General features: G+C 73.4%; 51 protein-coding genes and 4 tRNA genes (1 of these 55 cut by a window edge). 20 read left to right on the top strand and 35 right to left on the bottom strand.

Annotation, left to right across the window (positions count from 1 at the left end; translation table 11 throughout):
• On the top strand, positions 1-972 hold a 972-nt coding region (locus NUM_RS08005), incomplete at its 5' end, for a hypothetical protein (RefSeq protein WP_207124153.1).
• A gap of 5 nt (positions 973-977) precedes the next feature.
• Here the strand turns inward: NUM_RS08005 and NUM_RS08010 are convergent.
• On the bottom strand, positions 978-2,165 hold the full coding sequence (locus tag NUM_RS08010) for an ROK family transcriptional regulator (protein WP_207124154.1): 1,188 nt from the start codon (positions 2,163-2,165) through the stop codon (positions 978-980).
• A gap of 115 nt (positions 2,166-2,280) precedes the next feature.
• Between NUM_RS08010 and NUM_RS08015 the strand changes: the two genes are divergently transcribed.
• Positions 2,281-3,735 carry an APC family permease gene (locus NUM_RS08015; RefSeq protein WP_207124155.1) on the top strand — a complete coding sequence of 485 codons (1,455 nt, stop codon included), beginning with the start codon at positions 2,281-2,283 and terminating at the stop codon, positions 3,733-3,735.
• The gene (locus NUM_RS08020) at positions 3,732-4,706 is read left to right on the top strand and encodes an ROK family protein (protein ID WP_225918409.1); all 975 of its coding nucleotides are present in this window, start codon (positions 3,732-3,734) and stop codon (positions 4,704-4,706) included. Before NUM_RS08015 ends, NUM_RS08020 begins: the two co-directional genes overlap by 4 nt.
• A 199-nt stretch (positions 4,707-4,905) precedes the next feature.
• Here the strand turns inward: NUM_RS08020 and NUM_RS08025 are convergent, their stop codons facing one another.
• From NUM_RS08025 to NUM_RS08035, 3 genes are read right to left on the bottom strand one after another with little or no spacing between them, the layout of a single operon-like run.
• Complete coding sequence (locus NUM_RS08025; protein ID WP_207124156.1) at positions 4,906-5,607, bottom strand: HAD family hydrolase; 702 nt, start codon at positions 5,605-5,607, stop codon at positions 4,906-4,908.
• A gap of 3 nt (positions 5,608-5,610) precedes the next feature.
• Positions 5,611-6,414: an MBL fold metallo-hydrolase gene (locus tag NUM_RS08030; protein WP_207124157.1), complete on the bottom strand. Its 804-nt coding sequence runs from the start codon at positions 6,412-6,414 to the stop codon at positions 5,611-5,613.
• Complete coding sequence (locus tag NUM_RS08035; RefSeq protein ID WP_207124158.1) at positions 6,411-7,850, bottom strand: MFS transporter; 1,440 nt, start codon at positions 7,848-7,850, stop codon at positions 6,411-6,413. Before NUM_RS08035 ends, NUM_RS08030 begins: the two co-directional genes overlap by 4 nt.
• A gap of 261 nt (positions 7,851-8,111) precedes the next feature.
• On the opposite strand from NUM_RS08035, the gene NUM_RS08040 reads away from it, so the two are divergent.
• Together NUM_RS08040 and rfbB are read left to right on the top strand one after the other, a co-directional pair.
• Positions 8,112-8,891, top strand: a complete 780-nt coding sequence (locus NUM_RS08040) for a DeoR/GlpR family DNA-binding transcription regulator (RefSeq protein WP_207124160.1) — start codon at positions 8,112-8,114, stop codon at positions 8,889-8,891.
• Between the two features lie 72 nt (positions 8,892-8,963).
• Positions 8,964-9,923, top strand: a complete 960-nt coding sequence (gene rfbB / locus NUM_RS08045; protein WP_207124161.1) for a dTDP-glucose 4,6-dehydratase — start codon at positions 8,964-8,966, stop codon at positions 9,921-9,923.
• 219 nt (positions 9,924-10,142) lie between these two features.
• Here the strand turns inward: rfbB and NUM_RS08050 are convergent, their stop codons facing one another.
• The 3 genes from NUM_RS08050 to NUM_RS08060 form a co-directional block, all read right to left on the bottom strand.
• On the bottom strand, positions 10,143-11,120 hold the full coding sequence (locus NUM_RS08050) for a GNAT family N-acetyltransferase (RefSeq protein WP_207124162.1): 978 nt from the start codon (positions 11,118-11,120) through the stop codon (positions 10,143-10,145).
• 63 nt (positions 11,121-11,183) lie between these two features.
• A complete protein-coding gene (locus tag NUM_RS08055) occupies positions 11,184-12,131 on the bottom strand; it encodes a DUF5829 family protein (protein WP_207124163.1) in 948 nt (315 codons plus the stop codon).
• A 43-nt stretch (positions 12,132-12,174) separates the two neighbouring features.
• A complete protein-coding gene (locus tag NUM_RS08060; protein ID WP_207124164.1) occupies positions 12,175-13,380 on the bottom strand; it encodes a glycoside hydrolase family 76 protein in 1,206 nt (401 codons plus the stop codon).
• Between the two features lie 240 nt (positions 13,381-13,620).
• Between NUM_RS08060 and NUM_RS08065 the strand changes: the two genes are divergently transcribed.
• From NUM_RS08065 to NUM_RS08075, 3 genes are all read left to right on the top strand, one after another.
• Positions 13,621-14,025, top strand: coding sequence for a Fur family transcriptional regulator (locus NUM_RS08065; RefSeq protein ID WP_308440557.1), 405 nt, complete (start codon positions 13,621-13,623; stop codon positions 14,023-14,025).
• 24 nt (positions 14,026-14,049) lie between these two features.
• Positions 14,050-16,290, top strand: a complete 2,241-nt coding sequence (katG, locus tag NUM_RS08070) for a catalase/peroxidase HPI (protein ID WP_207124166.1) — start codon at positions 14,050-14,052, stop codon at positions 16,288-16,290.
• Positions 16,291-16,423: 133 nt separating this feature from the next.
• Positions 16,424-17,344, top strand: coding sequence for a hypothetical protein (locus NUM_RS08075; RefSeq protein ID WP_207124168.1), 921 nt, complete (start codon positions 16,424-16,426; stop codon positions 17,342-17,344).
• 154 nt (positions 17,345-17,498) lie between these two features.
• On the opposite strand, the gene NUM_RS08080 is transcribed toward NUM_RS08075, so the two are convergent.
• Together NUM_RS08080 and NUM_RS08085 are read right to left on the bottom strand one after the other, a co-directional pair.
• Positions 17,499-18,833 carry an NAD(P)/FAD-dependent oxidoreductase gene (locus tag NUM_RS08080; protein ID WP_225918410.1) on the bottom strand — a complete coding sequence of 445 codons (1,335 nt, stop codon included), beginning with the start codon at positions 18,831-18,833 and terminating at the stop codon, positions 17,499-17,501.
• A gap of 56 nt (positions 18,834-18,889) precedes the next feature.
• Positions 18,890-19,786 carry an RNA polymerase sigma-70 factor gene (locus NUM_RS08085; RefSeq protein WP_207124171.1) on the bottom strand — a complete coding sequence of 299 codons (897 nt, stop codon included), beginning with the start codon at positions 19,784-19,786 and terminating at the stop codon, positions 18,890-18,892.
• Positions 19,787-20,232: 446 nt separating this feature from the next.
• Here NUM_RS08085 and NUM_RS08090 point away from each other — a divergent pair, with 446 nt between their 5' ends.
• The 3 genes from NUM_RS08090 to NUM_RS08100 are packed head-to-tail and all read left to right on the top strand — an operon-like array spanning position 20,233 to position 23,028.
• Positions 20,233-21,939 carry a peroxidase family protein gene (locus NUM_RS08090; protein ID WP_225918411.1) on the top strand — a complete coding sequence of 569 codons (1,707 nt, stop codon included), beginning with the start codon at positions 20,233-20,235 and terminating at the stop codon, positions 21,937-21,939.
• Positions 21,936-22,388 carry a VOC family protein gene (locus NUM_RS08095; RefSeq protein ID WP_207124173.1) on the top strand — a complete coding sequence of 151 codons (453 nt, stop codon included), beginning with the start codon at positions 21,936-21,938 and terminating at the stop codon, positions 22,386-22,388. The genes NUM_RS08090 and NUM_RS08095 overlap by 4 nt, the downstream gene beginning before the upstream one ends.
• Positions 22,389-22,416: 28 nt before the next feature.
• Positions 22,417-23,028, top strand: coding sequence for a SecDF P1 head subdomain-containing protein (locus NUM_RS08100; RefSeq protein ID WP_207124175.1), 612 nt, complete (start codon positions 22,417-22,419; stop codon positions 23,026-23,028).
• Positions 23,029-23,081: 53 nt separating this feature from the next.
• Here the strand turns inward: NUM_RS08100 and NUM_RS08105 are convergent, their stop codons facing one another.
• The 7 genes from NUM_RS08105 to NUM_RS08135 all read right to left on the bottom strand — a co-directional run bounded on the left by NUM_RS08105 (position 23,082) and on the right by NUM_RS08135 (position 26,827).
• Positions 23,082-23,375 (bottom strand): DUF3303 family protein, encoded by a 294-nt coding sequence (locus tag NUM_RS08105; RefSeq protein WP_207124177.1) that lies wholly within the window; start codon positions 23,373-23,375, stop codon positions 23,082-23,084.
• A gap of 151 nt (positions 23,376-23,526) precedes the next feature.
• The gene (locus tag NUM_RS08110; protein WP_207124178.1) at positions 23,527-24,597 is read right to left on the bottom strand and encodes a chitinase; all 1,071 of its coding nucleotides are present in this window, start codon (positions 24,595-24,597) and stop codon (positions 23,527-23,529) included.
• Positions 24,598-24,738: 141 nt separating this feature from the next.
• A tRNA-Val gene (locus NUM_RS08115) sits at positions 24,739-24,813 on the bottom strand.
• Position 24,814: 1 nt separating this feature from the next.
• Positions 24,815-24,886 (bottom strand) — tRNA-Cys (locus NUM_RS08120).
• A 54-nt stretch (positions 24,887-24,940) separates the two neighbouring features.
• Positions 24,941-25,013: transfer RNA gene (locus NUM_RS08125), tRNA-Gly, on the bottom strand.
• Positions 25,014-25,129: 116 nt separating this feature from the next.
• Positions 25,130-26,197 carry a CapA family protein gene (locus tag NUM_RS08130; protein WP_207124179.1) on the bottom strand — a complete coding sequence of 356 codons (1,068 nt, stop codon included), beginning with the start codon at positions 26,195-26,197 and terminating at the stop codon, positions 25,130-25,132.
• Between the two features lie 132 nt (positions 26,198-26,329).
• Positions 26,330-26,827, bottom strand: a complete 498-nt coding sequence (locus NUM_RS08135) for a DinB family protein (RefSeq protein ID WP_225918412.1) — start codon at positions 26,825-26,827, stop codon at positions 26,330-26,332.
• Between the two features lie 67 nt (positions 26,828-26,894).
• Between NUM_RS08135 and NUM_RS08140 the strand changes: the two genes are divergently transcribed.
• Positions 26,895-27,689 carry an ArsR/SmtB family transcription factor gene (locus NUM_RS08140; RefSeq protein ID WP_207124180.1) on the top strand — a complete coding sequence of 265 codons (795 nt, stop codon included), beginning with the start codon at positions 26,895-26,897 and terminating at the stop codon, positions 27,687-27,689.
• Here NUM_RS08140 and NUM_RS08145 read toward each other — a convergent pair.
• Positions 27,652-28,086 carry an SsgA family sporulation/cell division regulator gene (locus tag NUM_RS08145; protein ID WP_030444503.1) on the bottom strand — a complete coding sequence of 145 codons (435 nt, stop codon included), beginning with the start codon at positions 28,084-28,086 and terminating at the stop codon, positions 27,652-27,654. The two genes, NUM_RS08140 and NUM_RS08145, sit on opposite strands and share 38 nt — an antisense overlap.
• A gap of 297 nt (positions 28,087-28,383) precedes the next feature.
• Here NUM_RS08145 and NUM_RS08150 point away from each other — a divergent pair, with 297 nt between their 5' ends.
• Positions 28,384-28,842, top strand: coding sequence for a TIGR02611 family protein (locus NUM_RS08150; protein ID WP_207124181.1), 459 nt, complete (start codon positions 28,384-28,386; stop codon positions 28,840-28,842).
• A gap of 52 nt (positions 28,843-28,894) precedes the next feature.
• Positions 28,895-28,969, top strand: a tRNA-Val gene (locus tag NUM_RS08155).
• A gap of 221 nt (positions 28,970-29,190) precedes the next feature.
• On the opposite strand, the gene NUM_RS08160 is transcribed toward NUM_RS08155, so the two are convergent.
• The 13 genes from NUM_RS08160 to metE form a co-directional block, all read right to left on the bottom strand.
• Positions 29,191-29,991 (bottom strand): HpcH/HpaI aldolase/citrate lyase family protein, encoded by an 801-nt coding sequence (locus NUM_RS08160; protein ID WP_207124182.1) that lies wholly within the window; start codon positions 29,989-29,991, stop codon positions 29,191-29,193.
• Between the two features lie 121 nt (positions 29,992-30,112).
• Entirely contained in the window at positions 30,113-31,399 is a 1,287-nt protein-coding gene (locus NUM_RS08165; protein ID WP_207124183.1) for a CaiB/BaiF CoA transferase family protein, read from the bottom strand.
• The gene (gene rbsK, locus NUM_RS08170; RefSeq protein ID WP_207124184.1) at positions 31,396-32,292 is read right to left on the bottom strand and encodes a ribokinase; all 897 of its coding nucleotides are present in this window, start codon (positions 32,290-32,292) and stop codon (positions 31,396-31,398) included. The genes NUM_RS08165 and rbsK overlap by 4 nt, the downstream gene beginning before the upstream one ends.
• Complete coding sequence (locus NUM_RS08175; protein WP_207124261.1) at positions 32,292-33,689, bottom strand: ADP-ribosylglycohydrolase family protein; 1,398 nt, start codon at positions 33,687-33,689, stop codon at positions 32,292-32,294. The genes rbsK and NUM_RS08175 overlap by 1 nt, the downstream gene beginning before the upstream one ends.
• Positions 33,689-34,837 carry an ADP-ribosylglycohydrolase family protein gene (locus NUM_RS08180; RefSeq protein WP_207124185.1) on the bottom strand — a complete coding sequence of 383 codons (1,149 nt, stop codon included), beginning with the start codon at positions 34,835-34,837 and terminating at the stop codon, positions 33,689-33,691. Before NUM_RS08180 ends, NUM_RS08175 begins: the two co-directional genes overlap by 1 nt.
• Positions 34,827-35,891: an ADP-ribosylglycohydrolase family protein gene (locus tag NUM_RS08185; RefSeq protein ID WP_207124186.1), complete on the bottom strand. Its 1,065-nt coding sequence runs from the start codon at positions 35,889-35,891 to the stop codon at positions 34,827-34,829. The genes NUM_RS08180 and NUM_RS08185 overlap by 11 nt, the downstream gene beginning before the upstream one ends.
• Positions 35,888-36,982 (bottom strand): ADP-ribosylglycohydrolase family protein, encoded by a 1,095-nt coding sequence (locus NUM_RS08190; RefSeq protein ID WP_207124187.1) that lies wholly within the window; start codon positions 36,980-36,982, stop codon positions 35,888-35,890. The genes NUM_RS08185 and NUM_RS08190 overlap by 4 nt, the downstream gene beginning before the upstream one ends.
• Positions 36,983-37,032: 50 nt before the next feature.
• Complete coding sequence (locus NUM_RS08195; protein ID WP_207124188.1) at positions 37,033-38,331, bottom strand: ABC transporter substrate-binding protein; 1,299 nt, start codon at positions 38,329-38,331, stop codon at positions 37,033-37,035.
• Between the two features lie 30 nt (positions 38,332-38,361).
• Positions 38,362-39,201, bottom strand: coding sequence for a carbohydrate ABC transporter permease (locus tag NUM_RS08200; RefSeq protein ID WP_207124189.1), 840 nt, complete (start codon positions 39,199-39,201; stop codon positions 38,362-38,364).
• A complete protein-coding gene (locus NUM_RS08205; RefSeq protein WP_207124190.1) occupies positions 39,198-40,124 on the bottom strand; it encodes a carbohydrate ABC transporter permease in 927 nt (308 codons plus the stop codon). The genes NUM_RS08200 and NUM_RS08205 overlap by 4 nt, the downstream gene beginning before the upstream one ends.
• A gap of 70 nt (positions 40,125-40,194) precedes the next feature.
• The gene (locus tag NUM_RS08210; RefSeq protein ID WP_225918413.1) at positions 40,195-41,211 is read right to left on the bottom strand and encodes a LacI family DNA-binding transcriptional regulator; all 1,017 of its coding nucleotides are present in this window, start codon (positions 41,209-41,211) and stop codon (positions 40,195-40,197) included.
• A 393-nt stretch (positions 41,212-41,604) separates the two neighbouring features.
• Positions 41,605-42,075 (bottom strand): hypothetical protein, encoded by a 471-nt coding sequence (locus NUM_RS08215; RefSeq protein WP_207124191.1) that lies wholly within the window; start codon positions 42,073-42,075, stop codon positions 41,605-41,607.
• A 91-nt stretch (positions 42,076-42,166) separates the two neighbouring features.
• Entirely contained in the window at positions 42,167-44,458 is a 2,292-nt protein-coding gene (gene metE, locus NUM_RS08220; protein WP_207124192.1) for a 5-methyltetrahydropteroyltriglutamate--homocysteine S-methyltransferase, read from the bottom strand.
• Positions 44,459-44,552: 94 nt separating this feature from the next.
• Between metE and NUM_RS08225 the strand changes: the two genes are divergently transcribed.
• Entirely contained in the window at positions 44,553-45,470 is a 918-nt protein-coding gene (locus NUM_RS08225; RefSeq protein ID WP_207124193.1) for a LysR family transcriptional regulator, read from the top strand.
• A gap of 189 nt (positions 45,471-45,659) precedes the next feature.
• On the top strand, positions 45,660-46,145 hold the full coding sequence (locus NUM_RS08230) for a DUF3761 domain-containing protein (RefSeq protein ID WP_207124194.1): 486 nt from the start codon (positions 45,660-45,662) through the stop codon (positions 46,143-46,145).
• A gap of 80 nt (positions 46,146-46,225) precedes the next feature.
• Here NUM_RS08230 and NUM_RS08235 read toward each other — a convergent pair whose 3' ends face one another.
• Positions 46,226-46,933, bottom strand: a complete 708-nt coding sequence (locus tag NUM_RS08235) for a TetR/AcrR family transcriptional regulator (RefSeq protein ID WP_207124195.1) — start codon at positions 46,931-46,933, stop codon at positions 46,226-46,228.
• Between the two features lie 133 nt (positions 46,934-47,066).
• Between NUM_RS08235 and NUM_RS08240 the strand changes: the two genes are divergently transcribed.
• Both NUM_RS08240 and NUM_RS08245 read left to right on the top strand, forming a co-directional pair.
• Positions 47,067-48,263, top strand: coding sequence for an FAD-dependent monooxygenase (locus tag NUM_RS08240; RefSeq protein WP_207124196.1), 1,197 nt, complete (start codon positions 47,067-47,069; stop codon positions 48,261-48,263).
• Positions 48,264-48,469: 206 nt separating this feature from the next.
• Entirely contained in the window at positions 48,470-50,197 is a 1,728-nt protein-coding gene (locus tag NUM_RS08245) for a hypothetical protein (RefSeq protein WP_207124197.1), read from the top strand.
• Positions 50,198-50,275: 78 nt separating this feature from the next.
• Here NUM_RS08245 and NUM_RS08250 read toward each other — a convergent pair whose 3' ends face one another.
• The 4 genes from NUM_RS08250 to NUM_RS08265 are packed head-to-tail and all read right to left on the bottom strand — an operon-like array spanning position 50,276 to position 54,483.
• The gene (locus tag NUM_RS08250; protein ID WP_207124198.1) at positions 50,276-51,136 is read right to left on the bottom strand and encodes a carbohydrate ABC transporter permease; all 861 of its coding nucleotides are present in this window, start codon (positions 51,134-51,136) and stop codon (positions 50,276-50,278) included.
• Positions 51,123-52,079, bottom strand: coding sequence for a carbohydrate ABC transporter permease (locus NUM_RS08255; protein ID WP_207124199.1), 957 nt, complete (start codon positions 52,077-52,079; stop codon positions 51,123-51,125). The genes NUM_RS08250 and NUM_RS08255 overlap by 14 nt, the downstream gene beginning before the upstream one ends.
• Positions 52,076-53,398, bottom strand: a complete 1,323-nt coding sequence (locus tag NUM_RS08260; RefSeq protein ID WP_207124200.1) for an ABC transporter substrate-binding protein — start codon at positions 53,396-53,398, stop codon at positions 52,076-52,078. Before NUM_RS08260 ends, NUM_RS08255 begins: the two co-directional genes overlap by 4 nt.
• A 2-nt stretch (positions 53,399-53,400) precedes the next feature.
• Complete coding sequence (locus NUM_RS08265; RefSeq protein ID WP_207124201.1) at positions 53,401-54,483, bottom strand: glycoside hydrolase family 172 protein; 1,083 nt, start codon at positions 54,481-54,483, stop codon at positions 53,401-53,403.
• Between the two features lie 234 nt (positions 54,484-54,717).
• On the opposite strand from NUM_RS08265, the gene NUM_RS08270 reads away from it, so the two are divergent.
• Both NUM_RS08270 and NUM_RS08275 read left to right on the top strand, forming a co-directional pair.
• On the top strand, positions 54,718-55,713 hold the full coding sequence (locus NUM_RS08270) for a LacI family DNA-binding transcriptional regulator (protein WP_207124202.1): 996 nt from the start codon (positions 54,718-54,720) through the stop codon (positions 55,711-55,713).
• A gap of 64 nt (positions 55,714-55,777) precedes the next feature.
• Positions 55,778-56,434: the 5' portion of a VIT1/CCC1 transporter family protein gene (locus NUM_RS08275; protein WP_207124203.1), read on the top strand. Its footprint extends 60 nt past the window's final position; the window shows 657 of its 717 coding nt (coding positions 1-657); it begins with the start codon at positions 55,778-55,780; its stop codon lies beyond the right edge, outside the window.

Consider the following 56,434-nt stretch of genomic DNA (forward strand, 5'->3'; position numbering starts at 1 on the left):
ACCGCGACCGCGACGGCGGCCGGCGCCGCCGTGGTACCGGTGCACGGCGACGACCCGCGCGCGGACCGTACCGCGATCGCCGCACTCGCCCACCGCGACCCGGCCGCCGTGCTCGCCGCCGGTACCGGCTTCGGGCCGGCCGACCGGCTCGGCGCTCGCCTGAGCGTCGCGGTCGCCGGCCGGCAACTGCCCGGCGGCGGCCAGGTGATGTTCCCCGGTCGCCGGCTGGTCGCGCTGTACGGCCATCCCGGTACCGCGGTGCTCGGCGCGCTCGGCGCGCAGGACCTGTCCGCGAGCATCGCCCGGGCGAAGCACGTCGCCGAGCCGTACCGGACCGGCGGGGTGCCGGTGGTGCCGACGTTCGAGATCATCGCGACCACCGCGCAGGCCTCGCCCGGCCCGGACGGCCGGTACTCGGCGGTGTCCAGCGTGGCGTCGCTGCGGCCGTGGGTCCGCGCGGCCGGCGCCGCCGGCATGTACGTGGTGCTCGACCTGCAGCCGGGCCGCGCCGACCTGCTCGACCAGGCCAAGCGGTACCGGTCGCTGCTGGCACTGCCGTACGTCGGGCTGGCGCTGGACCCGGAGTGGAAGCTCGCGGCGGGGCAGAAACCGCTGGAACAGATCGGCACGGTGGACGCCAGCGAGATCAACCGGGTGAGCGACTGGCTGTCCGGGCTGACCGCCACGCACCGGCTGCCGCAGAAACTGCTGGTCCTGCACCAGTTCCAGCTGTCCATGATCGGGCACGAGGACCGGCTGGACACCGGGCACGACAACCTGTCGCTGCTGATCCACATGGACGGCCAGGGCAGCCCGAGCCTGAAGGACGAGACCTGGTCCGGGGTGGTCGGCGCCCGGCCGGACGGCGTGGCCCTGGGCTGGAAGAACTTCTACACCAAGGACCACCCGATGCTGACGCCGGCGCAGACGCTCGCCCAGCGCCCCTGCCCGGACATGATCTCCTACCAGTAGCGGCGCTACCGGGTGTCGGTGCGGCGGGCGAAGGCGTCGTCGCGGGCGGTGTCTAGGGCGCGGGCGAGCGCGCCGCGCAGCACCGGGTCGTCGAGCGTCCCGACGGTGACGTGCGGGCGCAGCGGGGTGAGCCGCGGCAGCGTGTGCCGCACCGGGGCGAGCAGCAGGTCGGCGTTGCCGCCGACGGTACCGCCGAGCGCGATCAGGTCCGGGTCGAGCACCGCGGACACCGCCGCGGCGACGTAGGCGAGCCGCTCCCCCTCCCGCCGTACCGTGGCGGCGGCCCGCTCGTCGCCGGCGCGGGCGGCGTCGAACACCTGCCGGGCGCTGAGCCGGCCGGACATGCCGAGTTCGCGCGCGGTGTCGACCACCGAGTCGGCCGACACCGCGGCCTCCAGCACCCCGCGCGGCGCCGCGGGGGCGGCGGGGGCGTCCGGCGCCATCGGCAGGAAGCCGATCTCGCCGGCGGCGCCGTGCGCGCCGACGAACGGCTCGCCGCCGGCCACCACGCCGAGGCCCAGGCCGGTGCCGATCCACAGGTACACGAACAGCCGGCTGCCGGCGCCGACGCCGGACCGGTACTCGGCGAGCGCGGCGAGGTTCGCGTCGTTGTGCAGTTCGATCTCGGTACGCAGGGCGGTGTGCAGCCTTGCCCGCACCCCGGGGCGGCCCCAGCCGGGCAGGTTCACCGCGTACCGGATCCGGTCGGTGTCCGGCTCGTACACGCCGGGGGTGCCGATCACGACGCGGTCGAGCCGGGAGGCGGCAACCCGAGCGGTACTCGCGGCGTCCCGCACGGTGGCGACGACCAGGTCGGCGAGGGCGGCGCCGGAGCGGGCCCGGTTGGGCGTCTCGGCCCGCGCGATGATCTCGCCGGACAGGTCGGCGAGCGCGGCCCGGACCGAACCGCGGCCGATGTCGACGCCGGCGACGTAGCCGGCGGTCGGGTCCGCCTCGTACAGCAGCGCGATCCGTCCCCGGCCGGCCGGTGGGCGGCTGCCGGCGGCGCGGACCAGGCCGGCGGACTCCAGGCTGGCCAGCGCGGCCGACACGGTGGGCTTGGACAGGCCGGTGCGGCGGGCGAGTTCGGCGCGGGAGGTCGGGCCGAGCGCCCGCAACCGGTCCAGCAGCAACCGTTCGTTGATGCCGCGCAGCCGCGCCCGGGTGAAGGTGGACTCGTCCTGCTCGCCCATCGTCCTCCGCTCCCCCGCCCGGCAGCGACTGTACCGCCCGCGAATCGGCCCGCGGGGATTGACCCGATCAAGTAAAGGTATTTAACTTGATGCGAGTCCGTCCCCGGGAGGAGCCATGGCAGACAGCCGCACAGCGCCCACCACCGCACCACCCGACGGCGCGCTGCGCCGGCGGATCGGCGGCTTCCAGGCCACCACGCTGAACATGAGCCAGATGTGCGGGGTCGGGCCGTTCATCACCATCCCCGCGATGGTCGTCGCCTTCGGCGGGCCGCAGGCCATCATCGGCTGGATCGCCGGCGCGGTGCTGGCACTCGCCGACGGGCTGGTCTGGGCCGAGCTCGGGGCCGCGATGCCCGGCTCCGGCGGCACGTACATCTACCTGCGCGAGGCCTTCCAGTACCGGACCGGACGGCTGATGCCGTTCCTGTTCGTGTGGACCGCGATGCTGTTCATCCCGCTGATCATGTCCACCGGCGTGATCGGCTTCGTGCAGTACCTGACCTACCTGTGGCCGTCGATGACCGGCTGGCAGGGCGACCTGGTCGGGCTCGTGCTGATCGTGCTGATAGTCGCCGCGCTGTGGCGCCGGATCGAGTCGATCGGCAAGCTGACCGTGGTGCTGTGGGTCGTCATGATCGTCAGCGTGCTCGCGGTCATCCTCGCCGCCTACACGCACTTCCACCCGTCGCTGGCGTTCACCTACCCGGCGCACGCGTTCGACCTCACCCGGGGCGGGTTCTGGGTCGGCTTCGCCGGCGGCCTGACCATCGGCATCTACGACTACCTCGGCTACAACACCACGTCCTACCTGGCCGCCGAGATCCGCCGGCCGGGCAAGGTGCTGCCGCGCTCGATCGTCGTCGCGATCGTCGGCATCATGACCATCTACCTGCTGATGCAGATCGGTGTGCTCGGCGTCATCGACTGGCACGAGCTGCTGAACCCGAACTCGGCCGCGGCCAAGTCGGTCGCCTCCGCGCTGCTGGAACGTACCTGGGGGCACACCGCGGCGGTGGTGGTCACGGTGCTGATCCTGATCACCGCGTGCACGTCGGTGTTCGCCGGGCTGCTCGGCGGTTCCCGGGTGCCCTACGACGCGGCCCGGGACCGGGTGTTCTTCCGCGCCTTCGCCCGGGTGCACCCGAAACATCGGTTCCCCACCGTCGGGCTCGCCGCGATGGGCGTCATCACCGCGGCCGGTTTCCTGCTCGGCCGGTTCACCGACCTCGCCACCCTGATCCAGCTGCTGACCACGGTGATGGTGCTGGTGCAGGCGCTCGCGCAGATCCTCGCCGTGTTCGTGCTGCGCCGCCGCCAGCCGGACCTGCCCCGGCCGTACCGGATGTGGCTCTACCCGCTGCCCCCGGTGCTGGCGGCGGTCGGCTGGATCGTCATCTACGTGTACGCGGACGCCGCCTCGCCCGGGCGGCACCCGATCGAGCTGTCGCTCGCCTGGGTCGCCGCCGGCTGCGTCGCCTTCCTGATCTGGGCCCGGGTGGAGAGGATCTGGCCGTTCGGCCCCAAGCAGATCCGCGAGGCCTACCGAGCCGAGGCGGTACGCACGTGACCGAACCACGACCGCTCGACCGCCGCGACGGCGGCACGGCTCGCATCGACCCGCCGTCGCTCGAACGGGGCGACGCCCGGCTGCTGGGCATCGACATCGGCGGGACCAAGATCGCGCTGGCGGTGTCCACCGTGGACGGTGCGGTGCTGGCCGGCGACGTGGTGCCGACCGGCGCGGCCGACGGCGCCGAGGCGATCCTCGCCCGGCTCGCCGACGCCGGCCACGCGCTGCTGGGCCGCACCGGCAGGCCGGCCGCCGCGGTCGGCGCGGTCGGCCCCGGGATCATCCGCCCGGACGGCGTCGCCCTGTCCCCCAACATCTCCGGTTGGCACCGGGTACGCCTCGCCGACGAGCTCGCGGCCCGCTTCGGCACGTCGCGGGTCGCGGTCGACAACGACGTCAAGGCGGCCGGCCTCGCCGAGGTACGGCACGGCGCGCTGCGCGGCGCCGACCCGGGCCTGTTCGTCAGCCTCGGTACCGGGGTCGCGGCGGCGATCGCGATCGGCGGCCAGGTGCTCGCCGGGGCGCACGGCGCGGCCGGCGAGTTCGGCTACGACCTGCGCACCCCGCACGAGCGGCGGGCCGCCGCCGACGGGTACAGCCCGCTCGAACGGGCCGTCGGTGGCCGCGGCATCGCCGAACGCGCGCTCGCGGTACTGGGTGCGCCGGTCACCGCCGCCCAACTGTTCGCGCGCACCGACCCGCCGGCCCGCCGGCTCGCCGGCGAGGTGCTGGCCGAACTCGCGATGCACGTGGCGAACCTGTGCATCGCCGTCGACCCGCGCCGGGTCGCCGTCGGCGGCGGCCTGACCGGCATCGGTACCGCGCTGTTCGACGCGCTGCGCGCCCGCCTCGACGCGGCCGTGCCGTTCCCACCCGAGCTGGTCCCGGCCCGCTTCCGCACCGACGGCGCCCTGCACGGCGCCCTCGCCCTCGCCACCGACGCCTACCGGTCCGGTCGCCCCGGCTGAGCTCGCGAACCGACGTGCGACCCGGCAGCTACGGCGATCCCCCGACCCCGAGTCGGGCCCCGCCGGGCCGCACGACGCCGACCCGCCCGGGGCCCTGCCCAGCCGCCGGGCGTCGACCCGGTCGGTCGGATCGACGTCGAATGCCCGGCGCTCAGGCGCTCAGGCGCTCAGGCGCTCAGGCGGTCAGGCGGTCAGGCGGTCAGGCGGCCGGGCGGGCGAGGATCGCGGCCAGGGCCGCGTCCAGGTCGGCGAGGTCGGTCAGGACCACGTCGGCGCCGGCGGCGGCGAGCTCGGCCGCCGGGGTGAACCCGGTGGCGACCGCGACGATCCGGACCCCGTTGTCCAGGGCGGTCTGCACGTCCAGCCGGGAGTCGCCGACCAGTACCGTCGGCGTCGCCGCGCCGGGGCCGTACGCCGCTTCGGCCCGGGCGCGCGCGACCGGTACCAGCTCGGGGCGGTGTTCCCGGTCGGATCCGAACGCGCCGGCGGCCAGATCCAGCGGCGGCACCAGGCCGAACGCGGCCAGCTTGACTTCGGTGCTGGCGCGCTGGTTGCCGGTCAGTACCGACTGCACCACGCCCGGGGTGGCGGCGAGCGCCGTGAGCACCGCCGGTACGCCCGGCAGCAGCCGGCCCCGGTCGGGCAGCCGGTCGGCGACCGCGGCGAGCCGGGTCTCCTCCTGCCGCAGCGCCGCCGGCAGCAGCCGGCGCGCGGTCGCCTCGTCCGCGCCGTACTCGACGAGGATGGCGCGCAGGATCTGCCGGATCGTGCGCCCCGGTACCACCGTGGCGGGCCGGGGCGGTACGCCGAGCAGCTCGCCGCACAGCGCGAACCACAGTTCCCGGTCGAGAACGCCGACGTCGAGCAGGGTCTGGTCGACGTCCCAGAGCACCAGCGCCATCGACTACCGCACCGCCGGCTCGACCGGTACCACCAGGCCGGCACTCGCCGCGGTCACCGGGACCGGCCCGGCCGCGGCCCGCGCGGCGGCGAACGACGCCTCGTCGTCGTCGCCGAGCAGGTGGCTGACCACCAGCCGGCCGACCCCGGCCGCCTGGGCGAGCCGGCCGGTCAGTTCCGCGGTGAGGTGGCCGTGCTCGGTGAGCATCGCCGGATCGGCGTCCAGGTACGTGCACTCGCACACGAACACGTCCGCTCCGGTGGCGGCGGCCAGCACCCCGTCGCACCAGCCGGTGTCGGACGAGAACGCGAGCGTACGGTCGCCCAGCGCGAACCGCAGCGACGCGCTCGGCACCGCGTGCCGGGCCGCGAACGCGGTCACGGTCACGTCGTCGGCGAGCCGCACCGGACTCGCCCCGTCCCGGACCAGCGGCGCGATGTCGAACGCGGTGGCGAGCGGCCGGCCGACCGCCGGGTCGGTGGGTACCGCCACCCAGTCGTCCAGCGCGGCGAGCGTGTCGACGCTGTCGTCGGGGACCAGCAGCGGGATCCGCGCCGGTGGCGCCTTCGTCAGCAGCCGGCTGAACGCCAGCGGTACGACGTCGAACATGTGGTCCTGGTGCAGGTGCGTGAGCAGCACCGCGTCCAGCCGGTGTTCCAGCCCGCGGGCGAGCAGCTGGGTGGCGATGCCGGGGCCGCAGTCCACCAGGATCCGCGTGTCGCCGTGCTCGACCAGGTAGCCGGAGCAGGCCGAGGTGGCGTCGGGCCGGCCGGCGCGGAAGCCGAGCACGGTCAGTCGGGTGGTCACTGGCGCTCCTTCGTACCGGTGGGGGCGACCTCGGCGGTGCGACCGCCGAAGAGGCGCCGGGTGCCGGTGGTCTGTTCCAGGCTGCGGTTCTTGGTCTCCGGCGCCATCACCACGGTGACCACCAGGCCGAGCACCCCGGCGGCGACGAACAGCCAGAGCGCGCCGCTGACTCCCCAGGCGTCGACCAGGTCCGGGAACACCAGGACGCCGAGGATCGCGCCGACCCGGCTCACCGCGGTACCGAGGCCGGTACCGGCGGCGCGCAGCTCGGTCGGGAACAGTTCGGTGCAGTAGACCATGTCCAGGGTGCCGGGCCCCATGTTGGAGAACAGGATCGCGATCGCGAACAACACCACGATCAGCGCCAGCGCCGGCGCGTGCGCCAGCGCGAGGATCACCAGTACCGCGGTCTCCCCGGCGAACGCGGTGATCAGCACCGGCCGCCGGCCCCACGAGTCGACGAACGCCACCGCGATCGCGGCGCCGACCACCCCGAGCAGCGCGATGATCGCGGATCCGAGGTACGCGGCGAGCTGGGTGGAGCCGGCCAGCGTGGTCAGGATCGTCGGGCTGTACATCTGGATGCCGTAGTAGGCGACGTCGTGGGCGAACCAGAAGATGCAGACGAAGAACGTCGCGCCGATCAGCCCGCGGGAGAACAGCCGCCGCCACTGCCCACCGGTGGCCCGTGCCGGCGCGCCGGCCGGCGCGTCGCTCAGCGTCGGCAGCACGACCTGGCTCGGTTCCAGCGTCGGGGTGCGCGACTCGCGGTTGACCAGGTCGGCGACCACCCGCCGGGCCTCGTCGGTACGGCCGTGCGCCATCAGCCACCGCGGCGACTCCGGGATGGAAGTCCGGAACACCAGGGTGACCAGCGCGAGCGCGGCGCCGACCAGCAGCATCCAGCGCCAGGCGCTGGCCCCGATCGGCAGGAAGGCGACCCCGACCAGGTACGCGGTGAGCGCGCCGACGTTCCACATCAGGCTCAGCGCGACGACCAGCCGGCCGCGGTCGCGGACCGAGCCGAACTCGGCCGTCAGCGACGACGAGATCGGGTAGTCGGCGCCCATGCACAGGCCGAGCAGGAACCGGAACGCGATCAGTTCCCAGACGTTCTGCGAGATCGCGGCGACGGCCGCGAACACGACGAACCCGATCAGGTCGATCAGGTACATCTTCTTGCGGCCGAGCCGGTCCGCGACGCGGCCGAACACCAGCGCGCCGACGAACATCCCGACGATCGCCGAGCAGCTGGTGATCCCGGCGGTCAGCGGGGTGAACGTCCAGGATTTCTTGAGCACCGGCAGGGCGACGGCGATGACGGTGAGGTCGAAGCCGTCCAGGAACATGCCGATCGAGGACAGCAGCGTCAGCTTGCGGCGGAACCGGGACAGGTTCGCGGTGTCCAGCGTGGTGGGGAGGGCGGCGGCGGTCATCGGTCCGGACTCCGTCCGGCGCGCGGCGCTTGCGGGCAGGTGGTCATGGCGGCACCTCGGTCTGGTGAGCGGTCCGGGCGCCACCCGTGGCGGAGCCCGGCCGAGCCGACTCGCTGGCGAATTTATCGCTGTGCGACGACAAGTTACCACCTAACTGCTTAAATTTGGAGTCATGATTTCGTGATCAGGTGATGCCTCGCCGGCAGGTCCCGCGGTACGAGGCGGTAACGTACGGCTCGCACAAGCGGCGGGAGGAGCCGGATGACGCAGCGGCGCAAGGATCCGGGGTCGCGCCAGCAGGACGTCGCCGCGTACCTGATGCAGGTCGGTACGGCGAGCGCGCAGGACCTGGCCGACCGGTTCGACGTCAGCCTGGTCACCGCGCACCGCGACCTGGACGAGCTGGCCCGCCGCGGCCTGGTCCGCAAGTTCCACGGCGGGGTGACCGCGCAGCCCTCCAGCGTGTTCGAGAGCAACGTCGCCTACCGGCGCCAGCTCGCCGTGGCGGCCAAGCGCGAGATCGCCCGCGCCGCGGTGCCGCTGATCGAGCCGGGCATGTCGGTGCTGTTCGACGACTCGACCACCACGCTGGAGCTCGCCGAGCTCGCGGTCGACGTCGACCCGCTGACGGTGATCACCAACTTCGCGCCGATCGTGTCGTTGCTGATGGGCCGGCGCAACATCCGGCTGATCGCGCTCGGCGGCGAGTACAACGAGTCGCACGACTCGTTCCTCGGCGCGCCATGCCACGCCGCCGCCCGCTCGCTGCACGCCGATCTCGGCTTCTTCTCCTTCGCCGGGGTCGCCGACGGCGGTGTGTACCACCAGGAACAGGAGATCGTGGTGACCAAGCGGGCCCTGCTCGGGGTGCCCGGCCGGCGCATCCTGCTCGCCGACCACGGCAAGCTGGGCCGTACCGCGCTGCACCGGGTCGCCGAACTGCCCGAGTTCGAACGGCTCGTCACCGATTCCGGCGCCGATCCGGCGACCGTACGGGAGCTCACCGACGGCCGGCTCACCGCCACCGTCGCCGCCGGCTAGATTTGGTGCCGTGATCGGGTACCGGTGCGCCAGCGGCGCGAACCTGCGGCGGGCCGTACCGCCGGTTGCGGCATGAGGGTGTTGGTGACCGGCGGCGCCGGGTTCATCGGCTCCGCGTACGTGCGGGCGGCGCTCGCCGGCGAGTACGGACCGGCCGGCCCCACCGCGATCACCGTGCTGGACCTGCTCACCTACGCCGGGCGCCGGGACAACCTGCCGGCGCACCACGACCGGCTGCGGTTCGTGCGGGGCGACGTCCGGGACGCCGCCACCCTGGCCGAGGTGGTGCCCGGCCACGACGCGGTGCTGCACTTCGCCGCCGAGTCGCATGTGGACAGATCGGTGGCGGACGCGGACGACTTCGTGTCCACCAACGTGCTCGGCACCCAGCGGCTGCTCGACGCCTGCCGGCGCGCCGGCGTGCGCACCGTGCTGTGCGTGTCCACCGACGAGGTGTACGGGTCGATCGACGTCGGCGCCTGGTCCGAGGAGGCGCCGCTCGCCCCGAACTCGCCGTACGCGGCGGCCAAGGCGGGCGCCGAGCTGCTCGCCCGCGCGTACCACCACACGCACGGCCTCGACGTGCGGATCACCCGCGGCTGCAACACCTACGGGCCGCACCAGAACGTCGAGAAGTTCATCCCGCGGTTCGTCACCAACCTGCTGTCCGGTGAGCCGGCCCCGCTGTACGGGGACGGCCGCAACCGGCGCGAGTGGCTGCACGTCGCCGACCACTGCGCGGCGATCCAGCTGATGCTGACCGCGGGCGCGCCGGGCGGGGTCTACAACGTCGGCAGCGGGGTGGAGTCGACCAACGCCGAGCTGGCCGCGCGGCTGGTCCGGCTCTGCGCGGCCGATCCGGCGCTGGTCCGGCACGTCACCGATCGCAAGGGCCACGACCTGCGCTACTCGCTCGACTCGGCGCGGATCGCGACGCTGGGCTTCCGGCCCCGGACGGACTTCGCGGCCGGCCTCGCCGCCACCGTCGACTGGTACCGCACCCACCGCGACTGGTGGCGCCCCGACCGCTGACCCACCGCGCCATCCGAGCGGTGATCGTTACAGGCTCCACCCCGGACCCGCGAATCGGCGGATCGGCGGCGCGCCGGCGCACTCCGCGGCGCGTTCGGCGCGATCTGCGGCACGCCTGCGTGCTGGCACGCCGATGTGCTGGCACGCCGGTGTGCTGGCACGCCTGCGTGCTGGCACGCCGGTGTGCTGGCACGCCTGCGTGCTGGCACGCCGGCGGCGTCAGGCGGCCCGGCGGTAGGTGACGGTGCGGGCCACCGGGCGAAAGCCCAGCGCGGCGTAGAGCCGGCGAGGCACCGGGTACGCCGGGTCGCCGCGCGGGTAGACGACCGCCCGGGTGGCGCCGGCGGTACGCAACGCGTGCAGGCAGGCGAGGCTCGCCGCGGCGGCGAGGCCACGCCGCGCATACCGCGGATCGGTACCGACCGGCTCCAGCTCGCCGGCCGCGTTCGCCTCGTCCAGCCAGCCGAGCGCGAACGCCGCGAACGCACCGCCCGGCGCGACCACCACCTGGTCCAGCTCCGCCCGGTACGGCCAGGCCGCGGTCACCGCGCGGTAGCGCGGCGCCGACATTCCCGACTCGCCGTCCAGCGCCACCGGCGGCACCAGCAGGGCGCCGATCCGGGCCGGCCGCCACGCCGCCCGGTGCACCGCCGCCCGCGCCGCGGTCTCGTCGGCTCGGACGGCCCGGACGGTGTACCCGGCGGGCAGTCGCGGCGCCGGGAGCGAGTCGAGCGAGCGCTCGCAGTGCAGGAAGTACAAAGCGCCGTCGTCGGGCCGGTAGCCGTTGCGGCGCAACGCGTCCACCAGGTGCGTCTCGGTGTCCAGCACGGTCACCGCGGGCGCCGGGCCGGGTGCCACGGTGCCCAGCCACGCCAGTACCGCGTCGGCGGCGTCGGGGCGGGCGGGGTCGACGTGCACGCCCGCCTCGGCCGGTGATTCCAGCCGGGCCCAGGCGATCGGCGTGCCGTGCTCGGTCCAGAGCGCCGTCGGGCCACCGAAACCGGCGTGGCACTGCCAGGCGAGATCGCCCACGTGCCACCGCTGGCTCGGGCTCCAGGCGCGCTGCACCGCGGCCTGCATCGACCGCAGGTCGGCGCCGCCGTCCGCGTCGTGCCGCCGCATCCGCACCCCCTTCACCCAGCCGAGCACGCTAGCCGGGCCGGGCGGCGGCCGCACCGCGTTTCCCCGCGCGCGCACCGGCACGACGCTGGAACGGAGCCGGGGCGAGCCCTCGCCGGGGACGCGACGAGGGCGGGCGGCTCAGGCGGTGGCGAAGGTCCAGACGGCGCTGGGACCCGGGCCGACGACGAGGGTGGAGTGGCCGATCGTCTCGGTGTGCCGGTGCCCGGTGGGACGGTTGAGCGACATCGCGATGCGGCGCACGCCGACCTGGTCGACCGGTACCGCGTCGAACCGGATCGTGGTACCGCCGCGCCGCACCACCGCGCCGGTGGCGTCGGCGTGCACCACGAACCCGCCGGCCCGCAGCAGCGGCAGCGTGGCGTCCAGATCGCGCCGGGTGATGCCGAGCTCGATGCCGGTCACGTCGCGCATCAGGTGGTCGCGGTAGTCGTTCGGCAGGTACCGGTCGCGGCCGACGTCGCCCGGGTAGCGGGCCGGTTCGGTGTTGCTGCGCGGATCGGCGAAGTACTCCGGCCGGTACTCCATCGCCCAGGCGCCGAACGTGTCGTAGTCCTCGGTGGTGTACACCGAGTCGAACCACGGCACCGGCACCCCGTCACCGAAGTCGCGGGTCTGCGGGAAGGTGACCGGATCCGGCACGCCCTCGGCCGGCAGCCGGTCGGTGACGGTGGTCAGGTCGCCGGCGTGCTCGGTCGACACGCCCATCCCGGCCGCGCCGAGCTCGCCGTCCTTGCCCGGCACGTCACCGATCCCGAACAGCTCCAGGTAGGTCTGGTGGCCCAGCAGGTACCGCCCGGTCCAGGTCTCGCCGCCGGCGCCGGTGGTGGTGCGCACCTGGAAGTTCGCGAACTCCCGCAGGTAGTCGGAGTGCTCGATCGCATCCGCGGTGGTCCGGTCGAACACGCCGTAGGCATGGTTGAAGAACAGCAGTTGCCGGCCCGGCCAGGGGTGCCGTGCCGCGGCGCCGGCCGGGCCGGCACCGCCGACGACCGCGGTGGTCAGCGCCACGGCCAGCACCGCGGCGAGAACGACGATCCGGCGCAGCAGCGCCCGCGACATCACCATGCGGCGATCGTAGGCGGGCCGGGCCAGCCGGCGCCACGATCGGTCAGTACAGCAGCCGGTACCGGTGCGGGTTCCAGGCCAGGACCGCGTAGATCTGCACCATCGCCGCCTGCTGGATCGCCTGCGTCTCCCCGTTTCCGTCGAAGTCGAACAACCCGGTGGCCGGGTCCCGGTGGGTGGCCCAGACGTCGTTCGCGTAGTCGCGCATCGCGTCGCGGTAGGTGTGGCCGCCGGTCACCGACTCCAGCAGCAGCAGGTTCTTGAAGAAGATCGCGTTGAAGTACGGCGGCTGCCCGGAAAGCCGCCCGCCGGCGACGTAGTACCGGTACGCGGCGGTCGCGGTGCGGCGCGCCCGGGCCAGGTAGCCGCGCTCGTGCGTCACCTGGTAGAACAGCACGTCCACGCCGACCGGCACCCCCTGGTTGTACGACCAGTAGGTCTCGTCCACGGTGCCGGTCAGGCTCAGGTGGTCGTAGTACAGCCCGTCCGGGCCGAGCAGGTGCGCGTTGGTCCAGTCGTACATCCGCCGGGCCCAGTCGAGGTAGGAGCGCTGGCCGGTGAGCTGGTAGAGCCGCAGGCCGAGCTCGGCGCCGGGCATGTTGGACACGGTGTTGCGGTCGGTGCTCCAGCTCGCCTGGGTCCAGAACACGCCGCCGGGGTCGGCGTGGCTGTCGTCGGTGTCCCAGCCGGACACGACCAGGGCGAAGATCTGCCGGGCGCGCCGCAGTGCCGCCCGGTCTCCGCTGGCCAGGTAGCGCTGGACGTCGAACAGCCCGACCCACTCGTTGTCGTCGTAGAAGAAGTCGCCGCCCCCGCCGAACGGCGCCACCGGGTAGGAGGCGTAGCCCGGCACCCCGGTGGTGCCGCCGGCGGCGAGCCAGTACCGCTGCTGTCCGGTGTCGCGGTCGGCCAGGTCGTCGCGGTAGCGCTCGCCGCCGGGCATGCCGGTCAGGTCCAGCGTCGCCCCACGCACCTGGGAGTACGGCCACTCGTAGGAGTAAACGTTGTCACCCGCCTGCACCGGGTACTGCTCGTGGTACAGCCCGGAGCCGTCCGCGGCGGCGAAGTAGGTCTGCAGCGCCCGGTAGCTCGCCGCGGCGCGGGCCGCGTCGGACGCCGGCGACGCGGTCGCCGGGGCGCCCGCCAGGGCGATCAAGGCGGCGATGCCGCCCGCCACGGCGGCACGGACGATCCGCGCGCGGCGGCCGGTCCGGGTGCCCGGTGCGGGCGGGGTGGTTGTCGGTCGCACGGCACTCTCCCGCGGTCGGCTCGGCCGGCCCGGGAGTCGCCCGGACCCGGAGAAACGCAGCGCCGGCGACGATGACGGCGTCCGCGAACGAACGTAGGCAGACCGGCGCATTCCGTCAAGATCCGCCGACCGGCCCGGCGCCGATCCACGGATCGGGCGACCCGCCGCGCGCTGTTCTTGATTGATTCCAGAATTTGCGGCAGACTTCGGGGCGTGCCCACGACATCGGAGTTCGAGCGCATGCTGCGTGGCGTCGCGCTGCGCGTGACGCGGCCGCGGATGGCGGTGCTGTCCGCAGTGTACGAGCACCCGCACGCCGACACGGACTCGCTCATCGGTGTCGTCCGGGCAAGCCTCGGCGGCGTGTCCCACCAGGCCGTGTACGACGTGCTGCGCGCGCTCACGACGGCCGGTCTGATCCGCCGGATCGAACCGCCGGGCTCGGTGGCGCGCTACGAGGCCCGGGTCGGGGACAACCACCACCACGTCGTCTGCCGTTCCTGCGGCGTGATCGCCGACGTCGACTGCGCCGTCGGTCCCGCGCCGTGCCTGACCCCGTCGGACGACCACGGCTTCGTCATCGACGAGGCCGAGGTCGTCTACCGGGGGCTGTGCCCCGACTGCTCCACCGCAACGAGTTCCTGACCAGGTCCATCCGAAGGGAATACCGTGTCTGACAGTTCTGACGACGCCGTGCTGAGCGAGGTCAACGAGGAGAGCGCCGGCGGCTGTCCCGTCGTGCACGGCGGGCCGGTCGGGCCCGCCGGGGTCGGCGGCAATCGTGACTGGTGGCCGAACCGGCTCAACCTGGCGATCCTGCGCAAGCACACCGCGGCGGCCAACCCGATGGACGCCGACTTCGATTACAAGACGGAGTTCGCCTCGCTCGACCTCGACGCGCTGGCCGCCGACGTCGACGAGCTGCTCACGACCTCGCAGGACTGGTGGCCGGCGGACTTCGGCAACTACGGCCCGCTGATGGTCCGGATGGCCTGGCACAGCGCCGGTACGTACCGGATCGACGACGGCCGCGGAGGGGCCGGCGGCGGCCAGCAGCGGTTCGCACCGCTGAACAGCTGGCCGGACAACGTCCTGCTGGACCGGGCCCGCCGACTGCTGTGGCCGGTCAAGAAGAAGTACGGCAAGCAGATCTCGTGGGCCGACCTGTACGTCTTCGCCGGCAACCGCGCGCTGGAGATCATGGGGTTCAAGACCTTCGGCTTCGCCGGCGGCCGTACCGACGTGTGGGAGCCCGACGAGGACGTGTACTGGGGCCCCGAGCGCACCTGGCTCGGCGACGAGCGGTACTCCGGCGACCGTGAGCTGGACAAGCCGCTGGCCGCGGTGCAGATGGGCCTGATCTACGTCAACCCGGAGGGCCCCAACGGCAACCCGGACCCGGTTGCCGCGGCCCGCGACATCCGCGAGACGTTCCGCCGGATGGCGATGAACGACGAGGAGACCGTCGCGCTGATCGCCGGCGGCCACACGTTCGGCAAGACGCACGGCGCGGCCGACGCCGACCGGTACGTCGGGCCCGAGCCGGAGGCCGCCCCGCTGGAGGAGATGGGCCTGGGCTGGAAGGGCGGCTACGGCTCCGGCAAGGGCCGCGACGCGATCGGCAGCGGGCTGGAGGTCACCTGGACCCCCACCCCGACCACGTGGGACAACACCTTCTTCGACACGCTGTTCGGCTACGAGTGGGAGCTGACCGAGAGCCCCGCCGGCGCCAAGCAGTGGGTGGCGAAGGACGGCGCCGGCGCCAACACCTTCCCGGACCCGCAGGACGGCTCGCTGTCCCGGCCGCCGACGATGCTCACCACCGACCTGTCGCTGCGCTTCGATCCGATCTACGGGCCGATCTCGCGCCGCTTCCACGAGCACCCGGACGAGTTCGCCGACGCGTTCGCCCGGGCCTGGTTCAAGCTGACGCACCGCGACATGGGCCCGATCCAGCGCTACCTCGGCCCGCTGGTGCCGAGCGAGTCGCTGATCTGGCAGGACCCGGTGCCGGCGGTCGACCACGAGCTGGTCTCGGCCGAGGACGTGGCCGCGCTCAAGCGGCAGATCCTCGACTCGGGGCTGACCGTGGCGCAGCTGGTGTCGACCGCGTGGGCCTCGGCGTCGACGTACCGCAACAGCGACAAGCGCGGCGGCGCGAACGGCGCCCGGATCCGGCTGGAGCCGCAGCGCGGCTGGGAGGTCAACGAGCCGGACACGCTGGCGCAGGTGCTGGGCACCCTGTCGGGCATCAAGGAGTCGTTCGACGCCGCGCAGACCGGCGGCAAGAAGATCTCGCTGGCCGATCTGATCGTGCTCGGCGGCGCCGCCGCCGTGGAGCAGGCCGCGAAGCGGGCCGGGGTCGAGGTCGAGGTGCCGTTCACCCCGGGCCGCACCGACGCCAGCCAGGAGCAGACCGACGTCGAGTCGTTCGTACCGCTGGAGCCGAAGGCCGACGGGTTCCGCAACTACCGCGGCAAGGCCAGCGGCCAGCTGCCCGCCGAGTACCTGCTGGTGGACCGGGCCAACCTGCTCAACCTGACCGCGCCGGAGATGACCGCGCTGGTCGGCGGGATGCGGGTGCTGGGCGCGAACTACCAGCAGTCGCCACTGGGTGTGTTCACCGACCGGCCGGGCACGCTGAGCAACGACTTCTTCGCCAACCTGCTCGACATGGGTACCGAGTGGACGCCGACCGCGGACGACGCCCAGACGTTCGAGGGGCGCGACCGCGCCACCGGTGAGCTGAAGTGGACCGGCAGCCGGGCCGACCTGATCTTCGGCTCGAACTCCGAACTGCGTGCCGTCGCCGAGGTGTACGCCAGCGACGACGCGCAGCAGAAGTTCGTCCATGACTTCGTCGCCGCGTGGGACAAGGTGATGATGGGCGACCGGTACGACCTGGTCTGAGTCACGGTCCCGACCGGGACGACCTGCCGGCCGCCGCACCGACCCCGGTGCGGCGGCCGGTTCACGCCCGGGGTGGAGCGCGCTCCCCCGGCGGCGGGAGCCCCGCGCGGACGACCACCGCGAGGCTGGTGGCATGCGAGACGTGACGATGGCGCGACGGGCGCTGACCGCGGTGACGATCGCCGCGACCCTCCCGTACCTGACGTTGAAGGTGCTGTGGCTGACCGGGCACGGCACCGGGGCGACGAGCGCCGCCGGTGCGGCGGAGCTGCTCGACACCCGGCACCTGGTCGGTGACGGTGTGACGGCCCTGCTGGAGGTCGCGGCGGTCGCCCTGGCGCTCGCGCTGACCTGCGCCTGGGGTCGCCGGGTACCGGCCGTGCTGGTGCTGGTGCCGATGTGGGTCGGTACCGGGCTGCTCACGCCGATCGCCGTCGGCATGCCGCTGGGCCTCGTGGTACAGGCCGTCGCGGGCGGATCGCCGGTCCCCACCGACAACGGCCTGAACAACTGGGTGTACGGGTGCGTCTACGGCGGTTTCCTGGCGCAGGCGGCGGGGCTGTTCGCGCTGTTCCCCGAGTACGTGCGGCGCCGGTGGCCGCGGCTGCTGCGGCGCGACGCCGGGGGGCCGCCGGACCGCCGGGTGGTGTCGGCCGCCGGCATGGTCGCGGCCGGGTACGCCGGGGCGCTGGTGCTGTGGGCGGTGACCGGCAGCCGGTTCGCCGGACCGGCCGGGTTCGACACGATCGCCCAGCGCACCTACCTGGTGGGCGTCGCGCTGGTGGTGCTCGCCGGTGTGCTGGCGGTGGCAGCGCTGCACCGCCCGACCCGTACCCGCTACGTGGTCGCCTGGACCGGCACCGCGGTCACCGTGCTGGCCGGCCCGACCGGCATCGCGCTGAGCAACGGCGGCTCGCCCGGTACCGGCTACGTGACGGTCAGCCTGGTCGGCATGCTCGCCGGGGTGGTGCTGACGACGGTGGCGGCCCGGGTGGTGCGCCGATCCGGCCGCCGGAGCGCGGCGGCGCCGATCACCGCGCCCGCCGGTCGGTGAGACGGGCCCGGGGCGCCGGTGCGCCCCGGCTCCTTCCCCGGTCGACGACCGTGCGGCGGGCCACACCGTGATCGGGCGGCTCACTCCGGCCTGCCGCCCGAGACCACACCGGGCGGCTCATCCCGGCCCGTCGTCCGAGACGTGACCGGGCGGGTCACTCCGGCTTGCCGCCCGAGACGAAGGCTTCCCGCGGATGCTCGACCGACTCCAGCGACACGATGTCTCGGCCGAACATCGCCTGCGTCACCCAGCCCGCGAACACCCGGACCTTGCGTTCCCAGGTGGGCACCGCGAGCACGTGGTAGCCGCGGTGCATCAGCCACGCCGGCCAGCCCTTCACCACGATCCGGTGCCACTGGAAGATCCCGTTGCCGATGCCGAGCGTGGCGACCGCGCCGAGGCTGTGGTGCACGTACGGCTTCGGTGGACGGCCGCGCAGGCTCGCGGCGATGTTGCGGGCCAGCAGCTTGCCCTGCCGGAAGGCGTTCTGCGCGTTCTGCACCACGTACCCGCCGGGGACCTCGGCGGCGAGATCGGGCACCGCGGCGTCGTCCCCGGCCGCCCACGCGTCCGCGACCGGCTCCGCGTCGGTACCCACCCGCAGGTCCGGGCGGACCACGATCTGGCCGCGCTCGCCGATCGGCAGGTCGGTGTGGTTGCGCACCACCGGGTTCGCGTCGTTGCCGGTGGTCCACACGATCAGGCCCGAGTCGTACTCCTCGCCGGTGGACAGCACCACGTGGCCGTCGACGGCGGAGACCACCTTGGTGTCCAGGTGGATCTGGCCGCCGCGGTCGGTCAGCGACCGCACCACCCACCGGCTGGGCTCCTCGCCCACCTCCGGCAGGATCCGGCCGGACGCCTCGATCAGGTGGAACCGCAGCTCGCTGCGGTGCAGCCGGCGGTACCGGCGGACCAGCGAGTTGGCCAGCGACAGGGTCTCGCCGAAGCCCTCCACGCCGGAGAAGCCACCGCCGACGAACGTGACGGTCAGCAGCCGCTGCCGTACCGGCCCGACCGGCAGCGCCGCCGCCCGGTCGAACGAGGTCATCAGCCGGTCCCGGATCGCGACGGCCTCCTCGACGTACTTCATCCCGATCGCCTCGGACGCCACGCCGGGCACCGGGAACTTGCGGGTGACCGCGCCGGCCGTCACGACGATGACGTCGTACTCCAGGTCGAACTCCGGGCCGAGGTCGGGCCGCACGGTCACCCTGCGGTGCTCGTGGTCGATGTTCGTCACCCAGCCCGGCACCACCCGGGTACGGCGCAGGTGCCGGCGCAGCGACACCGCCGCGTGCCGCGGTTCGATCGAACCGGCCGCGACCTCCGGCAGGAACGGCTGGTAGGTCAGGTACGGGCGCGGGTCGACGACGGTGAGCGCGGCCTCGCCGGACCGCAGCCTCTTCTCCAGCTTCCACGCCGCGTAGAAGCCCGCGTACCCGCCGCCGACGATGAGGATCCGCTTCACGGTGCTGCCCCCGATCATGTGGGTTCACCCTCTAGGACAACGTGGCACGCCCGTTCGTGACCAGTGTGGGGCGTCTAGCCGGTCACAGCCCGGAACGTGGCCAGTTTCTCCGGATTGATCTGCCACATCAGCCGCTCGATGCCGGCCGCGGAGACGTCGAGCGCGACCAGGCCGACCGGTTCACCGCCCTGGCGTACCAGCAACACCGGCTGCCCGTTCGCCTCGACCACGGCCACCTCGGTACCGGGCCAGAACCGCGGGCCGATCGCCCGCACGTACTTCGCGACCCGTTCGACGCCGACCACCGGCATCTTGGTGGCCCGGGCCAGCCCACCGCCGTCGGAGGTGCTGACCACGTCCGCGCTGAGCATCTTCTCCAGCGCCGCCAGGTCACCCGACCGGGCCGCCCCGACGAACGCGGTCAGCATCCGTTCGTGCTGCGCCCGGTCGACCGGCCTGCGCCGGTCCGCGGCGAGCCGGCGGCGGGCCCGGCTGACCAGCTGTCGGGCCGCCACCTCGGTGGTCTGCACGATGTCGGCGATCTGCCGGTACGGGTAGTCGAACGCCTCCCGCAGCACGTACGCGGCGCGCTCGGTCGGCGACAGCTTCTCCAGCAGCATCAGCACCGCAAGCCCCAGCGCGGCGCCGCGCTCGGCACCCAGCTGCGGGTCGGCGGAGGTGTCCACCGGCTCCGGCAGCCACTGCCCCGGGTACGTCTCGTGCCGCGCCCGGGCGCTGCGGCTCGCGTTGATCGCGAGTCGGGTCACCGCGGTCGCCAGGTAGGCCGCCGGGTTCTCCACCGTGGCCCGGTCGGTGCGCTGCCAGCGCAGCCACACCTCCTGGACCAGGTCCTCCGCGTCGGCGGCGCTGCCGAGCATCCGGTAGGCGATCCCGAACAGCCGTGGCCGCACGGCGAGGAACACCGCCGTGGCGTCCGACAGCTCCTCGTCGGGCGTCTCGATCTCGGGCATGCGGCGACGTCCCTCCCCCTGCGTGCGCGATCTCCATCATCTGCCGTCGCCGGCAGTCACGCACGAGGTGTTCGCCACTTCTCCTACCGGGATCGGACCATGCGGGTCAGGCGGTCGCCGGCGCGGTCCGCACGCGCGGCCAGCTCGGCCTCGTCGACCGGGCCGGCATCGGCGAACCGGGGCGCCGCGTCGTGACCGGGTGGCGTACCGGCAGGTCGTCCCGGTTGTCCGTTCTGGTCGCGGATGACGCCGCCGCCCGACTCCTCGCCGTACGGGGCCCGCGGACCCCGCCGCCGTCCGCTCCGGCGGCTGCCCCCTCCGCCGCGAGGGCGGCCGCCCTCCATCGTGGGTGACAGAGCACGCACCGAGGTGGTGACAGCGAGACCGTCACGTTCGGCCGGTCCGCGCTGTCCTAGCTGACGAGGCGACCGACCAAAGGGGACACGATGAGCAGCCCTACCGGCGACGACGGCAGGCGGGACATCCGGCGAGACCGCCTGCCGCACGACGGCTTCCTGCACGCGCTGGAACACGACGTCGAGGCGGAGCTCGAACTGGCGGGGGACGGACCCGACGGGCGGCCGGACCCGAGGCCGGTCGACGAGTGGCTCGACCCCGACGCCCAGCGGTACGAGATCGGCCTGCAGAACCTGCTCGGCGCGGTCGAGTCCGCCGAGGACTCGGTACACGAGGCGATGCCGGGCGCCGGCCACGCGTCCCGCCCGACCACGTCGACGGCCGACACGCTCGGCCCGGGGCAGCCGATGGCGGCGATGCCGCACCGGCACGGCAGCCGGGTACCCGCCCGCGACCACTGCCTGAGCCTGGTGCGCGCCGTCGACCGCCCGACCGCCGCGGCCCGGTACGGGCGGATGTTCCCGCAGCTCGAACCGCTCGCCGGCGACCCGAAGTCGTTGCTGCGGGCCGGCGATCCCGGCGGCGTCTGCGACGCCGGCGCCGCGCTCGACCGGCTGACCGGTACCGCCGGTGACGACGCCACCGAGGCCGCCGGCTGGCCGTTCTTCGGGCAGCTGATCGCGCACGACATCACCGCCGACCGCTCCCCCGTCGGCGGCGCGACCGGGCCCGACCACCTGCGCAACGCGCGGGGCCCGAAGCTCGACCTCGAACTGCTCTACGCCGACGGGCCGATCGGCTCACCGTTCCTGTTCGACCTCGAGGATCCGGCGAAGTTCCTGCTCGGACCGGGTGGCCACGACGTACCGCGCAACCAGCAGGGCGTCGCGCTGATCGGCGACCCGCGCAACGACGTACACCTGTTCTCGCTGAGCCTGCACGTCGCGCTGCTGCGGGCGCACAACCGGATCGTCGACCGGCTGCGTACTGCGGGGGTCGCCGAGGCCGACCTGGTCGACGCCGCGCGGGTCACGCTGACCTGGCACCACCAGTGGATCGTGGTGCACGACTTCCTGCCCCGGCTGGTCGGCGCCGACCTGGTCGAGCAGGTACTGGCCGAGGGCGGCCGGTGGTTCGCGCCGGAGCCGGGACACGGGTACATCCCGCTGGAGTTCGCCGACGCCGCCTACCGGTACGGGCACGGCCAGATCCGGCACAGCTACCGGCTCGTCGCCGGCGGCCCGGCGGTACCGCTGTTTCCCGACCTGACCGGCTTCGGGCCGCTGCCCGCCGAGCGCCGGCTGGATCTCGCGCAGATCTTCGACCTGCCCGGCCGACCGCCGGCGCAGCGGGCGAAGCGGCTCGACGGCCGGCTCGCGACCAGCCTGATCGGCCTGCCACGGCAGGTCACCGGCGAGGTCGAGACCGACGACTACCGGTCGCTCGCGGTCCGCGACCTGATCCGCGGTGAGACGACCGGGCTGCCCAGCGGCGAGGCGGTCGCCCGGCTGCTCGGCGCCGCGCCGCTGACCGCCGACGAGCTCGGCCAGGACTGGCCGCACGGCACCCCGCTCTGGTACTACGTGCTCAAGGAGGCGCAGCACCGCGGCGACGGCGACCGGCTCGGCCCGGTGGGCGGCCGGATCGTGACCGAGGTGCTGATCGGGCTGCTGCGCGCCGATCCGGCGAGCTACCTGAGCCTGGAACCCGACTGGCGGCCCCACCTGCCGGCCGCGGGTGCGACGTACGCGCTGACCGACCTGCTCACCCTCGGCGACGACCGGGAGGAGTCATGACCGGCGACACCGGGATACCGGCGCCGACCGAGGGGCTGCTCGTCTCGCTGTTCCTCACCGTGCGCGACGTCGAGCGCTCCCGCGACTTCTACTCGCGGGTCCTCGGCGGCACCGTGGTGATGGCCGAGAACCCGTGCATCGTCCAGCTGTCCAACTCGTGGATCATCATGAACCCCGGCGGGCCGCCCACCCCGGACAAGCCGGGGATCTCGCTGGTCGACCACGAGCCGGGCGACCCCACGTCGAGCTTCCTGAACCTGCGGGTCGCCGACATCCACGCGTGCCACGCGCAGTGGAGCGCGCAGGGCGCCCGCTTCGTCACGCCGCCGCTGGACCGCGGCGCCGAGATCCGCTGCTACCTGCGGGATCCGGACGGTTACCTGATCGAGGTCGGGCAGTCCACCGGGCTGCTGCACGGCCGGCACGGCGACCCGTCGTCCGGGCGGTGAGGTTGGCGGCGATCGGTACGCTCGCCGCATGCAGCCCCAGCCGCCGGACGGCGTACCGGCCTTCACCGCACCGGAGCCGGGCACCCGGCGCCGGGTCCCGGCCTGGTTGATCCTGGTGCTCGTGCTGGGCGTCGTCGTGGTGGTCGGCGGCGCGATCCTCGCCGTGGTGCTGGTCCAGCGTTCGTCCGACGACGGCACGATCGGCGTCGGCGACCACAGCGGCGCGCGCACGCTCGACCACTTCGTCGGGCTGCGGCCGGTCAGCTCGTCGCATCCGGCGCCGTGCCAGGGCGACGAGCTGTCCGGCACGGACACGTCCGGCAAGAAGCTCTGCTACCGGGTCGGCGCCGGGATGAGCCTCAGCGCGGTGCGCGACCTGTCGCTCCAGCCGGACACGTACGGCGGGGGCGGCGTCCTGATCCAGATCTCGCTGCGCTCCGACGACGGGAAGCGGTTCGCCGACCTGACGAAGAAGATCGCGACCGCCGCACCGCCCGGGAACCAGCTCGCCATCGTGGTGCGCGACAAGGTGGTGTCCGCGCCGGTCGTCAACGAGCAGATCACCGGCGGCGAGTTGCAGATCGCGGGCAGGTTCGACACCGACCAGGCCACCCGGCTGGCCAACCAGATCCTCACCTGAGCCCGGCCACCGCGGCGGAGCCGCGTCAATCGGCCACCCGCGGCGGAGCCGCGTCAGCCGGCCACCGAGCCCAGGCCGGACATCAGGTCGTCGAGGCTCATCGCCGGGGTCACCTCGATGCGAGCGTGCAGCATCGTCCACATCGGTTCGGTCAGCCTCACCAGCTGCGACGGGTCCGCCAGGTCGAAGACGAGGAACCCGCCGCGGCAGCCGTTGGCCGGGAAGAAGTAGGCCGCCTCCGGCTTCAGCATCTCCAGCATCCGTTCGAGACCCTTCTGCATCTCGCCCGACCGGAGGAGCTCGTTGCCGGCCCCGGTGTCGATCTCGAACCGCATGATCATACGCATCGCTACCACCGCCTTACCGATGGTGCACATGATCCCGCGAGTGGGCCGTCCCCGTACACCGGCCGAGCGGCCGGCGAGAGGGGCCGATCGGTCCCGCCCGATCGGGTACCGGCGGCGCCCCGACCCGCGTGGGCCGGGGCGCCGCGGCAACTCACGCCGCCGGCTGGCGGTACCGCGCGATCAGCCAGGTGTACTCGTACGGTGACTGCCGCACGCCGCTGCAGGTGTCCGGCAGATCGGACCCGTCGGCCCGGCACTGCCGGTCGCGGTTGACGTTCCAGAACGTGAGGCGCCCGATCTGGTGCCGGTGCGCGTAGCCGAGCACCTGGCGGAAGTCCTGCAGCGTGATGACCTCGCCCGGGTCCTCGTTGACGCCGGCGAGGCTGGACAGCCCGATGTGCCGGTACGCCTCGCGGTCGCTCATCCCGTACGTGTCACGGACGACGGCCTGCATGCCGTTCATCGCCCGGATCGACGCGTCGCCCATGTCGATGGCGCCCTTGCCGAACCAGAAGGCCATGCCCGCCCACGCGGTCACGTCCAGGTTCACCGCCTTGGCGTCGTCGACCAGGGCGATGCCGTTGCCGCTGAATCCGGTGTCGAACACCGGCACGGTCAGGTACACCTTCAGCCCGGGGTTGTGGTCCTGCAGCAGCTTGAGCGCGGCGACGTTGCGCTGCCGCGCCGCCGGGTCGGCGAACTCGGCGCCCTCGATGTCCAGGTCCACCGCCTTGAGCCGGTACGCGTCCACCACCTGCTGGTACGCGGCCGCCAGCGCCTCGGTGGAGCCGCAGGCCTGGCCCAGCTTGTACACGCCACCGCCGCCCAGCGACGGGATCACGTCCCCGCCCGCGGCGCGGATCGCGGCGATGGTCTTGCTCTGCGCCGAACCGGCGTCGAACGAGCCGCCGCCGTCCCACTGCGGCGCGCAGGTCGTCGCGTCCGGCGCGACCACGAACGCCAGCGTGAACCAGCGCACCCCGGTACGCCGCATGATGTCCACCGGATCGGGCCGGTTGTACGAGTCGAAGTAGTAGTAGGGCGCCGCCGCGATCGAGCCGGGCGGGGTGCCGGCAGGCGCATCGGACGCATGGGCCACGCCGGCGACGGCCAGCGGGAGGGTGGCCGCGGCGGCCACCGCGACGGCGAAGCACCGCAGCCATCGCGGAACCCGGGTGCGCGGCGAGGGGGTCGACCCCGAGTCGGGGTAACTAGTTTTCAACGCTCACCTTCCAACATGTTGGAAATATACGAGTGAGCGCAGTCTATGGTCCCGCGCAACCTCCGTCCCACCCCGAACGCGAACCGCCCGAACACGAAGAAACGGCCCGCGACCAGATCCTGGTCGCGGGCCGTTGCCTGCTGGTGCGCGGTACAGGGATTGAACCTGTGACCTCTTCCGTGTCAGGGAAGCGCTCTCCCGCTGAGCTAACCGCGCGAGGTGGGAGCGGGAATCGAACCCGCGTACAGGGCTTTGCAGGCCCTTGCCTAAGCCACTCGGCCACCCCACCGGGTGTCCCGGCACTGCCGGGCGAGGGACGAACGCCACGCGGGCGCCGCATCCGAGCGGACGACGGGATTCGAACCCGCGACCCTCACCTTGGCAAGGTGATGCGCTACCAGCTGCGCTACGTCCGCACGTCGCCGGTGCTCGTTGCCCCGGCGGCGAGTGAAACTGTAGCCGATCGCTCGGTACCGGCCAAACGCGGGGTCGTACCGCCTCCCCCGGTATCGAACAGCACCGATGCGGTGGTTCAGCCCGCCGTGCCGGACAATCCGGTACAGCCGCGAAGATCGTCCACCTTGCCGGTGATGCGCCGCGCGGTCGAGCCGGTGACCGGGATCGGCTGGCCGGTGGTGCGGGAGATCTCCGCCGGCAGGAACCGGGTGCCGGTCAGCTTGCTGCCGGTCAGCGTCAGGCGCAGCACCCCGGTGTCGTTGCTGAACGCGTCGTCGCGCCACCACAGGAAGTTGCCGAGCCCGTAGTCGACGTACGTGTCGCCCTCCCAGCCGGCGCCGAGCAGCAGGTGCGCGTGCGTACCCACCACCGCGGTGGCACCGGCCTTCGCCATCGCCGCGGCGAACGTGCGCTGGTCGGCGATCGGGCAGTGGTTGCCCTCCTGCCCCCAGTGCGGGTAGACGATCACCACGTCGGCCTGCCTCTTCGCCGCCCGTACCGCCGCGGCGGCCCTCGCGGTGTCGAACGTCTCGGCGATGCCGGACCGGTCGGGGGTCGCGAGCCACTGTTGCGCCAGCTCGGTGACCTGGCTGAACGCCAGGAACGCGATCCGCACCCCGTGCACCGTGGTGATCCACGGCCGGTACGCGGCCGCCTCGTTGGCGCCGGCCCCGATCACCGGCACGCCCGCCGCCTTCGCGTACCGCAGCGTGTCGGCGAGGCCGGTACGGCCGTAGTCCATCGCGTGGTTGTTCGCCACCGTCACCACGTCCACGCCGGCCGCCTTCACCGCGTCGAACGCGGCCGGCGGCGCACGGAAGTGGAACTCCTTCGGCTCCGGCGTACCGCGGGTGGTGACCGCGGTCTCCAGGTTCACGATCGTCAGGTCCGCCGCCGACAGCTGCTTGGCGACCGGGCCGAACGCGGTCTTCGGGTCCTTCAACAGCCCGGCGGTACGGCCGGTGAAGTGCACGTCGCCGGCGAACTCGATGCTGATCGTCGGCGGCCCGGTGGGGCTCGGGCTGGCGGCGGTACGGGTACGCGACGATCGAGGGTCGGCGCTCGACCGGTCGCCGCTCGCCGAGCACGCCGCCAGGGTGACCACCGCGACCGCGACGGCCAGGTACCGCAGGGCTGATCGCATCGGCTCAGGCTACGCAGCCCGGACGGGCAACACCGGCACGCCGTGCCGGACCGAGCCGGCTCGACGCGGCGACCGGCCGACCGGCCGACGGGGCGCCAGGGCGCCAGGGCGCCAGGGCGCCGGGGCGATCGTTCAGGCGAGCGGGCCGAGAAGCTCGGCGTACGCGGTGATGCCGGCGACGTGGTGGACGATCTGGCGGATCGTCCAGGCACCGGCGGCAGGCGCGTCGAGCTCGCTGTCCGACAGCCCGGACAGCCGGGCCCGGTAGCAGTGCGCCAGCCGCCGCAGCCGGCTGGTCGCCTCGTCCAGGTCCGCCTCGGTGAACCGGGCGAAGTCCGCGTCCAGGGTGAGCCGGCGGCCGTGCCAGCGGTCCGGCTCGGAGGGTACGCCGGCGAGCCGGCACTCGAGCTCGGCGAGATGGTCGATCAGGTGGTCGGTCACCCGGCGCAGCGCCTTGTGCGGCGTCCAGGCGTTCCCGTCGCGAACGACCGGGTTGCCGGCGAAGGCCAGCCACGTCTCGGCGACCGCCAACACCTCGGCCACGGCGGCCGGGATCAGGGTGGTCACGTCGCGTTCGTCGGTCTCCGGTAGGGAGTCGTCGTCGTCTTCGATGCTCAGGTAGCGGGTCACGCCGCCAGACGCTAGGGCCCGGACGCTTCGCCGCCGGCCGAAAGGTGCCCGCGCTAGCGTGCAGGGCATGAGTACCGAGTCGATCGAAGCGGCGAGAGCCGCCGCGCCGGTGGCCGTCGGCGAGGTGGACGTCGCCGCCGTGGCGCGGCTGATCGGTGAGCCGGCGCGGGCGGCGATGCTCGACGCGCTGCTCGCCGGCCGGGCGCTGGCCGCCGGCGAACTGGCCCGCATCGCCGGCGTCTCTCCCGGTACCGCGAGCGAGCACCTGGCCCGGCTGCGCGACGGCGGACTGGTCGAGGTGGTCGCCGCGGGCCGGCACCGCTACCACCGGCTCGCGTCACCCGAGGTCGGCCAGGTGCTGGAGGCGTTGGCGCTGGTGAGCCGGCCCAAGCCGGTACGGACGTTGCGGCAGTCCCGGACCAACGCCGCGCTGCTCGTCGCCCGTACCTGCTACGACCACCTGGCCGGCCAGGTCGGGGTCGCCGTGCACGACGCGCTCGTCACCCGCGAGGCGTTGCGCACCGTTCCGGCCGGGTACGAGCTGACCACGGTCGGGGTGGAGCTGCTGACCGGCATCGGCGTCGACGTGCCGACCGCCCGGTCCGCGCGCCGCGCGTTCGCCCGCCCCTGCCTGGACTTCACCGAACGCCGCAGCCACCTCGCCGGTGCGCTCGGCGCGGCGATCTGCGCGCGCTTCCTCGCCCAGGGCTGGCTGGTCCGCCGGGCCACCGGTGACCGCGCCCTGCGGGTCACCGACGGCGGCCGCCGAACGCTCACCGATGCGTTCGGCATCACCGACGCCCAGGTCGCCGCCGGCGCCGGTGCTACTCCGGGCGCGGCGACTGGCGCAGCAGGCGGCTGACCGCGGACTCGACGTCGAGGTAGCGGCTCTCCTCGCCGGTGGGCACCGCGGCGAAGGTACGCCGCAGGAACCGGACCAGGATCTCCCGCGGCACCTCGAACAGCGCGTTACCGTCGGGCGAGGACAGCGCCAGGGCGACCACGTCGCCCCGCGACGAGGACCACGGCCAGACCCGCACGTCGCCGATGCCGGTCGCCTCGGTCAGCCCGGACACCAACAGATCCCGGGCGAACGACCAGCTCACCGGGCCGCCGGTGACGCCGTCCGGATGGAACAGCACGTGCACCGCGTACGGGTCGGTCGGGTCGTAGCGCAGGCTCGACCGGACCGGGAGCATCACCGAGTCAGGGGCGACAAGCTGGAGTGAGGCTTCGACTTCGACGGTCGTCGGGTGCATCGGCGTCTCCTGGCCTGCTCGGCGGGAACGGCTCGGTCCCGCACTGACGGTAAGACCGGGGCCGACCGTGGGTCATGACAACCCGCCGACCGGTCCCGATCGTCGCTCTGTTCAGGTGATACCCCGTCTCCGGCCGGCGCATACGCCGTTGGCCACAACCTGGCAGAAGTTCGCCGGACGACCCATCCGCGGTCGGGACAAAAGCGGCAGTGGGCCGCCGCCATCCCGGTACCGTCGAGGCAGTACCGGCGACCCGCGCCGGCGATCGGCGAGGCGAGGTGGGCGGTGCCGGGCCAGATGCAGCAACACGATCGGCAACCGCCGACGACCACGCCCGGACAGACGACCACGACGCCCGGACACGCGCACCGGGAGTTGCACCGGCCGCACCCGCTGGACCGGATCCGGGCCACCCCCGGCGGCCGGCTCGCGCTGAAGATCGGGGCGGGGACGCTCGGCGGGGCGCTGGTCGTCCTCGGACTGATCCTGGTGCCGCTGCCCGGGCCGGGCTGGCTGATCGTGATCGCCGGCCTCGCGGTGCTCGCCGTCGAGTACGCCTGGGCCCGGCACCTGCTGCGCTTCACCCGGCGGCAGCTGCACCGCTGGACCGACTGGCTGCTGCGCCGCTCCTGGCCGATCCGCGCCCTGGTCGGCGCGGGCGGTTTCGTCCTGGTTGCGGTCGTGGTGTGGGCATCCGTGCGGGTCAGCTTCGGCATCGACCTCGCCGCCGTCACCTGGGGGTATCTGAACACCTGACCCTGCCCTGCACCCCGGCCGGCACCGTCGGGTACAGTTCTCCACGTCCCGGGCGCGATTAGCTCAGCGGGAGAGCGCTTCGTTCACACCGAAGAGGTCACTGGTTCGATCCCAGTATCGCGCACCACCCAAGGCCCGAAGCCACCGCTTCGGGCCTTGTTCGCGTTCGGCGGTCGCCGCCGTGCGGCGGCTCCTCCGATCCCGGCCAAGCACTCCGCATCGCGACCGACATCCGTCGTTGCCGCACTGTTGTGGCGTTGCCGCCGTCGTGCGGGCAGCCCGCACGACCACGCAGCCAGCCGAAGGGCCCGAGCAGGCCGGCCCCGTCGACCCGACCGGGGCCGGTGGTCAGGGGCGGGCGTCGCGGAGGGTGTTGCGGGCGGTGCGGAGGATGGCTTCGTCGACGAAGCGGCCGTCCGGCAGGGCCGTCGCGCCGGTGGTCTCGACCGCGAGTACGGCGCGGGCGGCGGCCAGTTCCGCCTCCGTCGGGGCGTACTCGGCGGCGATGACCGGCAGTTGCGCCGGGTGGATCGCGGCGCGGCCGTGGAAGCCGAGCCGCCGCCCGGCCCGGCACGACGCGGCCAGCCCGGCCAGGTCCCGGACGTTGGCGTACACCGACTGCGCCGGCGCCGGCAGCCCGGCCGCGCGGGCCGCGACCAGGACCCGGGAGCGCGGGTAGCCGAGACCGTCGTCGGCGTCGGCGGGCAGGCCGAGGTCGGCACGCAGATCGGCCTCACCGAGCCCGATCGAGGCGACGGCCGGGTCCGCGGTCGCGATCCGGTACGCCTGCTCCACGCCCAGCGCCGACTCCAGCAGCGGGTGCAGCGGGCGGCCGGGCAGCCGGGCGGCGACCGCCCGTACGGTGGCCGGGTCCTCGATCTTCGGCAGCCGTACGCCGATCGCGGCCGGCAGCGCGGCGACCATCGCGAGATCCGCCTCGCCGGCACCGGTGCGTACGTCGTTGACGCGTACCTGCACGGCGCGGTCGGTGACCTCGGCCAGCAGCGCGGCCGCCTGCGCGCGGGCGTGGTCCTTGCGGTCGGGGGCGACCGCGTCCTCCAGGTCGACCAGGACCACGTCGGCCGGGCCGGCGAGCGCCTTGGCCACCCGGTCCGGCCGGTCGGCCGGCACGTACAGCGCGGTCAGCATCTCGGGCCCCGGCTCGAACGGCGACTCGGCGGCGTCGACGTCCCGGCGCGGCGCATCGGCTCGGCCCGGCCGAGGACGACGCGCCGCACCAGCCCGGGGCGGACGAGGACGATGCGGCACATCAGATCACCCCGCTGGCGCGGAACGCGGCGATCTCGTCGTCCGGGTAGCCGAGCTCGGCGAGGATCGCGTCGGTGTCGGCGCCCACCGACCGGCCGGTGAACCGGATCGAGCCGGGCGTCGCGGATAGCCGGAACGGCACGTTCTGCATCGCTATCGGGCCGAGGTCGGCGTCGTCGACCCGGACGATCGTGTGCAGCGCGGCGTACTGCGGGTCGGCGGCGATGTCGGACGCGTCGTAGATGGGTGCGACGGCGGCCTGGGCCTGCTCGAACGCGGCGACCACCTCGTCCCGGGTGCGTTCGGCGATCCAGCCGGCGACCGCGCCGTCGAGCTCGTCGGCGTGCGCGACCCGGCCGGCGCCGGTGGCGAACCACGGTTCGCTGACCACCTCGGGCCGCCCCACCAGCCGCATCACCCGCTCGGCGATGCTCTGCGCGCTGGCGGACACGGCGACCCAGCGGCCGTCGGCGCACCGGTACGTGTTGCGCGGGGCATTGTTCGCCGACCGGTTGCCGGTGCGCGGCTGCACGGCGTGCAGCTGGTCCCACTGGGTGATCTGCGGCCCGAGCATCGCGAGCATCGGCTCCACGATGGACAGATCGACGACCTGCCCGGATCCGGTGGTGTGGCGGGCATGCAGCGCGGCGAGCACCGCGTACGCGGCGGCGAACGAGGTGATGCCGTCGGCCAGCCCGAACGGCGGCAGCGTCGGCGGACCGTCCGGCGCACCGGTCATCGCGGCGAACCCGCTCATCGCCTCGGCGAGGGTGCCGAACCCGGGCCGCCGCCGGTACGGGCCGACCTGGCCGAAGCCGGTGATCCGGGCCAGCACCAGGCCGGGGTTGCCTGCCGACAGCTCGTCGTAGCCGAGACCCCAGCGCTCCAGCGTGTCCGGCCGGAAGTTCTCCACCACCACGTCGGCGGTACCGGCCAGCCGGCGGAACACGTCCCGGCCACCGTCGGTGGACAGGTCGAGCGTCATGGTCCGCTTGTTGCGGCCGAGCGTCTTGTACCAGAGGTTGTGGCCGTCCCGGGCGGGGCCGTGGCCGCGGGCCGGGTCCGGCCGGCGCGGGTGTTCGACCTTGATCACGTCGGCGCCCAGGTCGCCGAGGTGCATCGCGGTCAGCGGCCCGGCGAACAGCGTCGAGGCGTCCACCACCCGCAACCCCGCCAGGGCTCCGCCCGACGCCGGCGCTCCCCCGCCCGGTACCGCGCCGGTGGCGCCGGCAGGCACGGATCGCGCGCCGTCGGCGACCGCGCGGGCCGCGTCGTTCGGCGCGGTCATGCGACGCCGCCGAGGAAGGCGTCGATCCGGGCCGCGGTCGGTGCCGAGTCGGACGCGCCGGGCTGCTGGACCGACAGCGCGGCGGCGGCCGACGCCCGGCGCATCGCTTCCGGCATCGCGGCGCCAGCCGCGAGCGCGGCCGCCAGCACGCCGACGAACGTGTCCCCGGCCGCCGTGGTGTCCACCGCGGTGACCGGGAACGCCGGTACCGCAACGGGTTCGGTGTCGGCGGTCGCGTACAGCGCACCGCGCTCGCCAAGGGTCAGCAGCACGTCGCACCGCTTCGCCAGTACCTGCGCCGCCTGGTACGGGTCGTCGACGCCGGCGATGAGCGCCGCCTCGTGCTCGTTGGGTACCAGCAGGTCCACCGCGGCGAGCAGGTCGTCGGGCAGCGGTCGGGCCGGCGCCGGGGTGAGGACGGTGCGCACGCCGCGCGCGTGGGCGTGGTGCGCCGCGGCCCGCACCACCGGCAGCGGCAGCTCCAGTTGCAGCAGCAGCGTGTCCGCGGCGTCGATCGCGGCGGCGTGCGCGGGCAGCAGCTCGGTCAGCGTCCCGTTCGCCCCCGGTACCACCACGATCGTGTTGTCGCCGCCGGCGGCCACGGTGATGTGGGCGGTGCCGGTGGGTACGTCGGTGCGTACCACCGCGGTGGTGTCGACGCCGGCGGCGGCGAGCGCGGCGAGGATACGCCGGCCGAGGTCGTCGTCGCCGACCGCGCCGGCGAACCGGACCGTACCGCCGGCGCGGGCCGCGGCGATCGCCTGGTTGGCGCCCTTGCCACCGGGTACCTGGCGGAACTGCTCGCCGGCGATCGTCTCGCCGCGGCCGGGCAGCCGGGCGGTGGTCGCGACCAGGTCCATGTTGGCACTGCCGAGCACCACGACGTCGGCCATCAGCTGTCCTTCCGTTGGGCGGCAACAGTTCCCGCGACGGCCACCGTACGGTCGGCCAGCTCGTCGAAGCCGATGCCGTCGAAGCCGGGCAGGGTGGAGGCGAGCCGGTTGCGCAGCGGCGCGACCCAGCGCTGCGGCAACGCGCCGGCACCGGTCAGCGCGCCGGCGATCGAGCCGGCGGTGGCACCGTTGGAGTCGGTGTCCCAGCCGCCGCGTACCGCGTAGGTGATCGTCGCGGTGAAGTCGCCGGCACCGTAGGCCAGCGCCGCGGTCAGCAGCGCCGCGTTGTTGAGCACGTGCACCCAGTGCAGCTGCCCGTACTCCGCGGCGATCGCGTCCACCGCGGCCTCGAAGTCGGCGTGCTCGGCGGGCAGCGCCCGGGCGAACCGCACCGCCCGCGCGTAGCGGGAATCCGGTGGTACCGCGGCGAGTCCGGCATCGAGCACCTCGTCGACGGTGTCGGCGACCACGGCGGCGGCACAAGCGGCGGCGACGAACATCGCCCCGTACACGCCGTTGCGGGTGTGGCTGAGCACCGCGTCCCGCCAGGCCAGGTCGGCGGCGGCGAGCGGCGCGCCGGGGTGCGTCCAGCCGTGGACGTCGGCGCGGATCTGCGCGCCGATCCAGTCGGTGAACGGGTTGCGCACCGCCGCGGTGGCCGGCGGCAGGTGGCCGAGCAGCAGGTTGCGGTAGGCGATCCGCTCGGCGGTGAACAGCCGGCCGGCCGGCAGCTCGGTCAGCCAGGCCTGCGCGACGTCCTGTGTGGACAGGGCACGGCCGTGTCGTTCCAGCAGTTCCAGCGCCAGCAGCGCGAAGTTGAGGTCGTCGTCCTCGGGCATCCCGGCGATGTTCTCGGCCAGGCTGGTGGGTGCGCTGCGCCGGTTCCACGGCCAGCGCCGCGCCACCTCCGGCGGCAGCCCGACCGCGGTGAACCAGTCGGTCAGCGGCCAGCGCCCGGTCGCCTCCAGGATCTCCCGGATGCCGGCGCGCGGGATCTTCTCCACCGGCTTGCCGAGCAGGCAACCCGCCGCCCGGCCGAGCCACGCCCCGTGCACCCGGTCGCGGTACCCCGACCGGCCGGCCGGCGAGCGCGGCACGCCGACGTCCTTGCGGTCCGGTACCGCACCGGTGCGCAGCCGGCGGATCGCGGCCAGGTCGGTGGGTTCGGTGCCGTCGAGGTCGGCGGGGCGGCGGTCCAGCTCGTCGAGCACGTCGCCGGCGAGCAGCCGCAACTCGGGTGTCACCGGCCGGTCGGACGCACCGGCGTGCAACGGCTCCGGGTCGCCGCCGGCGGCCACCCAGGCGGTGCGCAGATCGGTGACGTCGACCCCGTCGAGTACCGCCTGGGCCAGGCCGTGCCCGACCAGGTCCTCGGGCTGGACCCAGGTCAGCCGCATCACGACAGCAGCCCGTCGTACCCCGCGTCGACGGCGGCGCGGGCGGTGCGGTCGGCGGTACGGATCCGCCGGGTCACCGCGGCCAACCGCTCCCCCGGACCGACCAGGTCGGTGCGACTCGCGGTCGCGACCGCGGCGGCGAGGTCCGCGTCGACCGCGTCCCGGCCGTGCAGCGCACCGGCGATCGCGCCGGCCATCGACGCGATCGAGTCGGCGTCCCGGCCGTAGTTGACGCTGCCCAGCACCGCCTCCCGCCAGTCGCCCTTGGCCACGACCAGCATGCCCAGCGCCAGCGGCAGCTCCTCGATACTGTGCACCCGGCTCGGCCGGCGGGCGCCGAGCCCCTGGTCCCGGTAGTCGTCGCCGACGGTGTCGTACGGCCGGATCGCGGCCCGCAGCGCACCGGACTCGATCGCCTCGGTCCAGTGCGGCACCGTGCCGGCGGCGGTGGTCACCGCCTCCACGGCGGCCCGGGTGCCGTCCTTCGCCAGGCGCAACGCGGCGGCGACCACGTCGTCGACGGTGGCGCCCGGGGTGGCCGCGGCGGCGACGCAGGCGGCGAGCACCCCGGCCGCCTCCCGGCCGTACGAGGACTGGTGCGCGCCGGCGACGTCGATCGCCTCGGCGTACGCGGCGTCCGGGTCGGCGGCGTTCACGATGCCCACCGGGGCCACGTACATCGCGGCACCGCAGTTGACCGCGTTGCCGACGCCCGCCTCGCGCGGGTCGGCGTGCGCCCAGTGTAGCCGCAGCGCCAGGTACTTCTCGGCCAGGAACACCCGCTGCAGCGGCAGCGCCTCCGCCTCCAGCTCGGGCACCCAGCGGCGCTCGCCGAGCATCAGCGGTACCAGCCGTTGCGCCACGTCGTAGGCGGTCAGGTGGGTGCCGGCCTGCTCGTACACCTCGACGAGCAGGTGTGTCATCAACGTGTCGTCGGTGATGTGCCCGTCGCCCTTGTGGTACGGGGCGATCGGCCGCGCGTTGCGCCAGTCGGCGTAGTACGGGCCGACGATGCCGTCCACCCAGCCGCCCCAACGCTGCGCGATCTGCGCCGGACTCCAGCCCTCCGTCGCGCCGCCCAGGGCGTCACCGACGGCGGCGCCGACGAGGCAGCCGACCGCGCGCGATTCGAGGCTCTCACTGGCCACGGGTGGTCCTTTCCACGATGTCGAGCAGGTCGACCCCGGCGAGCGTGGGGTCGCAACAGCCGGCCAGTCTCCGACAGCGGTCGGCCCAGGACGGCGGCAGTTCGGCGGCGCCGCGTACCGCGCCGAGCAGGGCGCCGGTCAGCGCCGGCGCGCTGTCGGCGAGCGACGGCAACGCGGCCGCGGCGAGGATCGCGTCGATCGTCGGGGTACCGGCGCGCAGCGCCACCGCGGTCAGCGCGGCGGCGACCGGGACGGTCTGGGCCGCCGCGCAGCCGTAGCTGTACACCCGGTCCACCAACTCGTCCAGCAGCGGCACCGCCTCGGCCGGGGTACCGGCGCCGGCGACGAGCGCGAGCGCCCGGCGCAGGGTGCGCCCGGCCAGCTGGTCGATCGGCAGCTGCGCCTCCAGCGCGGCGAGCAGCGTCGGCTCGGGCCGGGAGGCAGCGGTCGCGGGTAGGGAAACCGCGGTGGCGACCGCGGCGGCGACCGCGCGGGCGGCGGTGACCCCGTCGCCGGCGTGGGTGACCTCGGCGTCCCACCCGGCCAGCGTCGCCGCGTGCGCCGGGCTCGTGGCCAGGACGCCGTACGCGACCGCCCGGATCGCGGCGGCGTCGTCGAAGTGGTGCGGGTTGCGCCGGCCGGAGTCCGGCGGCGGCACCCCGCGGCGCAGGTTGTCGACCGCGACCGCCACGGCGATCCGGCCCACCGGTACGGCGCCGTCCGCCACCGCGACCGCCCAGCGGGCGTGCACCGCCGCCCGGTCGGCCGGCAGCGGCGCGGAGCCGGCCAGCGTCCAAGCGACCCACTCGGCGTCGTCGCCCGGACCGAGCCGCAGCGGTGCCGGGTCCTGGTTGAGCGCGAACGGCACCGGCAGCGTGGTGACCGACTCGACCTCGGCGAACGCGTCCAGTTCCCGGCGCAGCCGCCGGGTCCACCCCGGCAGGACCCGGGAGCGGTGGGTACGAGCCGGCCAGCCGGCGGCGTCGCCCACCGCGAGTCCCAGTACGGCGCCGCGGCGGCGATCCGTGCCGGTACGGTCGGTGGGTTCGTTCATCGTCCGGTCCTCGCCTCGGGGCGCGTTCCGGGCCGCGCCGCGACGAGTCGGTCGGCCAGGTCGCGCATGGTCAGCCCGGCGACGACCTCACCCAGGCAGCGTCCGGTCACCGGGCCGATGGCGGCCACCCATTCGGCCGGGATGCCCGCCATGCCGTGACCGGCGCCGCACAGCGCGCCGGCGATCGCGGCGGTGGTGTCCGCGTCGCGGCCCATCGCCACCGCACCCGGTACGGCCCGGCGCAGCTCGCCGTCCGCGGCGAGGGCGGCGCCGAACGCCAGCCCGACCGCCTCCGGGGCGAGGTCGGTCCACGGGTAGGCGCGCACCACCAGCGCGTCGAGCAACGCGTCGGGCCCGGCGGCGGTAGCGGCGGTGGCCAGCGCGGCGGCCGTCCACGAGTCGGCCGGTACCCGAGCACGGGCCGCCGCGAGCATCTCGCCGGGACGGGCACCGGCGAGCGCCGCGGCGACGGCCACGGCGACCGCCTGACCGGCGTACACGCCCTCGCCGTCGTGGCTGACCGCGCCGTCCACGGCGGCCAGCCGGGCCGCGAGGTCGAGATCACCCGCCGCGTACACGCCGTGTACCGCGGCGCGCATGGCGAGGCCGTCGCTCCACGAGTGCAGGTGCTGGCCGGATGCGGGCGGGCGCAGGCCGGCGCGCAGGTTCTCGATGGTGCCCAGCTCGCTGAACCCGGCGCCGGGGAAGCCACCGGAGCGGCCGGCGAGGTGGCGTACCCAGGCGTCGGCGACCTGTTCGCTGGTCAGGGCCGCGCCGTGCTCGATCAGCAGCAGCGCGCTGAACGCCGCGTACTCGGTGTCGTCGGTTCCGGCCGGCTCGTCGCGCAGGAACCCGGTCACCGGCCCCCACCGCTCGGCGATGGCCGCGGCGGTCATGTTCTCCGCCGGTGCGCCCATCGCGTCCCCGATCGCGAGGCCCAGCAGGCAACCCCGGGCCCGGTCCCGGGCGGCATCGTCCCGGTCCGCTCCGTCGCGGGCGGGTTGGTCCCGGGCGGTGCCGTCCTGGTCGGCCCGCCGGGTGGCCTCGTCCCGGGCGGGTTGGGCGGCGCCGGCCGGGCGGCGTGCGGGCAAGGCTGCCCGGCCGGGCGCGGGGCGCCCGGCCGGCGCGGCGGCGTCGCGGTTCAGTGTCCGCCCCCGGCGACCTGCTTCCAACCCTTGGTGAGCTGGTCGGTGAGCGTGCTGGCGCTGATGTCGTTCGCCAGGTACCGCTGCAGGGTCGGGGTGGCGATCTGGTCCTTCCACTGTGGATAGTCCTGGGCGTGCAGGAACGGCGCGTCCACGCTGTTCTCGCCGGAGACCAGGATCTGGCCCCAGCCGTCCTTGCCACCGGTCTGCTCGCGTACCGCGGTCCGGGCACTCGCGGTGGCCGGGATCAGCCAGTCGCTGCGCGCCAGCTTCGCCAGGTTCGCGTCGGCGACGAAGTAGTCGATGAACTGCGCCGCCTCCTTGACGTGCTTGGTCGCCTTGGACACCGACAGCGTCTGCGCGCTCGCCGGCTGGGCGCTGCTGGTACCGGCCAGCGGCGGCAGCACCGCCCACTGGAACCCCTTCGGCGCCTGCTCCTGGATCTGCTGCGCGACATAGGATCCGGCCACCATCATCGCGTACTTGCCGGCGTAGAAGCCGGGCAGCACGTCGCCGCCGGACTGGGTCAGGCTGGTCGGGTCGATCGACCTGTCGTCGTAGGCCATCGCGTGGATGCGCCGCGGCACCTGCATCTCGGCGGTACCGACGGTGATGCTCGCCTTGTCCCCGCTGGTGCTGAACCACTTCCCGCCGAAGTTCGCGGACAGGCTGAGCACGGTGGCGGCCGGCTGCTTCAGCCCCCAGCCGACGCCGTGGCTGCCCTTGCCGGTCAGCTTCTTCGCCATCGCCCGGAAGTCGTCCCAGGACAGCGACTTCCCGGTCGGTACCGGCACGCCGGCCTTGGCCAGCGCCGTGGTGTTGGCGAACACCACGTACGTCTGCTGCAGGGTGGGCACCGCGATCAGCTTGCCGTCGACGGTCAGCGAGTTCCACACCCCGTCGGCGACGTTGCCGCGCAGCGTACTCGACACGTACGGCTTCAGGTCGGCGAAGTAGCCCTGCTGGCCGAAGCCGACGATGTCGGCGTTCTCGTCGTGGATGATGTCCGGCGCGGTGCCGCCGGCCAGCTGGGTGACGAGCTGGTCGTGCACGTTGTCCCAGCTGCCCTGGATCAGCTCGACCTGCACCTTGGGGTGCTCGGCGTTCCAGGCCTTGACCGCCTTCTTGGTCTGCGCCACGGTCGTGTCGGCGAAGGCCAGCGACTGGAACTTCAGGTGCACCGTGCCGTTCGAGTCGGTGTCGTCGGAGCTGCTGCCGCCGCCGCTGGTCGCGCAGCCGGTCAGGGTCGCCGCCGTGGCCGCGAGCATCGCGGTCAGGGCCGTCCTTCTCTGCATGAGGGGTTCCTTCCTTCACCTGTGGCGGGGTCAGCCCTTGACCGCGCCGGCCAGCAGGCCGGAGGTCAGTCGACGCTGCATCAGTGCGAAGAAGACCAGGCTGGGGATCATCGACAGCAGCGATCCCGCGGCGAGCGGGCCGAGCTGTACCTGTCCCTCCTGGCCGACGAAGCGGGCGAGCGCCAACGGCAGGGTGTTGAGCTGGGGGTCCTGGATGAGCACGAGCGCGAAGAAGAACTCGTTCCAGGACAGGACGAACGCGAACATCGAGGTGGCCGCGATGCCCGGGAGCAGCAGCGGAAACACGATGGAGGTCAGGGTGCGCAGCCGGCTCGCGCCGTCGGTGGCCGCCGCCTCCTCCAGTTCGGCGGGGATCTTCGCGACGTAGCCCTGGAGCATCCAGAGGGCGAACGGCAGCGACCACACCAGGTCGACGAGGATCAGGCCGACCAGCGAGTCGATCAGCCCGAACTGCTTGAGGATCAGGAACAGCGGTACCACGATCAGGATGATCGGGAACACCTGGGACACCAGGATCCAGCCCATCGCCACGCCGCGCAGCCGACTGCGGAACCGGGCCAGCGCGTACGACGCGGGCACCGAGACGAGCACCACCAGCACCGTGGTGCAGCCGGCCACGATCAGGCTGTTCGCACCGGCCCGCAGCAGGTCCTGCTGCTCGATCGCGGCCCGGAAGTTGGCCAGCGAGAACGAGTCCGGGAGCAGGCTCGGCGTCAGCGACGCCAGCTCGCGCGGCGTCTTGAACGACGTGGACAGCAGCCAGACCAGCGGGAAGCCGAGCAGGACGACGTAGCCGGCGAGCGCGAGGTAGGACAGCGCCCGGCCGAGGGTGAACCGGCGTGAGGTCACTGGGCGGCCCGCCTTTGCGCGCGCAGGTACACGAACATCAGCAGCACGATCACCACGACGGTCACCACGCCCATCGCGGCCGCCAGCCCGAAGTTGCCGTACTTGAAGGCCTCGTTGTAGGCGAACAGCATCGGCAGCATCGTCTTGCCGCCGGGCCCGCCCGCGGTGAGCACGTACACCAGGCCGAACTCGTTGAACGACCAGATGAAGTCGAGCGTGGTGATGGCGACGATGACCGGCCGCAGCGACGGCAGCACGAGGTGCCAGAACCGCTGCCAGGTGTTGGCACCGTCGACCGAACCGGCCTCCAGTACGGCCGGGTCGACCGACTGCAGCCCGGCGAGCAGCACCACGGTGGTGGCGGGCATTCCGACCCAGACGCCGACGAACACGACCGCCGGTAGCGCGGTGGAGAAGTCGCCCAGCCAGTTGACGTTGTGGTCGATGATGCCCAGCGTGGACAGGATCCCGTTCACCGGGCCGGACCGCGGGTCGTACATCAGCTTCCACATGATCGCGATGATCACCGGCGGCATCGCCCACGGGATCAGCGCCAGCACCCGGGCGAACGCGGCACCGCGCAGCCGCATGTTCAGCAGCACCGCGAGCCCGAGCGCGAGCAGGAACTGCAGCACCGTCACCGAGACCGCCCAGATCAGCCCGATCTTGAACGAGTCCCAGAACAGCCCGTACGAGCCGAGGTCGGCGAAGTTGCCCAGCCCGACGAACGCGCCCGGCCGGCCGGCCGTGGTGTCGGTGAACGCGAGGTAGATGCCCTGCAGCAGCGGCCACACCGACAGCAGCGCCACCGGAATCAACGCCGGCAGTACCAGGATGGTGCCGCCGCGGTCACGCCGGCGCCGGGGCGCGGTGGGCCGGGTCGGCGCCGGTACCGGCGGGTCGAGTGTCGCGTGCTGGCTCATCGGCCCTCCCCGTTCGTCGGCAGCCCGACGAGGCACGAGACACCGCACCCGTGATTCGTTCGCCGCTCGCTCATCGGTCACCTTCCCGGGCCGGCGTGGACGATTCGCGAACGGTCAGCCAGGGGTCGACGACGACCCGCTCGGCCGGCCGGTCCGGGTCGGCGATCCGGGCCAGCAGCAGCCGGGCGGCCGCCGCACCGCGCTCGCCGGAGCCGAGGTTGACGCTGGTCAGGCCGGGCGAGACCACCGCCGCCAGGTCGGTGTCGTCGATGCCGACCACGGCAAGGTCGTCCGGCACCCGGATGCCGCGCGAGTGCGCCACCCGCATCACACCGAAGGCGAGCAGGTCGTTGGCGCACAGCACCGCGTCCGGCCGGTCGTCGAGCACCCGTTCGGCGATGTCGCGGCCGGCGTCGACGGTGAACGCGGCCGCCGCGTAGCGACGCCCGGCGCCGGCCAGCAGCCGCTCGTCGGCCCGGTCGAACCCGCGTTGCCGGGCGGTGCCCGGCACGGTGTCGACGGGACCGTTGACGAACGCGATCCGGTGCCGGTCGGTGTCGACCAGGTGCTGCATCGCCAGCTGCACCCCGGCGGCCGAGTCGGCCTGCACCGCGTCCAGCGGTACCGCCGCGGGCGGGGTGCCGATGACCACGGCCGGGTGCCGCAGCCGTTGCAGCGCCTGCAGGATCGGCTCGGTCATCCGCAACGGGCTGATGATCACGCCGTCGGCGTAGCCGCTGGACAGCCCGTCCAGGATGGCGATCTCCTCGGCCACCTCGGAGTTGCCGGTGGACAGCAGCAGCCGGTAGCCGGCGTCCTTGACCACGGCGGCGACGGCGCGCATCAGGCCGGTGTAGACCGGGTTGCCGACGTCGGGCACCACCAGGACGAGTTGCTCGGTGCGGCCGACCTTGAGCGACCGGGCCCGCGCGTCCGGGGTGTACCCGAGCGAGTCGACGGCGGCGCGCACCCGGGTGGTCATCTCGCGGCTCGCCGGCAGCCCGTTCAGGACCCGGGAGACCGAGGCGACGGACACTCCGGCCAGGTCGGCGACCTGACTGAGCGTAGGGCGTGCGGACAGCGTCAACCCACCGCTCCTCTCCGGACGGTCAGCTGCAAACGTTCTTGTAAACGACTACAGCGGCAAGCTACAGCACGCTTCCGGGCGCGTCAACGGTCGATTTCGCGGCAGAACACGCAGGTTGTGGCCGTATGAACCGACCAGGCCGGGGCCCGCGATCGGGCCCACGGCGCGCCGCTGTACGTCGTCGGACCTGCACCGATGCTTGGCTACGGTGCGTCATCGTCGACCGGCGGTACCCCCGGACGGCGAACCGCGGCGGCGACCAGTGTGGTCGCCGCCGCGGCGGGTTGCGCTCCGTTCGGCCCGGCCGACCCGTCCGGTCGAGCCGGGGCCCGGTGCAGGGCCGGGCTCGGCGGACGGCCGGGTTGGGGGCCGGGCGGCCCGGTCTGGACGGACTCAGTGGAAGGTGAGGGTGACCGAGTCGACGGTCTCGCTTCCCGGGCACAGGAAGCTGCCGGAGGTCTTGGTCGCCGTGTACGGCCCACCGGTGTAGGTGCGGGTGCCGCTGGTCGCGGTGACGGTCAGATCGGTGACCTGGTACCCGCAGGAGATGCCGGCAACGGTGGCGGAGACGTCGATCTCCGGCGAGGTCGCGGTACCGGCGGCGTCGTCGAACGTGACGCTGGGGTCGTTGGCGAGGCTGGCGCTGATGCTCCCGCCGCAGCTGGCCGACACGGTGGTGTGGTCGATGGTCAGCGCGTGGGGTGGTACGTCGCTGGTGGTGGCGTTGGTCCAGCTGCAGGTCGAGCCGGCGACGGTGATCGAGCCGTCGACCTGGCCGCCGGCGGCGTGGGCGGCGCCGCTGCCGAACAGCAGCGCCGCGCTGGCCGCGGCGGTCACGCCGACGAGGGTACGGACGGGCTTCATGGTGGGCCTCCTCGCTGCGGGAAAACACGAAGAAGTTTCGTAACCATCGAAGCACATTACGATGAATCCGTCTATATCCAGTTAAATATGCTCAATGCTGCCGAGCCGGCACGGGATCGGCGCTGCGCACCTCCCGTGCCGCCGCGACCAGGTTGCGCAGCGCGGCGGTCACCTCCGGGTAGCCGCGGGTCTTCAACCCGCAGTCCGGGTTCGCCCACACCCGGCCGGCCGGCAACGCGGCCAGCGCGGCGCGCAGCCCGGCGGCGATCTCGTCGGCCGGCGGCACCCGGCGCGAGTGAATGTCGTACACGCCGGGCCCGAGGCCGCGGGCGAACGAGTGCACCGCCCGCTCGGCCAGGATCCGGCCGTGCGAGCGGGCCGACTCCACGCTCGTCACGTCGGCGTCCAGCGCGTCGATCGCGGCGAGTACCGCCTCGGCGTCGGAGTAGCACAGGTGGGTGTGGATCTGGGTGGCGTCGCCGGCGCCGGAGGTCGCCCGGCGGTACGCGGCGACCGCCCAGTCCAGGTAGTCGTCGCGCTGCGCGGCACGCAGCGGCAGCAGCTCGCGCAGCGCCGGCTCGTCCACCTGCACGATGCCGATCCCGGCCGCCTCCAGGTCGGCCACCTCGCCCCGGATCGCGTCCGCCACCTGGTGCACCACGGTGCGCAGCGGCAGGTCACGGCGCACGAACGACCACGCGACGATCGTCACCGGTCCGGTCAGCATCCCCTTCACCGGCCGGTCGGTCCGCGACTGCGCGTAGCTCGCCCAGCGCACCGTGATCGGCCCGGCCCGGCGCACGTCGCCGTGCAGGATCGGCGGCCGGGTGCAGCGCGACCCGTACGACTGGACCCAGCCGTGGCGGGTGACCGCGAAGCCGTCCAGGTGCTCGGCGAAGTACTGCACCATGTCGTTGCGTTCCGGCTCGCCGTGCACCAGCACGTCCAGGCCGAGCTCCTCCTGCAGCGCCAGCACCCGGTCGATCTCGGTCGCGATGATCCGGTCGTACTCCGCGGGATCGAGCCGGCCGGCCGTCAACGCGGCGCGGGCGGCGCGCAGCTCGCCGGTCTGCGGGAACGAGCCGATCGTGGTGGTCGGCAGATCCGGCAGGGCGAGCCGGGCGGCCTGCGCGACGGCGCGCACCGGGTACGGCGAGCGCTGCGCGACCGGCGGCAGCTCGACCGGCGCGGCAGCCGGTACCGGGGTCGGGATCGCCCCGGTGTCGCCCGCGGCGAGCGCCACCACCTCGTCGACCTTCTGCGCCGCGAACGCGAGCCGCCCGGTCAGCTCGGCCGGCAGCTCGGTCTCCGCGGCCAGGTCGTACGGCACGTGCAGCAGCGAGCACGACGTGCTCACCGCGACGGTCGCACCGGTGCCGCGCAGCCGCTCCAGCTGCCCGGTGGCGCGCGCCGGGTCGGTACGCCAGACATCCCGCCCGGATACCACGCCGGCGACGATCACCTTGCCCCGCAAGGCATCCAGCTCGTCCGGCAGCTCGCCACGAACCAGGTCCAGGCCGATCGCCTCGACCGGAGCGGCGGCCAGCACCGGCAGCGCCTCGCCCAGCGCACCGAAGTACGAGGCGACGAACAGCGCGGGCCGGTGCGCCAGCCCGCCGAGCCGCCGGTACGCGGTGGCCGTCGCGGCCAGCTCGTCCGCGCTCCGGTCCGCGACCAGCGCGGGCTCGTCCAGCTGCACCCAGCCGACCCCGGCGTCGGCCAGCGCGCCCAGGATCTGCTCGTACGCCTCCAGCACGGCATCGAGCCGGGACAGCGGGGCGAACCCGGCGGGCGCGTCCGCGGTCGGCTCGGACAGCAGCAGGAACGTCACCGGCCCGAGCAGTACCGGGCGGGTCTCGACGCCGAGCGCCCGTGCCTCGGCGTACTCGGTCAGCGGCTTGCTCGGGTCGGCCCGGAACCCGGTGTCCGGCCCGATCTCCGGCACCAGGTAGTGGTAGTTCGTGTCGAACCACTTCGTCATCCGCAACGGCGCGAGCCCGGCGGCGCCGCGGCCGGCGGCGAACGCGGTGTCCTCCGGCGTGTCCCGCCGGTACCGCTCGGGTACCGCGCCGAGCAGCAGCGCGGCGTCGAACACGTGGTCGTAGTCGGAAAACGTGTTGGACACCTGGCCCGCCAGGCCGCGCCGGGCGAGGTCGGTCCAGGTCTCAGCGCGCAGCCGGCGGCCGGTCTCGCGCAACTCGGCGAGGCCGGCCCGACCGTCCCAGTACGCCTCCATCGCCCGCTTCAGCTCCCGCCGCGGCCCGATCCGCGGGTACCCGAGGATCGTCGCCGCCGGGAACTCCGGCGTGCGGGCGCCGGGCTCGGGTACCGGCGGGGTGACTGGCTGCGGCACGGCTGGCTGCGGCACGGGTGGCTGCGGCATGGGAGATCTCCTCGGGCCTCGCGAAGTACGGGTCCGGGCAGGCTAGCCAGCCGCGCCACCCGGCCGGTGGATCAATTTGCGATACTTATCGCTGGTGACGGAGGTGGGAGGAGTGATGGCGCGGCTGCCGGCACTGCGGGACGTGCGTTGCTTCGTCACCGTGTCCGAGCTGCGTTCCTTCTCCGCCGCGGCCCGCTCGCTCGGCCTGTCCCAACCGGCGATCAGCCAGGCGGTCGGCCGGTTGGAGCGGGTGCTCGGCTGCCGGCTGCTGGAGCGCAGCAGCCGGTCGGTGCGGTTGTCGGCCGCCGGCGAGGCGCTGCTGGCACCAGCCCGTTCGGTACTGACCGAGGCCGGCGCGCTCCTCTCCGCAGCCGACCGGTGGACGGCCGCGCCGGGCCCGACGATCACGCTTGCTTATCCACCGATTCTCGGCACGTTCGCGGCCCGGGTCGCCCGGCGGCTGACCCGCCGGCAGCCCGGCGCCGAGGTGCTGCTGCGCTCCGCCGGCCAGCGGGAGGCCACCGAACTGGCCGCGGCCGGTACCGTCACCGCGGCGATCCTCACCGCGCCGGTGCCGATCCAGCTGACCGCGATCCCGCTGTTCACGGTGGCGGTCGACCGGCTCGCGGTACCGGCCGGCGACCCGCTCGCCGGCCGCCGCGCACTGGGCCTGTCGGCGCTGGCCGGCCGCCGCGTGCTGGTGCCGGCACGGCGCCCACCGGGCGGCCCGTGGCCCGCGCTGGTCGCGGCGCTGCCACCGCGCAGTCCGTACCCGGCCGCCGACGACCTGGAGGACCCGTCGGCGGCGCTGGATCTGGTCGCCGCCCGGATCGCGCTGCTGCCGCTGCCGAGCCTGGTCGCCGACACCGTGCGGCGTCCGGACGTCCGGTTCGTACCGCTGGCGGATCCGCCGCCGCCGCTGCGGTTCCGCCTCGCCTGGTCGAACGACACTCCCGACCCGGCGGTCCTGCTGCTCGCCCAGTCCGTGCAGCAGCTCCTGCAGACCCGCTGAGCCGCCGGTACGGGCGGGGCGCGGGCACCGATCGGGTCGGCGGCGGCGGCCGAGTCGTACCGCGACCGGCACGAACGGTTGGTGCCGATGGGTCGGCAGGACGATGGTGGCCAAACACGACACGCCATAACGTTCCGGAGTCGGTCGCCTACACGTCCTGGGCGACCATCGACCGCCCCGGAGATGGCCATGACGCCGCAGAACACCGTCCCGATCCCCCGACACCGACGACTCCGCCGGCTGGTACTGGCCCTTGCCGCCTCGACCGCCCTCGGCCTCGCCGGCTGCGGCCCCGCGACACCGAACGAACCGGCACCGTCCGACAGCGCCGCCTCGGCGGGCGCGCCGACCACCGCGCCGGCCACCGAGTCGACCGGAACAGCGGCGTCGCCGACGTCGACCGCCGCCGCACCGACCCCGTCACAGCAACTCCGTACACACGCGCCGGCGGCCCGGCCCACCACCGCGGCGGCCCGGCCCACCGCACCGCAGACCCCCGCCGCCTGCGGCAGGGACTACTACCGCAACTCGGACGGTCGCTGCGTGCACCGGCCGGTCACCGCGCCGGCCGCACCGCCGGGTGCGACCGCGAAGTGCAACGACGGCACGTACAGCTACAGCCAGCACCGGCAGGGAACCTGCTCCGGCCACGGCGGCGTCGCGGTCTGGCTGTAGCCGATCTATCTGTCCACTGTGGACTGGCCGGTCGTGATGGCTGGCCCGTGCCGGCTCGCTGAGCCCGGCGCCAGCGTCCGTCAGGTGGCGGCGCGTCGGGCGATGAGCAGCTCGACGCCGTCGAGGATGCGGGCCAGGCCGAAGTCGAGCGCCTGGTCGCTGCCGCCCTGCTGGACGGTCGCGTCGAGGGCGGCGGTGAGTGCCGGGTAACGATCCCGGTGCTCGCGCAGCACCGCGGCGACGCCCTGCTGCAGGTTCTGCTCCGGGCTCGCCGCGCCGGCAGCCGCGTCCTGCTGCGCGATCGAGCGGACGTGGCCGATCAGCGTCGCGGCGACGTCGAGCTTCTCGCTACCGGTCAGGCCGGTGCCGGCCAGCCGGGCGCAGGCGACCTCCATCCAGGACAGCTCGTTCGGGCCGACCGGCCGCGGGCCGACGGTGGTGGCCAGCGCCCACGGGTGCCGCAGGTACCCGGCGAAGACGTGCCGGGCCCACTCCCCCAGCGCCGGCCGCCACGGCCCGGCCGGCAGCTCCGGTGCGGAGCCGAGCGCGACCTCGGTCATCAGCGCGATCAGCTCGGCCTTGCCCGGAACGTACCGGTACAGCGCCATCTTGGTGACGTCCAACGCCTCGGCGACGCGCTGCATGGTGACCGCGGTCAGGCCCTCGGCGTCGGCCAGCTCGATGCCGGCGGCCGCGATCCGGTCGTGCGTGAGCGTCGGCTTCGGGCCACGCCGGCCGGCGGGCGGCTGGTCCCAGAGCAACGCGAGCGAGTCCTTGCGTACCGCCATCGGCTTCCTCCCTGCCGTCGAACTGCCCTGCCGTCGAACTGCCACTCAACCAGTTCCGGGATCCCTCTTGCCCGCGGGCCAGATCTGTGTCTATTGTAATCTGTATCCAGAGGAAACAGTTGAGGGAGTGGTTATGGCAGCGGCACTGAACGGCTATCGCGTCCTCGTCTCCGGTGCCGGCGTCGCCGGTCCCGCGCTCGCCTGGTGGCTCGCCCACCACGGCGCCGAGGTCACCGTGGTGGAGAAGGCGCGCGCGCTGCGGGAGAGCGGCTTCGCGGTCGACTTCCGCGGCCCGACCCACCTCGGCGTGCTGGCCCGGATGGGCGTGCTGGACGAGCTGCGCGCGGTGCAGACCCACGGCAACGCGATGTGCAGCGTGGACGAGCAGGGTCGGGAGATCTTCACCCTGCCGGCCGAGTTCACCGGCGGCGAGCTCGAGGTGTACCGGCGTGACCTGTCCCGGGTGTTCTACGAGCACAGCCGCGGCAGCTGCCGGTACCTGTTCGGCGACGAGATCGTCGAGCTGACCGACGCCCCCGACGGCGTGCGGGTCAGCTTCGCCGGCGGCGACACCCAGCGCTACGACCTGGTCGTCGGCGCGGACGGGCTGCACTCGGCGGTGCGCCGGTTCGCGTTCGGCCCGGAGTCACGGTTCGTGCGCCACCTCGGCTACCACATCGCCGGGTGGGAGCTGCCCAACGACCTCGGCGCCGACCGCACCTCCCGGCAGTACAACCAGCCGGGGCGGATGGCGAGCGTCGCGGCCGACCTGCGGGTCGCCGACACCGCCGGGGTGATGGCCGTCTTCCGGTCCGGCCCGGCGAGCGTGGGCTGGCACGACCGGGACGCGCAGAAGGCGTTCGTCACCGCGGCGCTGGACGGGATGGGCTGGCACGTACCCCGGCTGCTGGCCGGTCTCGCCGACGCCGACGAGCTGTACTTCGACGCCATCGCCCGGGTGCACGCGCCGCACTGGACCGCCGGGCGGGTCGCGCTGCTCGGCGACGCCGCGTGGGGAGTCACCCTCGGCGGGATGGGCGTGGGCACCGGCGTGGTCGGCGCGTACGTGCTGGCCGGCGAGCTGGCCGCGGCGCGCGGCGCGCACGTCCCGGCGCTGGCCGCCTACGAGCAGCGGATGCGGCGGTTCGCCGGGCGCTGGCAGCGCGGCGCGCAGCCCGGCCGGTTCCTCGCCCCGGCGACCCGGTACGGGCTGGCACTGCGCAACGGCATGTTCGCCAACCGGGTGGTGCGCAAGATGATGCTGTCCGGCACCCGGTCGCTCGCCACCGACGCCGGCCTGCCCGACTACGCGCCCGCGTCGATCGGCTGACCGCCGATGCCGAGGCGCCCGCGACGGTCAGCCGTGCCGCGGCCGGTCGCCCGCACCCGGCCCGGTGCGCCGGGCCCCGGACGGCGCCGCCGGTCGTAGCCCGGGCCGCACCCGGCGAACCACACCATCTGGACATTCGGTCCGGCACTGCCTACCGTGTGAGAAACCGATTTCTCACAGTCAGCGCGGCCGAGGAGATGATGGCGATGGACGGTGGGCTGTCCCGCAGACGGTTCGTGGTGGGGGCGCTGGCGCTGCCGCTGGCGGCGGTCGCGGCACCGCGCGCGGCGACCGCCGGGTCCGGTGCCACCAGGGCGATGTCCGGGTTGGTCGAGCCGGACTCGACGTTCTTCGGCACGGTCGACCTGCCGTACGCGGCGCAGCTGCAGACCGGCAGCGACGGCGACCTGTGGCCGGGCGCGTGGGCCGACGACGACGCGCTGTACGCGGCGAACGGGGACGGCCGTGGTTTCTCCGACCAGCCGTCCGCCGATCTGGTCGCCAACCGCATCACCGGTACGCCCGGCGACCAGCTGACCGGCACCCGGCTCGCGGCGGGCGACGCGATCTGCCCGGTGTGGTCGGATCCGGCAAGCTACAACCGCAAGCCGACCGGGATGCTCGCGATCGACGGCAACGGCGACGGCGCCGACGAGCTCTACCTCGCGGTCCAGGACCTGCGGTACGGCGACGGCGCCTTCGACGACGCGGCGGCGGCGAGCGTCGCGGTCTCCACCGACCACGGCGTCACCTGGACGCACACCGACACGCCGATGTTCACCGACCACGTGTTCACCACGGTGTTCTTCCTCGACTTCGGCAAGAGCAGCGAGCACCGCAGCGTGCTCGGCGCCGCCGACGCCGGCTACGCCTACGCGTACGGGTTGGACGGCAACTGGCGCACCTCGTACGTGCACAGCGTGCCGGACCCGGTCGACCTGTACCTGGCCCGGGTGCCGATCGGCTCGATCACCGACCGGTCGAGCTGGCAGTTCTGCACCGGCGTCGACGCGAACGGGCGGCCCGGGTGGTCGAGCGACATCGGCGCGCGCTCGGCGGTACTGCACGACGAGCGGCGGCTGTACCCGACGATCAGCCAGAACCCGAAGAACGGGCCGACCGACCTGTCGGTGCTTGCCCAGGGCAGCGTGCTCTACCACCCGGCGCTGGATCGCTACCTGTACACCTCGTGGACCGAGTACACGTTCGAGTTCTACGAGGCGCCGGCGCCGTGGGGGCCGTGGACACTGTTCCTGCACAAGGACTTCGGGCCGTACCCGTGGTGGGGGTCGTCGCCCGGCCCGAAGAACGGCGGCTACGCGACGACGATCCCGTCGAGGTACGCCGCGGCCGACGGGACGTCGATGTGGGTGCAGTCGAACTGGTTCGTGGGCGCCGACAACGGCCCGACCAACTACGACTTCTCGCTGCGCGAGCTGCGCCTGACGCCCTGGCGGGACACCACCCCGGGCAACCCGCGGGACGCGAGCGTGAACCTGGCCCGTACCGCGCCGGGCACCGTACCGATCGACCGGACCGCGCACTACGGCCGGCTCGGCGTGCTCAACGACGGCGACCCCACCGGCAGCGAGGACTCCTGGAACGGCACCGCCGCCGACACCGACCAGTGGGGGTACACCTGGCCACGGGCCTACTCGCTGAACCGGGTCGTCTACACCACCGGCGCCGTGTTCGCCGACGGCGGCTGGTTCGGCGCCGACCTGCGGGTGCAGGTACGCCAGCAGCACGCCTGGGTGGACGTCACCGGGGTGAGCGTCGACCCGGCCTACCCGTACTCCGCCGACGCGGGGGCCAACGTCGCCTACACGTTCCGGTTCGACGACACCTGGGGCGACGGGGTACGCATCGTCGGCACGCCCGGCGGAGCCGAGCACTTCACCTCGATCGCCGAGCTGGCCGCGTACTTCGACTGAGCCGCAACGCAGGCCGGCGCGGGTGCCAGGCACCCGCGCCGGTGTGGGCCCGCCGCCGGGAGGGTGGCGGCGGGCCGGTCACTTGAAGCCGGAGGTCTTGATCGACTCGACGATACGGCGCTGGAAGATCACGAACAGCCCCAGCGTCGGCAGCGCGGCGATCGTCGACGCGGCGAGGCTGAAGTTCCAGTCCGCGGCGTGCTGCTGCTGGAACGCCGCGATACCCACCTGGACCAGGGACAGGTCGGTGCTGGTGGTGACCACCATCGGCCACAGGAACGCGTTCCAGTTGGCCAGGAAGAACAGCACCGCGAGCGCCGCGAACACCGGGCGCGACAGCGGCAGGATGACCTTCCAGTACACCCGCCAGTAGCCGCAGCCGTCGACGATCGCCGCCTCCTCCAGCTCCTTCGGCAGCGACAGGTAGAACTGGCGCAGCAGGAAGATGCCGAACGCGTTGAAGATCGACGGGATGATGATCCCCGCGTAGCTGTCCAGGATCCCCAGCGTGTGCACGATCAGGAACAGCGGCACCAGGATCACCGGGAACGTGATCAGCAGGGTGGAGAAGATCAGCACGAACAGCGTGTCCCGGCCCGGGAACCGCAGCCGGGCCAGCGCGTACGCGGCCATCGAGTGGAAGAACAGCGCCACCACGGTGACCACCACGGCCACGATCAGGCTGTTGAGCAGGTAGCGCGGGAACGCCACCTGGGTCAACACGTACGAGAAGTTGTGCAGCGTCGGGTGCGCCGGCAGCAGCGACGGCGAGAACACGTCGTCCGGGGTGCGGAACGAGCCGGACAGCATCCACAGCAACGGGAACACCGCCGCCACCGCGAGCACCAGCGCGACGGCGAACCGTACCCAGCCGCTCCTGGTGGTCCTGGCCCGGGCGGGACGTGTCGGCGCCGCGGGCGTCGTGTCAGTCGCGGGCATCGTTGAACCGACCTCCCCGGGTGAGCGCGAACAGGCCGACCGACCACACCAGCAGGATCGCCACGATGAACGCGCCGATCGCCGACGCGTAGCCGTACTCGCCGTAGACGAACGCCTGCTCGTAGATGTAGTAGATGATCAGCGAGGTGGAGTTGGCCGGGCCGCCCGAGGTCATCACGTAGATCAGGTCGATGCCGCCGGTGAGCATCGAGACCGTCGAGGTGAGCAGGATGAAGAAGCTGGTCGGCTTCAGCAGCGGCCAGGTGATGTGCCGGAACTGCTGCCACACGCCGGCCCCGTCGATCGTGGCGACCTCGTAGTACTCCCGCGGGATGTCCTGCAGCCCGGCGAGGAAGATGAGCATGTAGTAGCCCATGGCGAACCAGATGGTCACCGCGACGACCATCCACAACGCGAGGTGCGGGCTGCCCAGCCAGCTCGGCGAGCTGATCCCGAAGAACCCCAGCACCCGCACCACGAAGCCGGTCTGGTCGGTGAGCATGAACTTCCAGATCAGGCCGATCACCACCAGGCTGATCACGTTCGGTGCGAAGAACGCCCCGCGGAACAATCCGACCAGCGGGAACTTCTGCCGGATCAGCAGCGCCAGCGCCAGGCTGACGACGAACAGCCCCGGGATGAGCACCACCAGGTAGAGCAGGGTGGTCTTCAGGCTGCCGAGGAACAGCGGGTCGGCGAACATCCGCCGGTAGTTGTCCAGCCCGATGAACGTGTAGCCGCCGAACCCGTCGACCTGGAAGAAGCCGAGCACGATGCAGACCACCATCGGCAGGCCGACGAACAGCGCGAGGCCCAGCACGTCCGGCGCGAGGAACAGCCCGGCCGCGAGCCGTTCCCGGCCGCGGCGGCTCAGTCGCGGGGTGGTACGGGTCCTCGACGCGCCACGCGCCGACCGTCGTTCCCCTACGGCGAGACCGGTCACAGGATCTTCACCCCCCGGTAGCTGGTGAGGTAGGCGTCGATGGTGTCGCTGGCGAGCCTGGCCTGCGCGGCCGGATCGGCGCCGGCGAACTCGCACTGCTGGATCGCGTCCGAGATCGCCTTGTACACCACGGGCGGGTAGCGCGGTTCGCCCCGGCCGGTCGGGAAGATCTCGTCGGCGAACTTCTTCATCACCGGATGGTCGTACCCGCCGGCCTTGCGGCCCGCCGCGAGCGCCGAGGCGCGGGGCGCGATGTCGCTCTTGGCCACCGTGCACCAGTCGACGACCCGCTGGATCGACTCCTGCTCCATCGAGCCGAGCGCCCAGACGCAGAACTTCGCCGCGGTCTCCGGGTCCTTGCCGCGCGCGTTGGCCACGAACGCCCACCCGCCCAGCGCGGTACGGGGCGTGCCGCCGGCCGGCGTCGGCAGCGGGATCACCCCGTACCGGTACTTCGGCTTGCGGTACTTGAACGCCGCCACGGTCCAGATGCCGCTCAGCGACATCGTCGCGTACCCGCCGCCGAGGCCGGCGACCGCGTCGCTGTCGGGTACCGGGGAGGTGCGCGGCGCGATGCCGGTCTGGATGCAGTCCTGCCACAGCTTGAGCGCCGCCTTGGCGCCGGCCGAGTCGAAGCCGGAGTGGCCGTGGCTGACCGCGTCGGCGCCGGTCTGCCACAGGAACGGGTACCAGGTGAAGTTCTGGTAGTAGCCCTGCAGGTTGGGCAGCATGATCGGTGGCGCCTTGCGGGTCCTGAGCTTGTCGCCGAAGTCCAGCAGCTGGTCCCAGGTGCGGGGCAGGTCAGACTCGGCCAGGTGCGCCTTCTCCATCGCCTGCTCGGAGTAGAACATCGCGAGCGGCTCGATCTCCATCGGCAGCCCGTACACCTTGCCGTCGGCGGTGCGGGTGGCCATGTTCGGCGCGAAGAAGTCCTTGACCGCCGCCGGCTCCATGTACGGGGTCAGCTCGGCCAGCACGCCGCCGTTGTAGTAGCGGGCGAAGTCACCGGGCGAGAGCAGGAAGATGTCCGGCCCCTCCCCCGCGGCGAACGCGGTGGCGAGCTTCGGGTTGCCGAGCACGGTGACGTACTCCAGCCGGATCTTCGTCTCGTGCTGCGCGTTCCAGTCGTCGACCATCTTGCTGAACCACTGGCTCTGCTTCACCACGTCCGGCGAACCGCCGACCGGGGTCGGCGCGTAGAACTGCCAGAACACCAGTTCCTTGCGGCCCGAGGCGGACGAGCCGCACCCGGACAGCAGTGCCGGCGCGGCGAGCGCACCGGCGCCGGCGCCGAACAGCGACCGGCGGCTGATTCCCATCCTCAACACACCTCCAGTGCGTCCGCGGTCAGCTCGTCGCCCGGGGTGCCGCCCGGTTCACGCTGGTACCACCAGGCGGTGGAGGCGATGTCGTCGGTCAGCGGCAGGTACCGGCCGCCGGAGCGCCAGCCGAGCGCCTGCACGGTGACCGCCAGGTCGGTGCCGAACCGGATCGGGTCGGGCAGGTGGAACCGGTACATGCCGAACCGCTGCTGGCTGTCGTACAGCCCGTCGGGTCGGATCACCTGCGGCAGCCCCAGGTACGGGGTGGTGAACGTGGTGTAGCCCGAGCCGGGCACGTCGAAGTTCCATGCGCCGCCGAAGTAGTCCTCGGTGCCGGTGCCGCAGATCGTCGGGAACTCGTCGTCGCCGCGGTCCGAGTCCCCGTCCAGATAGAACTTCAGCTCCCCCTCGCCCCACCAGCCGCTCGAGTTGACCCCCCAGGCGAGGTAGGTACCGACGTAGTGGCCGGAGCCGTGCACGCCGGTCACGATCGGGTGCACCTCGCGGTACGGCAACGGGTTGCTGCGGTGGAACTGGGTGTGCAGGTAGCCGGCGTCCGCGTCGACCGCGTCGAGTTCGTAGTCGAGCTGGAAGTAGACGACCGCCGGCTCGGCACCGACGTTCGAAAGGGTCAGCCGCGCGGAGCGACGAAACGGCATCTCCCAGTAGCTGTTGAAGCCGCCGTGCGGGTTGACCGCCACCGGCACCGACGACACCTGGGCGAACCGACCCCAGCCGGAACAGAAGAAGTCGCCCACCGGCGTCTCGATCGCCGGCACGTCGGCGTCGTCCCAGGTGATGCGCAGCAGCAGGGAACGCCAGTTGTCCCGGTGGGTGGTCAGCCACAGGTGCCGGATCGTCGCCGGCCCCTCGATCTCGCCCAGTACGGCCGTGGCGCCGGCGGCGATCTCGATGCTCGGCGACACCTTCCAGCCGCGGCCGAGATCGCGCGCGGCGTGCGCGCCGGTGCCCTCGGTGGCCCGGCCCCCGGCGCCGGGTGCGCCGGTCGGGTTCTCCGGACTGATCGACCGGGACCGGCCCGCGGTGAGTCGGGCGATCCCGGCCGTTCCTTGAGTGGTCATGATGTCCTCCGCGCCCGCCACGGCGGTCCGCTGATCTGCTCGGCGTCCCGCTGGCGCGGTCCGCTGATCCGCTCGGCCTCCCGCTGCGCGGTCCGCCCTGTCGCAAGAAACCGATTTCTCGTAAGGTAGGGCGAGGCTCCCCGGCAGTCAAGTGCCGGCCCCGGCCCGTCGACGCCGGGGCAGGCGACACCGGGTGTGCGGCACCCCGGCGCGCGATGGAGGACGATGATGGCCATGCCGACCATCTACGACGTGGCCCGCCACGCCGGCGTCTCGCCGGCGACCGTGTCCCGGGTGCTGAACGGGAGATCCACAGTGGACGCCGGGCTGCGGGACCGGGTCAACGCCGCCGCGGCACAGCTCGGCTACCGGCCCAACTCACTCGCCCGCAACCTGCGCCGCAGCACCACCAACCTGTGGGCGGTGGTCATCTCCGACATCAACAACCCGTTCTTCACCGCGCTGGTGCGCGGCGTCGAGGACGTCGGCCAGGGCCTCGGCTACTCGGTGGTGCTGTGCAACTCCGACGAGAACCCGGACAAGGAGGCCGACTACCTGCGGGCGCTGCTCGCCGACCAGATCTCCGGGTTCATCGTCTCGCCCACCAGCCGTACCGAGAACCTCGCCGCGCTGCACGAGGCGGGCCGCGCCGTCGTGGCCATCGACCGCCGGCCCCGCAACCTCGCCGTCGACACCGTCCTGGTAGACAACGAGCACGGCGCCCGGGAGGCCACCACCCACCTGATCGAGCAGGGATTCCGCCGCATCGCGTGCATCACCGGCCCGGCCCGGCTCAGTACCGCCAGCCGGCGGCTGCGCGGCTACCGGTCGGCGCTGCGGGCCGCCGGGATCGAACCGGACCCGGCGCTGGAGCGGCACGCCGACTTCCGGCAGCGCGGTGGGTACACCGCGATGGCCAACCTGCTCGCGGCCAGGCCGGCGCCGGACGCGGTCTTCGTGACCAACAACCTGATGACCGTCGGCGCGCTGGAATGCCTGGCGGACAACGACATCCGCATCCCGGACCAGGTCGGCGTGGTCGGCTTCGACGACGTACCGTGGGCGACGTTCATCCGGCCGCCGCTGAGCACGGTCACCCAGCCGACCTACGAGCTGGGCCGCACCGCCGCCACCCTGCTCAAGGCCCGCATCGACGACCCGGACCGGCCACCGGAAACCGCCACCCTGCACACCACGCTGCACGCCCGGGCCAGCTCGCGACGCCCCTGACGGTGCGCCGCGCACCCCGGCCGGGACACCTGTCGTAGCCTCCCTGCGGGGGGGGGTGAGTGCGATGGTCGACGTGCCGGGACACCACGAGCCGCACGACACCAGTTCGCTCGGGCAGCGGTTGAACTGGTTGCGCGCCGGCGTGCTCGGTGCGAACGACGGGATCGTCTCCACCGCTGGGCTGGTCGTCGGCGTCGCATCGGCGACCGCCGCACGCGGCCCGATCCTGACCGCCGGCCTGGCCGGGCTCGCCGCCGGCGCGGTCTCGATGGCGCTCGGCGAGTACGTGTCGGTATCCAGCCAACGTGACACCGAACGAGCCCTGCTCCGTCAGGAACGTCGCGAGCTGCGCGAGGACGCCGACGCCGAACTCGCCGAGCTGGCCGCGATCTACCAGGCGAAGGGGCTCCGCCCGGAGACCGCCGAGCAGGTGGCGAGGGAGCTGACCGAGCACGACGCGTTCGCCGCCCACGCCGAGGCCGAGCTGGGCATCGACCCGGAGGCGCTCACCAACCCGTGGCACGCGGCGCTCGCCTCGGCGATCTCGTTCACCGTCGGCGCGTTGCTGCCGCTCGCCGCGATCCTGCTGCCGCCGCAACCTCTGCGCGTTCCCGTCACGTTCGCCGTGGTGCTGGTGGCGCTCGCCGTCACCGGTACGGTCGCGGCGAAGCTCGGCAGCGCGCCCGCCGGACGGGCCGCGATCCGGGTCGTCGTCGGCGGC

It is taken from the genome of Actinocatenispora comari (genome assembly GCF_017312725.1).
In the GTDB taxonomy this organism is placed as follows: domain Bacteria; phylum Actinomycetota; class Actinomycetes; order Mycobacteriales; family Micromonosporaceae; genus Actinocatenispora; species Actinocatenispora comari.

Coding starts and splice junctions, on each gene's coding strand:
- NUM_RS08035 (WP_207124158.1), bottom strand. CDS start 7,850: ATGACCGCCGCCGCCCTCCCCACCACGCTGGACACCGCGAACCTGTCC.
- NUM_RS08075 (WP_207124168.1), top strand. CDS start 16,424: ATGCGAGACGTGACGATGGCGCGACGGGCGCTGACCGCGGTGACGATC.
- NUM_RS08205 (WP_207124190.1), bottom strand. CDS start 40,124: ATGAGCCAGCACGCGACACTCGACCCGCCGGTACCGGCGCCGACCCGG.
- NUM_RS08105 (WP_207124177.1), bottom strand. CDS start 23,375: ATGCGTATGATCATGCGGTTCGAGATCGACACCGGGGCCGGCAACGAG.
- NUM_RS08080 (WP_225918410.1), bottom strand. CDS start 18,833: ATGATCGGGGGCAGCACCGTGAAGCGGATCCTCATCGTCGGCGGCGGG.
- NUM_RS08040 (WP_207124160.1), top strand. CDS start 8,112: ATGACGCAGCGGCGCAAGGATCCGGGGTCGCGCCAGCAGGACGTCGCC.
- NUM_RS08150 (WP_207124181.1), top strand. CDS start 28,384: ATGCAGCAACACGATCGGCAACCGCCGACGACCACGCCCGGACAGACG.
- rbsK (WP_207124184.1), bottom strand. CDS start 32,292: ATGGCCGACGTCGTGGTGCTCGGCAGTGCCAACATGGACCTGGTCGCG.
- NUM_RS08140 (WP_207124180.1), top strand. CDS start 26,895: ATGAGTACCGAGTCGATCGAAGCGGCGAGAGCCGCCGCGCCGGTGGCC.
- NUM_RS08215 (WP_207124191.1), bottom strand. CDS start 42,075: ATGAAGCCCGTCCGTACCCTCGTCGGCGTGACCGCCGCGGCCAGCGCG.
- NUM_RS08230 (WP_207124194.1), top strand. CDS start 45,660: ATGACGCCGCAGAACACCGTCCCGATCCCCCGACACCGACGACTCCGC.
- NUM_RS08025 (WP_207124156.1), bottom strand. CDS start 5,607: ATGGCGCTGGTGCTCTGGGACGTCGACCAGACCCTGCTCGACGTCGGC.
- NUM_RS08090 (WP_225918411.1), top strand. CDS start 20,233: ATGAGCAGCCCTACCGGCGACGACGGCAGGCGGGACATCCGGCGAGAC.
- NUM_RS08175 (WP_207124261.1), bottom strand. CDS start 33,689: ATGCGGCTGACCTGGGTCCAGCCCGAGGACCTGGTCGGGCACGGCCTG.
- NUM_RS08240 (WP_207124196.1), top strand. CDS start 47,067: ATGGCAGCGGCACTGAACGGCTATCGCGTCCTCGTCTCCGGTGCCGGC.
- NUM_RS08010 (WP_207124154.1), bottom strand. CDS start 2,165: ATGGGCGAGCAGGACGAGTCCACCTTCACCCGGGCGCGGCTGCGCGGC.
- NUM_RS08095 (WP_207124173.1), top strand. CDS start 21,936: ATGACCGGCGACACCGGGATACCGGCGCCGACCGAGGGGCTGCTCGTC.
- NUM_RS08160 (WP_207124182.1), bottom strand. CDS start 29,991: ATGCTGACCGCGCTGTACGTGCCGGCCGACCGGCCGGACCGGGTGGCC.
- NUM_RS08195 (WP_207124188.1), bottom strand. CDS start 38,331: ATGCAGAGAAGGACGGCCCTGACCGCGATGCTCGCGGCCACGGCGGCG.
- rfbB (WP_207124161.1), top strand. CDS start 8,964: ATGAGGGTGTTGGTGACCGGCGGCGCCGGGTTCATCGGCTCCGCGTAC.
- NUM_RS08165 (WP_207124183.1), bottom strand. CDS start 31,399: ATGACCGCGCCGAACGACGCGGCCCGCGCGGTCGCCGACGGCGCGCGA.
- NUM_RS08235 (WP_207124195.1), bottom strand. CDS start 46,933: ATGGCGGTACGCAAGGACTCGCTCGCGTTGCTCTGGGACCAGCCGCCC.
- NUM_RS08250 (WP_207124198.1), bottom strand. CDS start 51,136: ATGCCCGCGACTGACACGACGCCCGCGGCGCCGACACGTCCCGCCCGG.
- NUM_RS08015 (WP_207124155.1), top strand. CDS start 2,281: ATGGCAGACAGCCGCACAGCGCCCACCACCGCACCACCCGACGGCGCG.
- NUM_RS08085 (WP_207124171.1), bottom strand. CDS start 19,786: ATGCCCGAGATCGAGACGCCCGACGAGGAGCTGTCGGACGCCACGGCG.
- NUM_RS08130 (WP_207124179.1), bottom strand. CDS start 26,197: ATGCGATCAGCCCTGCGGTACCTGGCCGTCGCGGTCGCGGTGGTCACC.
- NUM_RS08265 (WP_207124201.1), bottom strand. CDS start 54,483: ATGACCACTCAAGGAACGGCCGGGATCGCCCGACTCACCGCGGGCCGG.
- NUM_RS08055 (WP_207124163.1), bottom strand. CDS start 12,131: ATGGTGATGTCGCGGGCGCTGCTGCGCCGGATCGTCGTTCTCGCCGCG.
- NUM_RS08100 (WP_207124175.1), top strand. CDS start 22,417: ATGCAGCCCCAGCCGCCGGACGGCGTACCGGCCTTCACCGCACCGGAG.
- NUM_RS08065 (WP_308440557.1), top strand. CDS start 13,621: ATGCTGCGTGGCGTCGCGCTGCGCGTGACGCGGCCGCGGATGGCGGTG.
- NUM_RS08270 (WP_207124202.1), top strand. CDS start 54,718: ATGCCGACCATCTACGACGTGGCCCGCCACGCCGGCGTCTCGCCGGCG.
- NUM_RS08260 (WP_207124200.1), bottom strand. CDS start 53,398: ATGGGAATCAGCCGCCGGTCGCTGTTCGGCGCCGGCGCCGGTGCGCTC.
- NUM_RS08145 (WP_030444503.1), bottom strand. CDS start 28,086: ATGCACCCGACGACCGTCGAAGTCGAAGCCTCACTCCAGCTTGTCGCC.
- metE (WP_207124192.1), bottom strand. CDS start 44,458: ATGCCGCAGCCACCCGTGCCGCAGCCAGCCGTGCCGCAGCCAGTCACC.
- NUM_RS08185 (WP_207124186.1), bottom strand. CDS start 35,891: ATGAACGAACCCACCGACCGTACCGGCACGGATCGCCGCCGCGGCGCC.
- NUM_RS08245 (WP_207124197.1), top strand. CDS start 48,470: ATGGACGGTGGGCTGTCCCGCAGACGGTTCGTGGTGGGGGCGCTGGCG.